The organism is Marinobacter santoriniensis NKSG1, assembly GCF_000347775.1.
GTDB classification, from domain to species: Bacteria; Pseudomonadota; Gammaproteobacteria; order Pseudomonadales; family Oleiphilaceae; genus Marinobacter; species Marinobacter santoriniensis.
In genome coordinates this window covers 859676-913786 of record NZ_APAT01000015.1, presented here as the reverse complement: position 1 = coordinate 913786, position 54111 = coordinate 859676, and the positions used below count along the sequence as shown (strand labels likewise).

Genomic DNA, 54111 nt, shown 5'->3' with positions numbered 1-54111 from the left:
TTTTTTACTCGTTCTTCGTGCCCGCGCTGTTTGTCTGGCTTTGGAGCACCGGATTTATTGGCGGAAAGTTTGGGCTGCCCTACGCAGAGCCTTTCACTCTGCTGTTGATTCGTATGCTGCTGACGCTGATTCCGCTGGGGATTCTGGCGGTGGCCATGAAATCCAGATGGCCGGGATGGCGGGGCGCCGGCCATCTGGCCGTGACCGGTGTGCTGGTGCACGGGTTCTATCTCGGGGGCGTGTTTTATGCCATTGATCAGGGCATGCCGGCGGGCGTGGTGTCACTCATCGTGGGGCTGCAGCCTCTGGTAACGGCGCTCGCGGCGGTGGTCTTTCTTCGCGAACCGGTCTCCGGCCGGCAGTGGGCCGGGCTTGGGCTCGGCCTGCTAGGTGTGGCACTGGTGCTGGTTGAAAAGCTGGGGACGCCGTCCGCTGATGCCGGCGTCCCGCCGCTTACGCTTATATGGGCCTTGCTGGCGCTGGTCGGCATTTCGTTGGGCACGGTCTATCAGAAACGCTTCGGAACCGGCGTGGATCTGGTGGCGGGAACCATGATCCAGTATGCCGCCGCCGCAACGGTGTTCGGTATCGGGGCCTTCGCGCTGGAAACCCGCGAAGTGCAGTGGACGCTCCAGTTTCAGCTGGCTCTTGGCTGGCTGGTCTTCGGCCTGTCGGTCAGCGCGATCCTGATCCTGATGTGGCTGATTCGCCGGGGAGCGGCCTCCCAGGTGGCGAGCCTGTTCTATCTGGTGCCTCCGGTGACCGCGCTTGAGGCCTTCCTTCTTTTCGATGAGCGGCTTGGCCCGGTTGCCATCATTGGCGGTTTGGTGGCCATCACCGGGGTCGGCCTGGTGACGGCCAAGCCAAAAGCCGCCCGTTCGGCTTAAGCGGTTTCCATTCGCTTGAGCAAGTCGTTAATCGCATTGGCAAAGTCGACCGGGGAGTCTTCCTGCAGGAAGTGACCGCCCGTCAGTGTGGTGTGCGGCTGATTGGCGGCCCCCGGAACCCTCTGCTGCATATAATGATCGCCGCCGCGAGTAATGGGATCGCCGTTACTGAAGGTGGTCAGGAACGGCTTCTGCCATTGCTCCAGCACTTTCCACGCCTTTCGATTGGGTTCGCTGGCCGGATCATTCGGTGACATCGGAACCAGCGCCGGAAATGCCCGGGCACCCGCCTTGAACGTCTTGTTGGGGAACGGCGCGTCGTAAGCCCGACGCTCATCGGGACCGAGTGTCCGGAACGATCCGGTATTGATGATGCGGGCAATCGGAAACCAGGGGCTGTGCAGGGCAAACGCACGCCAGATCCGGAAGGCTTTCGGTACCGCCTGGTCGCCTGTCGGTAACATGCCGTTGCCAACCACGATGGCGCGGAAACGATCGGGGTTTTCCGCCGCCAGGCGAAGCCCGAGAAGCGATCCCCAGTCCTGGCAGACGAGGGTGATGTTGTCGAGTTCGAGGCCGTCAATAAACGCCTGCATCCAGTCCATGTGCGCCTGGTAGGAATAATCCGCTACGCGGGTCGGCTTGTCGGATTTGCCGAAGCCGATCAGGTCCGGAGCAATCACCCGGTGGCCGGCGGCTGCACACACCGGGATCATGTGTCGGTATAGATACGACCAGGACGGCTCGCCGTGCATCATGAGGATGGGGTTTGCGGTTTCAGGGCCCTCGTCCACGTAATGCATGCGCATCTCACCCATGCTCAGGTAATTCGGCGCAAAGGGGTAGTCGAGCAGACGCTCGAAGCGCTTTTCCGGTGTCCTTACGAAATCCATCGTTCATCCTCGTGATTTGTTCTTGTGGCGTGACGCGCTTTACCTTTCCATCCCTTTCGGCTGAATGCAACACATTGTCGTGATTGTCGATGCGGGCCAAAAGACGCGGGGTTTCGGCCGGTGAGGGACGGAGATACTTTTTGTCACTGACTTTGTGATCTGAACGCGGGATCATACCGTTTTGATTGGCACAAACGACCATATTGACTGGCAAAAGGTGACAAAATCGTGCGCCGGTCAGACCTGATTCACTCTGCAGGGGGACTACTTCGAATGCGCATTTCGAACTTCATTTTCGGGAGCCGGTCGCGCCGGATCTTGTTGGCAGTCATGGGGCTTCTGGCCTTCGCAATGGGAAGTTCAACGGCGAGTGCTGGCGGCAAGCTGCACATCTACACAGAGAACTACCCGCCTTACAACACCTCCACCAACGGCAAATCCTATGCTCACAACGAGGACGACATCTCCGGTATCTGCACCGGTATGGTGAAAGCCATGCTCTCCCGGGTGGATTATGACTACGTCATGAAGATGCGTGCCTGGAGCTACGCCTATGACTGGGTGCAGGGGCGCAAGAACCACGGTCTGTTCTGTACCGCACGGACCGATGAACGGGAAGACCTGTTCCAGTGGGTAGGCCCACTGGCCTCAATCAAGTGGACCCTTTTTGCGGCGCCGGATTCCGATATACAGCTGTCGTCACTGGAAGATGCGAAAAACCTGCGCATTGGCGGGTACAAGGGTGATGTCATGTCAGAGTACCTGGCGGATCACGGGTACAACGTGGTCATGAGCGTATCCGGCGACGTCAATCCCCGGCGCCTGGTTCTTGGTGAAGTGGATCTCTGGGTAACCGACGGTCTGGTGGGCCCCCTCGTTGCCAAAGACGAATATGATATCGAGGGGCTGCGGCCGGTTCTCGTGTTCCGGGAAACACCCATGTACCTGGCCATGAGCAAGGAGACGGATCCGGCGGTCGTCGCGGACCTGCAGAAGGCCCTGGATGAGGCCCGAAGCGCTGGAGAACTTGATCAGATTGTCGCCCAGTACCAGTAATCTGCCGGGGGGCTCGCCGACGATCAGAACCAGATGCCAACTGTGGGTTGTTCCTGTCTCTGAAGAATATTGATGCCCCGGGCTTTCATGGCATGCACCAGGGCATCGGTGTCTGCGTTGTTGAGAAAATCACCCAGGGGGATCTGTTGTTGCCTGTTGGTCAGCCGGACTTTGTGGCAATCAAAAGGCGTGTTTGGGGGAAAGGATTCCAGGCGGGTATTGTGGATTGGCAGGGTCCAGTCATGTTCCTTGCGGCTAATGCCGGCTTCGATGTGGATCGTGTCTCCCTCGATAGTCACCACCTCCTTGCGTTGGCAGTTTCGGGAGGTAACGTAGATGCCAGCGGCGACCCCTATCAATTCCAGTCCGGCAAAGGGCAGTATGAGCCAGACGCCAACCAGCGCCCAGCCGCCGGCGATGACGCCGGAGATCAGAGCCAGCAATACCCAGATGCGCACATTTCCGCGCCAGCTCAGCGAGCGGTTCGGGGTAAGCAGGAGCCGGAGGCCCCCAGGATAACGCAAACGTTCGACCATGATCCTCGACCTTGTGACCCCGGGAAGAGCGGTGATTGGATCTGTGTTTCTTGATCATAGTCAAAGAACGTGGGTCTGGGTAAATTTTGATCACCTGTATGGCGATGTATGAGCTTCGAGTGGGTATGAATGCTAGCCTTGTACATCAGGTGTGTCTGTCTGGATTGAAGCGAAAAAAGGATTCCGAATCATGAAGGTGATGGTTTTGGGCGCGACTGGTTTGACCGGCCACCTGGTGGTTGAGGGGCTGCTCGCCCGAGAGGAGATCGAGTCGGTGACGGTGCTGGTTCGCCGTCCACTGGCGCTGGAGCACCCCAGGCTCATTCAGCATCCGGTCGATTTCGACTCGTTGGGCGACCATTCCGAGCTTTTTGCAGTGGACGCCCTCATCTGCTGTCTGGGTACCACCATCCGGAAGGCCGGCTCCCAGGCCCGGTTCCGGGAGGTGGATTACGGTTATCCGTTAGCGGCTGCCCGAATCGGCCGGGAGCAGGGCGCGCGTGCGCTGATCCTGATGTCGGCCATTGGTGCGTCGTCCTCGTCCACCATCTTCTACAACCGTGTCAAAGGGGAATTGGAGGATGCCGTCCGGGATCTGGGGTATCCCTATCTCTCGATCTATCATCCCAGTCTGCTGCTCGGCGACCGACAGGAGCACCGAAAGGGAGAGAAACTCGGTCAAATGGCGATGCCGCTGATCAACCGGGTGTTGCTTGGCCCACTGGACAAGTATCGGGCCATCAAGGCGGAAACCGTGGCGTCAGCCATGGTGAATGAGGTCTGCGCGCTCGCCGCCGGAAAGGCGGATCAGAGGGGAAACTGGACACGGGAATACCCCGACATCGTCGCCCTTGCCGCCTAGGGACTAGTTGCCGTTCAGAATACCGAGGAGAAGGCGACCGGCAAGACCAAGAAGAACCGCTCCGAAGATTCGCTCGAACCAGACCGCACGACGCTTGAGGGCGACCAGCCATTTCGGATTGGAGAACAGCCAGGCAACGATCAGGTACCAGCTGGTGTCGATCACCAGGGCCGTGGCCGCATAGCCGAATTTGGCGAGCAGGCTGGTATCGGTTCCCACCACCTGACTGAACAGCGCCAGGAAGAACACCGCGATTTTCGGATTGAAGAAGGCAATCAGGAACCCGTCCCTGGCGGCGCTCTTGGTGGTGGGGGCGTCGGGCAATTCATCGTCTGCCGGCGACCGGGCGGTCAGTCCTTTCACACCCAGCCAGGCCAGATACAGGGCCCCGCCCCACTGGAGAATCCCGAAGGCAGTGGGCGATGCGGTAATGATGGCGGCCAGACCAAGAATACTCAGGAAGGCATAGATACCCACTCCGAGCCCGTGGGACAGAGCCGTGGTGACGCCATTACGGCGTCCCCCGCTCAGGGTTTGCTTGAGGACCAGTGCCAGAGACGGGCCGGGTGACATGGCACCAAGGATGCAGATGGTCACAACGGTCAGCCAGGTAGCAAGTGTCATGTCGGATTGGTCCTTTGTCGCGGATCAGGCTGCCAAGTTTAGCAGCCCGTCTTCGCCAAAAAACCTTGAAAAGGCAACTACTTCATAGGCCTAGTCGTTCTCCAGAATCCAGCGTGCGGCCTTTTCTGCAATCATCAGGGTCGGGGAGTTGGTGTTACCGCTGGTGATGGTGGGCATGATACCCGCATCCACCACGCGGAGGCCTTTCATGCCCCGCACGCGCATGTGAGGGTCCACCACGGCCATGGCGTCGTCGGCCCGTCCCATCCGGGTGGTGCCGACCGGATGGAAAATGGTGGTGCCGATGTCGCCAGCCAGCTTGGTCAGTTCGTCGTCCGTCTGGTACTGGACCCCGGGTTTGTACTCTTCGGGCTGGTATTTCGAGAACGCAGGTTGTGACGCAATCCTGCGGGTGACCCGAAGGGAGTCGGCTGCCACCTTCCGGTCTTCCGGAGTACTCAGGTAATTGGGAGCAATGGCCGGTGCCTCCTTGGGGTCGGCACTCCGGATGCGAACGGTTCCCCGGCTGGTCGGATTCAGGTTGCATACGCTGGCGGTGATCGCCGGAAATGGATGCAGGGGCTGGCCGAAGGCATCCAGGCTGAGCGGCTGGACATGGTATTCGATGTTGGCGTATGGGTACTCCTCGGAGCTGCGGGTGAAGAGGCATAGTTGAGAGGGGGCCATACTCATGGGGCCGGATCGGGTGAGCAGGTACTCCAGGCCAATACGGGCCTTGCCAATCAGCGAATTTGCCATGGTATTGAGTGTGGTCGCACCCTGGATCTTGTAGACCGAGCGGATCTGCAGGTGATCCTGGAGGTTTTCGCCGACACCCGGCAAATCCAGCACAACCGGAATGTTATGTGCCTTCAGCAGGTCTGCCGGGCCGATCCCGGACAGTTGCAGGAGTTGGGGGGATCCGATGGCGCCCGCCGACAGGATGACTTCGCGGGCTGCCTGTGCGATCTGCTCGCCCTTACCGGCGCGCTCGACGCGGACGCCGGTGCAGCGGGGCTCGCCGCCCGTGGTGTCAGTCTCCAGCCCCAGCACGTGGGTGGAGTGCCACAGGGTGAGGTTGGAACGCTTTTCCGATTCGCGGAGAAACGCCTTGGAGGCGTTCCAGCGCCAGCCGGAACGCTGGTTGACCTCGAAATAATCCACCCCCTCGTTGTCGCCCCGGTTGAAATCCCGGGTTCGCGGGATGCCCGACTCGACACAGGCCTCTGCAAAATCCTCCAGCACCTTCCATTTGAGTCGTTGGTGCTCGACCCGCCATTCCCCGCCGTGGCCGTGGTACTTGTCATGATCCGGATCGGCATCGCCACCGGCGTCCAGCCGATAGTGGTCCTCGTGGCGCATGAAATCCGGCAGGCAGTTGTCCCAGGTCCAGGCATCGTCACCCGTGATCTCGGCCCATTGATCGTAGTCCCGCGCCTGCCCACGGATGTAAAGCATGCCGTTGATGCTGGAGCAGCCGCCGAGGGTTTTGCCCCGCGGATAAATCAGCGAGCGCCCGTTCAGGCCGGGGTCCGGTTCAGTGCGGAAGCGCCAGTCCGTTCTGGGGTTGTCGATGCAGTACAGGTAACCCACCGGAATATGGATCCAGTGATAGTTGTCCCGGCCACCGGCTTCGATCAGCAGGACCCGGTTGTTCGGGGCGGCACTCAGCCGTTTGGCGAGCAGGCAGCCGGCGGTGCCGGCGCCCACGATGATGTAATCGAACTGTTCCACGTGTCCCTGTGCCTTGTTGTTGTCGGACATGGCGTTCTCCCGCTGTGAGGGTTATTTGGCGGTCGGCATCACAAACTCTGCGCCGGCATCGATGGAGTCGGACCAACGCTGCATGATCGATTTCTGGCGCGTGTAGAACTTCACCCCTTCCTCACCGTAGGCATGGGTGTCCCCGAACAGGGAACGCTTCCAGCCGCCAAATCCGTGCCAGGCCATCGGGACCGGGATGGGGACGTTGATGCCTACCATGCCCACCTGGATGCGGCGGCCGAACTCACGGGCGACGTTGCCGCTTTCTGTGAAGCAGCTGACACCGTTGCCGAACTCGTGGTCGTTGATGAGCTGTATCGCGGTGCCGATATCGGGCACCCGCACGCAGGCCAGAACCGGGCCGAAGATTTCTTCCTTGTAGATGGTCATCTCCGGTGTCACGTTGTCGAACAGCGTGCCGCCCATCCAGAAACCGTTCTCGCAGCCCTCTCCCGTGGTGGAAGCGTCGAATTCACGGCCATCGACGACCAGGTCGGCCCCTTCGCTGACGCCTTTTTCAATGTAGCCGGTGATTCGGTCGTGTGCCGCTGCGGTGACGATCGGCCCCATTTCGGCATCCAGCTCTTCCCCGTTCTTGACCTTGAGGGCCCGCGCTCGCTCGGCCAGTTTCGGAATAATCCTGTCGGCCACGTCGCCCACGAGGACTGCGACACTGATCGCCATGCACCGTTCGCCGGCGCTGCCGTAGGCGGCACCGATCAGGGCATCCACTGCTTTGTCCAGATCGGCATCGGGCATCACCACCATGTGGTTCTTGGCGCCGCCGAGGGCCTGGATGCGCTTGCCGTGTTTGGCGCCTTTTTCGTACAGCAGGTTGGCAATTGGCGTGGAGCCCACAAAGCTCAGGGCCTGAACGGTAGGATGCTCGATCAGTGCTTCAACGGCGTCCTTGTCGCCCTGAACGACGTTGAACACGCCATCGGGCAAACCGGCCTGTTTCAGCAGGTCGGCAATCATCAGCGAAGCGCTGGGATCCAGCGGGCTGGGCTTCAGAATGAACGAGTTGCCGGCAGCGATGGCAACCGGGAACATCCACATGGGAACCATGGCCGGGAAGTTGAAGGGTGTAACGCCAGCGACGACGCCCAGAGGCTGGCGAGTGGTCCAGTTGTCGATGCCGGTGCTGACCTGCTCGGTATAGTCCCCCTTGAGAAGTTGGGGAATCCCACAGGCAAACTCCACGATGTCGATCCCCCGGGCCACTTCGCCCTGGGCGTCGGTAAACACCTTGCCATGCTCGGCCGTGATGGCACGGGCAAGGTCATCCTTGTGCTTGTTGAGCAGTTCGAGGAACTTGAACATGACCCGTGCGCGACGGATGGGTGGGGTATCCGCCCATGCGGGAAACGCCGCTTCGGCGGCAGCGACAGCGGCGTCGACATCGGCGTGATTCGCGAGCGCGACCTGGCCGCTGACTTTGCCGGTGGCCGGGTTGTAGACGTCCTGGCTCCGGTCGGAACGGCCGGATGATATTTCGCCATTGATATAATGCTGGATCGTCGCGTTGGTCATGGTTGCCTCTGTTTTGCTGCGTCGGAATCGTTCCAGGAGCAGGGTTTTCCGCTCTCTGGCAGTCTTCATTCGTCGGTGGTGAAACTTTGATCATTCAGGCTAGGCGGGATTTATGTGCGAAGCAATTGAGATTTTCAAAATCCGGATATAAGGTTTGCTTATATTGATCCCAGTCGAGGAGTCCAGACAGTGCATCCGCTTCAGAGCCTGCGAGCCTTTGTGACCGTTGCCCGGGAAGGCAGTGTGTCCCGTGCGGCTGAACGTCTCCATCTGACCCAACCGGCGGTCAGCCTAAAACTCAAGCAGCTCCAGGAGGAGCTGGATCTGCAGTTGTTCCAGCGCAAGCCCCAGGGGCTGGTGCTGACTCCGGACGGTCAGGCACTGTTGCCCTCAGCGGAGAAGGCACTGGCCGCCATGGCAGCGTTTGACCAGAATGCCCGGGCAATGCACAGCACCGTTCGGGGCCGGCTGCGGATCGGTACCATTGTGGACCCTGAGTTCATCCGCCTCGGGGCGTTCCTGCACCGTTTGGTTGAACGGGCGCCCCAGCTTGAAACGGAGTTGCGGCAGGGCATGAGCGGCAGTGTGCTCAAGCAGGTCCGGGATGGACGGCTGGACGTGGGCTATTTCCTGGCACCACCGGGCGTTGGTCCAGGCCCGCAGGTACCGGAAGTGGTACATCGGGAGCTGGCCTCGTTTCATTATTATGTGGTGGCGCCGTCTGGCTGGGGGAACCGGATCCATGCTTCGGACTGGCCGTCGCTGGCGGCACTGCCCTGGATAACGACACCCGGGAATTCGGTTCACCATCGATTGTTGAACGGTGTCCTCGAGCCGCTGGGCCTGTCGCCGAACGGGGTTGCCCAGGTAGACCAGGAGGCCTGCATGCTGGACCTGGTGCGCGCCGGTGTGGGCCTGAGCCTGGCGCGGGATGCACTGGCCATGGCCGAGCGCCAGGAGCGGGGCCTGGTGATCGTTGACGGTGTCCAGTTGCCCTGTTCCCTGAGCTTTATCTGGCGCAGGGACCGGGAGGACGAACCCGTGATTGCCGAGGCCATTGAGGCGCTCTCCAGCGTCTGGAGCCTGGCTTCCGTAGCCTGAAGAGGGCGTCAGCCAAGGGTGGCATCCAGAAACATCATCACTGAAAATCCGCCCATCAGCGAGAACGTCGACATGGTTTTCCATTCCCGGTGGTGAGTCTCGGGAATGATTTCATTGCTGATGATGAACAGCATGGCACCCGCCGCAAAACCGAGCGTCCAGGGCATGACCGGTTCGGCCAGCCAGACCAGGGTGGCACCGAACACGCCGCCGATTGGTTCAGCCAGTCCCGACAGCAGCGCGATGGTGAAGGCCCGGATCCGGGAGTAATCGATCGCCAGCAGGGAAAACGCAACGGCCAGCCCCTCGGGAATATTTTGCAGGCCAATACCGGTGGCGAGCATATAACCGTTGTGGATGTCGCCCCCGGCAAAGCCGACGCCCACGGCCATCCCTTCCGGGAAATTGTGCAGGGTGATGGCAATGACGAACAGCCAGATACGGCGGATATGGGAAGCATCCGGCCCTTCCCGGCCAAGCTCGAAGTGTTCGTGGGGCAGTCGCTGGTGAATGTAATAGAGTGCGCCGGCGCCGGACAGCAGGCCGACAATGACGATGATGGCGGCAATCCAGGTGTGGCCGGTGAGCATTTCCCCATAGTTCAGGCCAGGCTGTAGCAGCGAGAAAAACGAGGCGGCCAGCATTACGCCGGCGGCCGCGGCCAGCATGCCGTCCTGCAGTTTATGAGTGAGGGTTCGTATTACGAACACGGCAAGTGCGCCGATGCCTGTGGCCAGGCCGGCAAACAGGCTGGCGAGGGATCCCAGCCAGACGATACTGAAGTCAGCGGACATTCGGGCTCCTGTTGATGGCTGTTCTGAGCATAGCAGTTAACGATGGTTCCCGGTTGGTCGTATGGTGGTTCGGCATCATTCTCGGCGATAACGTCGTTGTGACAACAACACAAATGAGGAGGGACGGCCATGGGTGCCTGGAGTCAATTCGAGTACCGACAGATCGACACCGGAGAGGCGGTCATCCATGTGGCCCATGCCGGCTCCGGCCGGCCACTGCTCCTGTTGCATGGCTATCCGGAAAATCAGCGGATGTGGCACCGGGTTGCCCCCGCACTTGCCCGGGACTTTCACGTGATCTGCCCGGACCTGCGGGGGTACGGAGACAGTAGCAAACCGGATTCCGACCCGGCTCATATCACCTACAGCAAGCGGCGGATGGCAGCGGACATGGTGGCGGTCATGCGTGCGTTCGGCTATGCGCGTTTCGGCGTCGCCGGCCATGATCGCGGGGCCCGGGTGACCCATCGCCTTTGCCTGGACTTCCCGGATCTGGTCGAGCGGGCCAGCGTGATGGATATTGCGCCCACCCTCCACATGTTCGAGCACACGGATCAGGCCTTCGCGACCGGGTATTACCACTGGTTTTTCCTGATTCAGCCGGACGGGTTGCCGGAGCACATGATCGGTCAGGACCCGGGATATTACCTGCGTGAAAAGCTCCGACGCTGGTCCGCACCGGGAGCCGAGTTCGACCCGGAGACGGTGGCGGATTACGTCCGCTGTTTCTCGCAATTCGAGACGATTCACGCCAGCTGCGAGGATTACCGGGCCGCCGCCACGATTGATCTGGTGCACGACCGGGAAGATCGAAAGGCCGGGCGGCAGATCCGTTGTCCACTGCAGGTACTCTGGGGCAGCAAGGGGTTCGTGAACCGGACCTATGATGTGCTGTCGGTATGGCGGGGGTACGCCCGCTCCGTTCAAGGCCGGGCTCTCGATTGCGGTCATTTCCTTCCGGAAGAGGCCCCGGACGAGGTTGTCGCAGAGCTGCAGCGGTTTTTCGGAGAAGGCGCCCCGGCTGAGTGACGGTCTGAGGTTCCCAGTGATCTCCGGGGTGCGCGCTACGCTTTCCGGTCCGAGTGCCCCAGGGATTTCTCCGGATTGATCTGATCCCGGACCCGCTGCTTTAACTCGGTGATTTCAGGAAAGCCTCCGTCTTCCTTGCGGGACCAGACGCGTTGATCGTTCACCCACACTTCGAAGATACCGCCGCTGCCGGGGTGAAGGCTCAGCTCCGATAGCTCACCGTCGAATGTGGTCAGCAGCTCCTGGGCCATCCAGGCCGAGCGCAGAAGCCACCGGCATCCGGTGCAGTAATGAATCGCCACTTTGTTGGTCATGTTGCGGTGTTCCGTTGTTCTTTGTCATTGATCAGGTAGTCCGCCAGTCGCCCGAACAACCGGTCCTGAAATTCACCGGAGAGGGGATACAGGTGGCCGGCATCCGGCATCAGGGTCAGGTCGGCCGAAGGCAGATTCTCGGCCAGGTGGCGGGCATAATCCACGGGCACAAAGGGGTCATCCTCGCCCTGGTATATCAGGATCGGTACACGCACGTCTGCGAGGTGGAATCCCCAGTCCTCCAGCTCGGTCAGCAAGTCCGTGGCGATCGCGGTGCCTCCGCTTTCCAGACAGACGAGCTGGTCTTTCCGAAAGGTTTCGCCCTTCAGGAAATGGTGCAGGAGGCGGCGGTCTTCCTCGCTGACAAGGCTTTCGGCTTCCCGCATGTAGAGGCCCGGATGGTGCCGTGACAGACGGACGACGATTCTCACCGCCAGTCGGACCAGTGCAGGGCTCAGGCGGGCCAGCCTCGGACCGGGCCAGCGCGTGCCCTCGAGAAAGCTGTGGCGACCCGGGAATTCGCTGAAATTGGTGTAGCCGGACAGGCAGACCCCCAGGTCCATGCGATCGGCCAGGGCATGAGCGCAGGCGATGGTTCGGGAGCCTCCGCTGGACCAGCCGACGTGGATGAAACGGTCAATGCCCAGTTCGTCGAGCAATTGCCGGATATCCTGCGGGTAGTCCAGCAGGTTCCGGTGTTTCTGGTAATCCGAGCCGCCGATGCCCGGTCGGTCCGGTGTGATGATCCGGAAGCCGTGGCGCCGGCCGCGCTCATGGAAAAACTGGCCTTCGAGGCGGGAGCCGGGCATGCCGTGGCCGAAGACGATGGGGTAACCGTTGGGTTCTCCCAGATCCGAGAACGCCAGCACGCGGCTGTCGTCCAGGTGCAGCGTTCGGTCATGTCCGGAAAGCTGTGGTTTGCTGGTCACGGAATCAGTTCGTCTTATAGGTCGGATATACGGATGGCGCCAATGTTGGCTGACACCCTACCACACCCCGCGCCTGCGTTTGTGCATGAAGGTACCAGCGTCTCCCGCCCTTTTTGAAGGTATCGGGTGTTATCCGGAAGGGGGCAGTTTCGGTGGTTGCCGGAATCGGGGTACCGTCCGCATGGCGGTAGACGCAGCTGGTTTCAAGCTGAACTTCGGTGGCGACCGGCAGGGCGATGAAGCCGTCTTCGCTAACGGTCGGTGCCTTGCCATCCACCGAAACAACTTTCAGGCATGGGCCCAGCTGAACCTTTTCGAGATCCTGGATGTATTCACTGAGGCAGTGTCGGGCACTCAGGAGGACAGTGTCCTCCGGGATGTCCCTGTTCCCGCCCGGAATCAGGGACTGGCAGCCCGTTAACGCCAGAATGACCGGGAGGAAAGGCAGTAAGCGTGGCATGGGGTCTCCTTGCCTGTGCCTTACCTCCCGCCGACGCTATTCAAACGTTCTGGGCCTCAATACGTCCGGTTTGAGGAAAGGCTTGGTGCCTGTGTTGTCATGGTCGCCCAGCAACGTGCCGTTCACTACTGTTCCATAGTTCGTGAATTTGTGGAAGTTCATGTACTTCTCACGGGTTTCCTTGACGTCCCCTGTGTAGCGCGGATCCTGGGGCCGTTCGTGCGAATTGATGAAGTTGGCGACCTGCCAGGCATCGTCGTCGGAGAGTGACCCCGGTTTGCCGAGTGGCATGTTGTTCTTGATGAACGACGCCGCCGTGAATACCCGGGTCATGCCGGCTCCCCAATTGTAGGAGCCATCACCCCAGAGCGGAGGGAACACCACCTCTCCATTCTTTCGCTGTCCCTGGCCATTCTCGCCGTGACAGATGGCGCAGTTTTCCTGGTAGACGGCTTTGCCGCGCGCGAAGTCGAGCTCCGGCGCCTCCTTACCGAGATGGCTGAATCCGCGCCCGCCGATATTCTTCTCGTACACCGGGGCCCCTTTGGCCAGCCATTGATGGTAAGCAACCATGGCCAGCATGTCGTCGCTGCCATAGGCCGGTGGCTTTCCGTTCATGGAGAAGGAGAAACACCCGGCAATCCGTTCTTCCAGGGAATTGACGTGATGGTTCTTGCCACGGTAGTCCGGCAGCGTTGTCGCTGCAGGCCAGATCGGCGCAGACCAGTTCATCCGACCTTCGCCAAGATGGCACGACTTGCAGTTCAGGTCGTTGAAAACGTACTTGCCCCGGAACTGCTGGGTATTCATGAACATGTCCCGGCCTTTGAGGATCACTTTTTTCAGTTCGGGATTGATGGAGTCGTCGTTTTTCAGGTCCTCCACCGTGGGCGCGTGGTGGACGTACTGCCCCTCCTTGAATTTGGGCAGGTTGACCGGAACCTCCGGTTCAGCCAGTGCAATCGGGCTTGCGACGATCAGGCCGGCGAGCAGGGATAGCGTCTGTTTCAGTGTCATGGCTCGGCCTCCTTTACTGTTTCGTGGCGTTCTGGCTGCCCAGGTAGGCGGCGACAGCGTCAATCTGCTCCTGGCTCAGCCGCTCGGCGATGGCCGTCATCAGCTGGTTCGGATCGTTATTTCGCTGGTTGTTCTGCCAGGCCTGGAGCTGGGAGCGGATGTAGTTGGGATGCTGGCCCGCGAGGGCGGGGAATACATGGCCGACGCCCTGGTTACCGGGACCGTGGCAGGTCGAGCAGGGCGGCACATAGTTGTCCCAGTCGCCTTCATTGACGAGTTTGCTTCCCATGGCCATCACCGACGCGTCCACCGAAGTGTCTGTCGATGTTTCCGGGACTGGCATATCGGCGTAGTAAGCGGCCAGATCTCTCAGCTGCTGTTCGTCAAAGTTGTCGATGTTGGGCTGCATGACGGGGCTGGTTCGTTGGCCGGCATTCATGTCCGCCATCTGTTTGAACAGATAGTCTGCGTCCATTCCCGCCAGCCGGGGGAAACCGCCGGCGTTGTTGCCGGCGCCATCGGCGCCATGACAGGCGGTGCAGGGAGCTCCGCTGCCGTCGCCCTGCGCTGCCAGGGTCGCGCCCCGGTCCGGATTGCCGCTGTCCGCGGCTGTGGCACTGGTTGCCGCCATTACAAGCACAGCCGCCAGTGTCGCGTGGAGAAGGGAGTTCATGATGTTCGCCTCCATTTTATATTTTGTTTTGTTATTACCATATTCCTAAAAATAATTTAGTCAATGGGTTTTGTGTATCCTCCCTGCGGCTATGGTGGTAGGGGAAACGGCGACCGGCGTGGGAAGCTGTCGGTCTGCCAATGCGGAGTGCCGCAACTCGTTGATCAGCGGTCCATCCCGATGGTAAATGTCGTCCCGGAACTGCAGGTGCCCCTGTTCATCGACCCAGGCGGTCCAGTACTGGATATGGATGGGAATCGGTATCGGCAGCACAACCGTGGTCGTTTCGCCGGTCGCCAAAAGATCGTTAATTCTCTGCCGGTCCCAGTCCATGTCGTTGGCCAGCAGTTGTTCAGCCAGGTCGAACGGTCTCTCGACGCGAATGCAGCCGGAACTGAAGGTGCGTTCCTGTCGACCGAACAGGTATCGGCTGGGCGTATCATGAAGGTAGACATCGTAGCGGTTCGGGAACATGAACTTGACGCGGCCGAGCGCATTCTTTGGCCCCGGGCCCTGAACCAGCTGGTAGGGAAAACGGTTTTTCGAGAGGGTATCCCAGTCCACGGATCCGGGATCCACTTTGCGTCGATCCGCTCCCCAGCCTTCAAAGACCTCGATTCCCAGCCGCTCCAGATAATCCGGATCACGTTGTATTTCGGGCAACTGATCCTCGATCATCAGTTTGCGCGGTACGGTCCAGGTCGGATTGAACACCAGGTAGCGTATCCGGTCCGAGAAGACCGGCGTCTGACGGAAAGGACGGCCGACAATCACACGGCTGTGAAGCACCTCCTTGCCGTTCCTCACCATCTGTAGCCGGAAGCCCGCGATATTCACGAGCACATAGGTATCCCCCAGTGAATCCGGGAGCCAGCGCCAGCGCTCCAGTGACGCATCAATCTGTCGAATGCGTTCCACCGGCATAAGGTTGAGTGCGTCAAGTGTCTGGCGGCCGATGATACCGTCCGGCTCCAGGCCGTGACGGGCCTGGAAGTCAGGAAGGGCCGCCTCCAATTCCCCATCGTAGAGCTCTGAGGAGGCAGACGCATTGGCGGACAGATCTTCCAGAGCGATCAGGCGTCGGCGTATGACCGGCAGTCGCGTGTCTGTGTCTCCCGGGCGAATGGATGGGCCGTCCGGAATCGGCAGCCAGGGCTGACCGAGCAGCCGCGACAGGTGTTCACGGGCCTGGACCAGCTTCAGGTAGTCGGCATTTCGGGGGCGGAGATCCTGCAGTGTTTGCGCCAGGCTCCCATTGTCCAGCGCTCGGGTCAGAAGAGGAACAATGTCGGTTCTGCGCCCCGTCAACGTCCATTCGGCATGAATGGACTCCGGATTGACCTTTCCATCAGCGAGATGCGAGGCCGCCAGCAGAAAGGCATCGGTAAACAGAAGGTCGCGATCGGCAATCAGATCGTCCGAAAGCGTTGCTTCCGGTCGCCGGGCCAGCTCCTGAAGCAGTTCGCCGTGGTAGTCCGCCGGATTCAGTCCATCCCGGGGCAGGCGTTCGATCGCGTCGGCCAGCGCTTCCCGGCGGGACTCTTGGGCCCAGGCCAACCGGTAGCCCCGGTTCTCATAGAATCGCTGCAAGGTTTGCCGGGCAAGGATCGCATCGCCGAGGACCTGCACGGCGTAGCCTGCCTGAAGGGCTTCGATGCGCTGCACCAGGGATTGTTCCGGTGCTCCGGATGCATGGGCAGCGATGGCAACCAAACCTGCGAGTATGGTGAGGGGCCATTGCCAGCGGCGTTTCCCGATATCCATGGCATCAACTCCCGTGCCCCCGGTCAGGGGCGCCTTGTCCTTCAGACGGGATCTACCACAGCGCCATCTGTTCACCGTCTGGTCGTCGGAAGAGGTCGGTCCGCAGCGGCTCGGGTTGGTGGAGATTCAGCCCCAGCTTCCTCGCCCGCTGTCTGAAGCGCTGACGGATCAGGTCCGCATAGGGGCCAGTACCCGTCATCCGGCGACCAAACGTTGAATCGTAGCTGCGTCCGCCTCGCAGGTCCCGGATCCGGTTCATCACGTGACTGGCCCGTTCCGGGAAGTGCCTGTGGAGCCAGTCCTGAAACAGTTCGTCCAGCTCATAGGGTAAACGTAGCATAATCCAGCTGGCTTGCCGGGCACCGGCCTCTGCGGCGGCCTCCAGTATTCCCTCGATTTCGTGGTCGTTCACGAAAGGAATCACCGGGCCGAGAATGATGCCTACGGGCACCCCGGCGGCTGACAGCTTCCGGAGCAACGCCAGCCGGGTGGCAGGCGCGGCGGTTCGGGGTTCCATGCGTCGTTTCAGGTCGTTATCCAGGGTGGTGAGACTGATTCGGACCGAACACAGGTTGTCACTGGCCAGTTCGGTCAGAAGGTCCAGGTCCCGAAGAATCAGCCCGCCCTTGGTAATAATGGAAACCGGATGGTGGTAGTCCCGCATGACCTCGAGCAGTGAACGGGTGATCCGGTGTTCCCGTTCGATGGGCTGGTAGGCGTCGGTGTTCATTCCCAGGGCGATGGGGGAGGGTGTGTAGCCCGGCTTGTCGAAGGTCTCCCGAAGCTTTTGGGCGGCATTGGGCTTGGCGATCAGGCGGGTCTCGAAATCCAGCCCCGGCGAGAGGTCCCAATAGGCGTGGGTGGGTCTGGCGAAGCAGTAAATGCAGGCGTGTTCGCAGCCACGGTACGGATTGATCGACTGGTCGAAAGGCACATCCGGTGACTGGTTGCGGCTGATGATGGATGTGACAGTCTCCCGGACCACCTCGGTGGCCACCGAATCCGGGCACAGCTCGTCGTCCGGATCCTGGTACCAGCCGTCGTCGAAAGCACGATCCGTCGCAATGGGTTGGAATCGGTTGGCCGGATTCCGGGCCGTACCGCGGGTTTTCATGGGATCACCAATACTGTTTATTTGTACAGTATTGGTGATCCTACCCTGCGCTACCCGTGAGGGCAAGCCGATGCGTTAACCCTGTAACGTGAAACGCTGCGAGGACGCGGTCAGCTCCCGGGTCTGGCTGGAAAGCCGTTCCACGTGAGCATTCAGTTGCTGGCGAATATCGGCGGTTTCCCGGGTATGGCCATGGATCTGCTCGACTTTCTGGGCGATCTCTTCCGTGGTGGTGGATATGCCATCGATGGAAGAAACCACCTGGTTCATGTCGCCGGCCAGCTGATTGATCGCGCCGCTGATCCGGTCAATGGCTCCGGCGGCCTCTTCCGCGCTTTTTTCGCCCTGATCGGCAGACGCGAGGCCTTCCTCCATCAGTCGGGTTATCGCACTGGTTTCCTTGTTCAGGGAGCTCACGATCTCGGCGATTCCATTGGTCGCTGACACGGTTTTCTCGGCCAGCGAGCGTACTTCATCGGCGACCACGGAGAAGCCTCTGCCGGCTTCACCGGCCCGCGCGGCTTCGATGGCTGCGTTCAGGGCCAGCAGATTGGTCTGTTCTGCGAGACCATTGATCACATCGACAATGGAATTCACCTTTTCTCCGGTTTTGCCCAGCTGACCAATCTGGGTGTGGGTCTGCTGGATTCGTTCAGCCAGCGCGCTCATGCTGTCGGCACTGCGTTTGATGACCTCGGCGCCGTCTTGAGCAGCGGTGTTGGCGTTCTGCGCAGAATCGTTGACCGACTGGGTGTATTGGGCGATGTCGACGGCCGTGTGGGAGATTTCCTGAACGGCGGTGGCGGTCTGCTCGGTTTCGTCTTCCACCTGTTCGCCGTTCCGGCCCATTTGCGCAATGAGGGAATTCAGTTCGGCTTGCAGTTCGGCCAGGGTCTGGTTGCCGGAAATCACCTGGCCAATAACGTCGGACATATCATCCAGCATCTGGTTTGCGGCACTGCCCAGCCGGTTGAATTCGTCTCTGGCGTTGCGGCCCGTTTGAAGCCGCTGACTGAGATCACCGGATGCGACGCGGCTCAGTAAGCCGACGACTTCATCAAGGCGCCGGACCAGTGTCCTTGACGCGGCCGTCAGGGTCAGTACGAGGACCGCCAGCACAATCGCAGCAATAATGACCACGAACCAGGTTGCGGTGCCCCGGGCCTGCTCTGCGGTGGTACCGGTGCTGATGATCAGGCCAGTGCGTAACGCTTCATCCTGGTCCGTAATCTGGTTATGGATCGTTTGCCTCAGAGACTGCAGTTCGGTTTCCATGCCGGACAGTTTCCCAATGACCGCCTGGGCCTCGTTGAAGGCTTTTTCGAAGCCCAGCACTGCCTCGCCAATCACAGTGTCCTGCCAGTCCATCTCTTGAACCACACCGGTCATGTGATCGAGCGTGTCCCGGATGGTTTTGGCATTTGCCGGGTCGTAGGTTTCCAGATAATCACGGTAGATGGAGGAAATCGTGTTGATGTCATTGTCGAACAGGGAAATGACGATTTTCCGGAGATCGTCGTTTACGTAGGTGGTCAGTTTGGCTTTCAGACCGTCCGAGTAAGTCAACCCGAGCTCCTGGCTGCTTTCAAGCCACTGTTGCCGGAGTTGAGTATACTGCGCCATAGCTTTGCGAATGTTCTCAGCCATCCCGCTGATAGCCGGATCAGGCAGTGATGCCGCACGCTGGGCCAGTTCTTCGGACTGTTGCTTGAGTGAAGCCAGACGCTTCAGGTAATCGTCCACCTTGTCCGTGCTCAGGTCGTCACTGACTCGCTCGACGGTAAGCCAATCGGTCAGGAGTGTCAGGGATGCGGCTTCGTAGTTCCGTGCCTCTCCACGTGCTTCGTACGCGTCCGTGACCTTGCTGAGACCACTCAGCGACGTCAGCAGGACAACGGCCAGCCCCACGAAGGTGGCGGCGATCAACAGGTAGAATTTTTGCTTCCAGGACAGGGCCATGCGTATCCTCCGGGTTCCCTTTCAAGCCGTCCGGCGTTGTGCCTTTTAATGTATCGGCGCGGGGAGCGATATCTGCAGTGTTAATCAGGAAAAATGATCAATGTCTGATCTGAGTGTCATCCAGTATGTGCTGATTGGCCTGGCCTTCATCTGGAGTGGCTTTGTCCGCTCCGGTCTGGGCTTTGGCGGTGCCGTACTTTCTTTGCCGTTCCTCCTGCTGATCTATGATCAGCCACTGGTGTTCCTGCCCATCATCGCAGTGCATCTGCTGATCTTTTCGTCCCTTACCATCTGGATGAACAACCGCAAGCGCCCGGAACAGGCGGGGGCGGAGCACACGGGCACAGTGGACTGGGCGTATCTCTGGCGCATTCTGGGCATTATGATCGTGCCCAAACTCATCGGGGTCTTCGGTCTGATTACGCTGCCGGGGAACGTCCTGAGCGCCATTATCTTCGTGATTGTGGCGGTCTATTCCATCTCGTACATCCTCAACAAGCCGTTCCGGAGCGGTAGCCGGACGGTCGATACCCTATTCCTGATGGTGGGCGGCTATATCAGCGGCACCTCGCTGATCGGAGCGCCGCTGGTAATTGCCGTGGCAGCCCAGCACCTTCCGAAGGAGAAGTTGAGGGACACCTTGTTTGCCCTCTGGTTCATCCTCGTTCTGATCAAGCTCGGTGCGTTCATCTGGGCGGGTGTGGATCTGCAGCTTATCCACCACCTGTGGCTGCTTCCCTGCGCCACCGTCGGGCATGTCATCGGCCTGTATGCCCATGAGAGGATGCTCAAGGCCGAAACCCCGGTCTTTTTCCGGGTCCTCGGCGTGGTCCTGTTGGTCGTCAGTTGCGTCGGGGTATTCAGCGTCCTCGATCTTTGAGGGCTGGCGGGGCCGGAGTTAGCTGGCCCTGCCGAATACGCGTCCGAAAAAGCCGACTTCCTTGATGTCGGGCATCCCCAGATCCTCCAGCTGCTCCATCGCCTGCTGCCAGAAGACCTCCGGAGTGTCGAGGTGGGCGACTCGGGCCCTCTCTTCCTTGTCGTAATGGTTGTGCTCACCCTCGATGCCTTCCGCCATGATGGCGCGGGCCCAGAGGCAGATCGCGGCGCGCACGGTTCGGAGCAGATCGCTGTAGGTTTGCCGGCTGACGGAAATGGCCAGGTCGGCGTTCAGATTCAGTCCCTTCTTCAGCCTTTCCAGATCGTCCGCTTCGAGCGACACCCGGTGCCCACTGCCTTTCTTGCAGGCCTGGCAGATCTGCTCAAGCTCTTTGGTCCCCTCCACGAGATCAAGGCGGCCAAATTGCGCCTTCTGCTCCTCCTCGATCGGTGCCGGTATCCAGCCGTACTGGGGGGATTTGGCCACAATATGGCCTGGCTGCTGCCGTCGGTAGGGAGGGGCGGATTCCCGGTCCTGGTAGCCGTCGAATTCGGTTCTTAGCCAGCTGGCGAACTTACGGTGTCGCAGCATCATGGCCAGGGTAATGGCCGAGGGCATGATGTCCTCCAACAGTTCAGAGTCATCAAACAGGCGGCTTTCCAGGTGGTTGACGGATGCGGACATGATTACCTCCTGCGCAACGAAAGCCTCCGTTCATGGCTACCGTTGCGGGTTCTTGTTGTTTTTGGGCATCTTCGGTTGTGAAGATCGATTGCACTGCCTAAAAAGTAGACATGGGACGTCGGTTTCACTGTTGTAAAACATTTTCGGTTCGTAACGGAAGGTAAGTTCCGGAGGACGATATGGCATCCGATACGGATTTTCAGGCATTGCGGCAATCGATGGTGGATTATCAGATCGTTGGGCGGGGAATTGATGCACCGCTGGTGGTCGAGGCGATGCGTCGGGTTCGTCGCGAGGCGTTTGTGCCGGAGCATCTGAAAAAGGAGGCGTATGCCGATGGGCCGCTTCCGATCGGATCCGGTCAAACCATTTCCCAGCCCTACATCGTGGCCCTGATGGTGGATGCCCTTGATCTTACGGGCGGCGAAAGGGTACTGGATATCGGGACGGGCTCCGGTTATGCCGCGGCCGTCCTGGCCTGCATTGCCAGCGAGGTCTTCAGCATCGAGCGTATTCCGGAGCTGGCGCAGCAGGCCCGGATCAATCTGGAGGTTGAAGGATTCGATAACATACGTGTGCGCTGCGGGGACGGGACGCTGGGTTGGCCGGAAGAGGCTCCGTTTGATGGGATCGCCGTGGCAGCCGGCGCGCCGGTGGTGCCCGAAGCACTCAAATGCCAGCTGGCGATCGGGGGGCATCTCGTGATCCCGGTCGGTTCGGGGCAGGTGTCCCAGTCGCTGTTGCGAATTACCCGCCTTTCCGAGGACACCTATTCCAGGCAGGATCTCGGCGGTGTGCGGTTTGTCCCCCTGCTCGGTGAGCAGGGGTGGTCCTGACTCAGCCCCGGCGCTCGTGGGTACTTTCGAAAATCTTGTCCGCCGATGCGGCAACGAACCCGGTATAAAGCTGTCCGTCCGCTTTGGGGTAGCGACGGGCAAACTCGTAGAAACAGCTGGGGATCACGGCCTCCCTGTCGGAAAACGCCACCGGCACCCGGTCGGCCATGGTTGATGACTGTTCCAGCAGATCTTCCGGGGAGCCTTTCACTTCGCCTCCGGAATCGTTCACGGTGAATCCCTGGTCTTTCAGAAGCTGATTCATCTCGACAACAGACTGGATGCTGTCCAGATGATTGATGCTGACCGTAAAGTGGTTCGCCCGATAGCCCCACGCAGCCAGCCAGGAAGCGTACTCGCTGACTTCCGCAAGCATAAGGTAGGTTTCATGACTGATCTGCCATGGGCGCCCCGAATACGGGAAATCGGATCGCCGGACGCGGTCGGGATCGACCTCGGACACCAGGTTCCGGATGGTTGCCTGTATCGGTTCAGGAAATTTCTCCACCAACAGCTCCGAGATGAACACTTTCGGCGCGTCCTGGTCCGGGTGCTCATAGTGGCGGGCGTATAGCTTTTTTGCCTCGAAATGGTACTCGCCGCCGGGCTGATACCCCAGAGCCAGAAAGGGTTCTGCCAGGGCGTCGAGGCCAACGGGATCGAGGTTGAAGGTTCTCAGCGCGATGTGATCGTTCACGATCGGCCGGGATTCCCGTTCCGCGAGCAGCTGGTGAACCCGTTCGGCGGACGGAGTGACCGACCGGTACTGCTCCCAGAGTTGGCTGAAAAGCTCGTGACGCTCAGTGTGCATGATGTCTTTCTCCAAAGCGGTGTGCGTTCATGGCTGAGGCATCGGGCTGTTCATGGGGCCGTGATGCGCTATTCGGTTGCAGCGGCAGGCTCCAGGCAACGCCGTCGGCCTGGAGGCCAAGGTTTTCGGCCAGACGGGGGCCGATCCTCACCGATTCGCCAGTGGCAAGCATGTTGTCATGCTCCGTGATCGTTGCCCGAAAATCCGACAACCGGCCGTTCGCCACGATCATCGGACTCATCAGTTCGTCCGGAGCATCGCTGGCGTTGGCATCGAGAATGACCGAGGCACGCCGTGACTGACGAATACTGCGAATGCGGCGCAATTCCGCCTCGACCGTTGGTCCCGCATCGAACAGGTCCACGAAGCCGCGGGGGCGGAATCCTTCGTTCTCCAGCATGCGAAGGGCAGGCTGTGTCTGCGGGTGTACCTGGCCGATGACAGCCCGAGCTTCTCGGCTCATCAGGTGGGTGTACAGTGGGGCGCCAGGCATGAGTTCGTCAATGAAATCGGTATAGCCGGCCCCCACCAGGCTGGTCGCCGATGCAAACTCCATGTCGACAAAGTGTTCCCGCAACCAGCTCCAGAAGGGGGACTGTCCCGCGGCATCCGACACCCCTCGCATCTCCGCAATCACCGTGCTGGAAAACCGATCCGGGTGCTGGGCCATGAACAGGAAGCGGACCCGCGACAACAGTTTGCCGGCATTGGCCCGCCGGAAGTCCGGACGGAGATACAACGAACAGATTTCGGTGCAGCCTGTGTAGTGATTGCACCGGGTCAGCGTATCGACCTGCTTTCGCAGCCCCAGCTCCCGGGAGTGGTGGACCACGGTATTGTGATGGAAATGATAAAGCGGGCGGGTCTGGCCGGCGCAGGCTTCGATGCCGGTGGTTCCCATGATCGAACCGGTCGCCGGATCCTCGAGCACAAACAGATAGTGCTCATCGGAGGGAGTCTCAACCTCGCGGGCAAAGCTTTCGACCGAGTGCTCAATCTTGCGCAGGAGCGCATCCCGATCGGGCATCAGGGATGTAAAGCCGGGGCCGGATTCGTCGGCAATCCGGTAAAGGGCGTCCAGATCTTTGGGGGCAACCGGTCTTATGAGCATGGCCAGAGCTTCCTGCAGGGTTTTGCGCCAGTATGAGGTGCCTTCCTGCCGGTTTGCAGTTCCAAAACGATCGAAATGATCTATTATTTGAGCAAATTGAGATATTCAGGTGTCGGAATGATTAATGCGCAAGACGAGAAACTGCTGTCGCTGCTTCGGCAGAACGCCCGGGCCAGTGTCACCGACCTGGCCAAGGCGCTTCATGTTTCCCGTTCCACCGTTCAGAACCGTCTGGCACGTCTCGAACGGACCGGCGTGATTCGGGGCTATTCGGTTGAGCTTGGTGGGGATTATCTGGCCAGTCAGGTGGAGGCCCACGTGTCCATCAAGGTTGTGCAGAAACTGACGGCCCGGACGAATACCGCACTTGAAGGCATCCGCCAGGTCTCTCAGCTTTTTTCGGTCAGTGGGGAATACGACCTGATTGCCATCGTCCAGGCGAGCTCTCTGGAAGCCCTGAGCAAGGTGCTGGACGATATCGGAAATCTGGAGGGCGTCGAACGGACCAACTCCGCCGTGGTCCTGGAAACCCGGTTCCGCCGCTAGTCGCCAGGGGCGTCAGGAACCAAGCAATCCAGCGTAGGCGCAATACAGAAATGCGCCTGAGCCCACGAGAATCAGGCCCCAAGCGGGAAAAATCAGAAATGAACGAGTCGACGTTTTCATAGCCACCTCCTGCAGTGATGCTATTGCATACGCGTCTTTCCTCACTCTAGACCAGTTTTGACGTATGTCACGTCGGATGATGATGTTCCGGGCGCCTGCGGAGAATTGGTTATCACAAACGGTGGTAAATGCTATTGAGCTCGGGACGAACTGGGCTACTATGAATCGGGATTCATAACAATAAACAGCCTCCGCACGCACTGGCTGGACAACAATTATAAGGAGTTGCGCATGGCGGAAGATTCAAGCAGGCAAACGTCGTTGCACTGTTTCTTTTACTGGGCTGAGCACCGGCCGGACAGTGTCTACCTGACCCAGCCGTATCCGGACGGGCGGGTCGAGGATATCACCTGGGCCGAGGCGGCAGACCAGGTTTCCCGGATGGCTGGCTACCTGGTCAGTCTGGGGCTGCCGGCGCACAGCAGTATCGCCATTCTGGGTAAAAATTCCGCGCACTGGATCCTTGCGGATCTCGCCATATGGGCCGCCGGCCATGTCAGTGTCCCGTTGTATCCGACCCTCAATGGCGAAACCGCCGCCTACATTCTTGATCACAGCCAGGCACAACTGCTGTTTCTCGGCAAGATGGACGGCACAGCCGATGGCTGGAACGATATAAAGCAGCATATGCCGGAGGATCTGCCCGTCGTCTCGCTACCTTTGTCGCCGCGCAAGGACACGCCGACATGGCAGGGGATCATTGAGCGGCAGGCGCCCGAAACGCCGCGTTGGCCGGATCCCGATGAGCTGGCAACCATTGTTTACACCTCCGGCAGTACCGGCCGGCCCAAAGGCGTAATGCACAGTTTCCGGAACATGGTGTCGGTGGCGGAAGGGTTGCAGCAACTGTTTCCCGTCGGGACCGAAGAACGCATGCTCTCGTACCTGCCCCTCGCCCATGTGGCGGAGCGGGCCGCGGTTGAGACCCAGTCGCTCTACTATGGCTTCCACCTTTACTTTGCCAATTCCCTGGACACCTTCCAGGAAGACCTCCAGCGTGCCCGGCCGACCCTGTTTTTCTCCGTACCCCGCCTGTGGATGAAGTTCTATCTGAGCATCAATGCGAAACTGCCGCCACGGAAACAGAAACTGCTGTTCAACCTTCCGATCCTCGGTTCCCTCGTCAAGAAAAAGGTGCTTCGTCAATTGGGGCTGGATCATTGCCGGGCGGCGCTTACAGGAGCAGCGCCGCTTTCTGCGGACATCATTGCCTGGTATCGCAACCTGGGGCTGGAGCTCCTTGAGGTCTACGGCATGTCCGAGAACTTTGGCTACTCCCACGCCAACCGTCCCGGCGCCGCGCGGGCAGGGTATGTCGGTGTACCCAATCCCGGAGTAGAGCACCGGATCGGTGAGGGCGGGGAAGTCCAGGTCCGGAGCCCAGGTCAGATGCTGGGGTATTTCCGTAATGAAGAAAAAACCCGGGAAGACATCACCGAGGATGGTTTCCTGAAAACCGGGGATATGGGCGAGATCGATTCAGACGGCTCGCTGCGGATAACCGGGCGGGTCAAGGATCTGTTCAAGACCGCGAAAGGGAAGTATGTGGTACCGGTTCCCATCGAGAACCGGTTCAATCATCCCGGTGCGGAAGTCGTCTGCGTTGCCGGTGCCAATCAGCCACAGCCGTGCATGATGGTGTTGCTGTCCGACGAGCTCCGGTCAGCGCTCGCCAATGGGGCGGACAGGGCGGAGCTGGAACGGGAACTGGCAGCGGAGCTGGATGCCGTCAATACGGCCTGCGAATCCCATGAGAAAGTCGCATTTCTGGCTGTCGTGAAGGAGCCCTGGACGATGGAAAACGGCATGCTGACACCGACCATGAAGATCAAGCGAAATGTGATTGAGGCGTTCTACAATGCCCGCATGGATGACTGGTTTGCGAGGAACACCAAAGTCGTCTGGGATTTCTGACTGGTTTGAGCTGCATTCATACGAAAAACGCCGGCAATCTGCCGGCGTCTTTTTAGGTCTGCTCCCTGATTGCGCTATGCGAATCAGTGGCCGCCCTGGATCTGTGTCATGTCCTGAGTCATCTCCGCTGTCCTGCGGTTGAAAACTCGAACCTTGCGACTGATAAACTGCACCGCCTGCTTTGCAGCAGCACGGGTATACTGGCGCCTGACCTCAGCACTGTTGTGGAGGATACTGGACGGCAGGGGTTGAACGGTCGCGATATGGTTCTGAGTCATAGCGCCTTCCTCCTATACTATCTGGTGGATTAAGTAGGGATCTATCTTTAATTTACAAACTATTATAAGGATTCTTTTTTGCAGCTTGAATACGTTAAAATCCGTATCCGCGTTGCAAATATGCAGTGATTATGGACTGGGATTATCTTCGATACGTAAGGGCTCTTGCAATAGGTGGAACGCTTGCAAAGGCCGGTGAATTACTGGGTGTGCACCAAACCACTGTTTTGCGGCGACTTGACCAGATGGAAGAGTCGCTCGGTGTGCAGTTTTTCGAACGCAATCGGGACGGATTGCAGCTGACGCCCGTTGGAGAAATGGCCTTTCGGGAGGCTGAACGACTGGCCACGGACATGGAAAATCTCCAGCGAAAACTGGTCGGAGGTGACTCGGCGCCGGTTGGCAAAGTCCGGATCGCGGCCGAGGACATGATGATGAACGAACTGCTCAGCCCGATTCTGGCGGAGTTGGTTCGTGAGTACCCGGACATCGAGCTCGAGGTCCTCACGGATAACGACGTGGCCAATCTCAGCCACCGGGAAGCCGACCTGACCCTGCGTCCGGAGAACAAACCCCAGGCAACCCTGGAGGGCGAGCGGATCGCAGCCGTTGAATCGGCGGTTTACGGTGCGGCCCGGTATTGCCGGCGTAACCGGGATATGGACATTGAGAACCGACCGGAGGAGTGCCTTTGGATCATCCCGGACGAGACCTTCAGTCAGCTGGCGACCGGGCGCTGGTATCGCAAACACCTCAAAAACGTGTCTTCCTTTATTCGATGTAACAGCCTTCAGTCGATGGTCTCGCTGGCGCGGGCTGGTGCGGGACTGGCGGTATTGCCCTGTTATATTGGTGAGAGCGCCCGGGAACTTCGCCGGCTGTCCGATCCCCTGGAGGGCGAAAGTGTGGATCTTTGGCTACACGTCAATCAGGATACCCAACAGATGGCGCGGGTGCGGATTGTCATGGAGTTTCTGGTGGATCGGCTGCGGGCCCTGGAGTCGGCGATCGAGGTCAGTCCGACGCTCTGATCAGCTTTCGGTCGAACAGAAGGGCCAGAACTGGTACCAGCGCCAGCACTGGAATTCCTGTTCGCACTGCTGCAACTGGTTGTCGTATCGAAAGGCGCGGGCCCTCACCCGGCTGGCCAGCGACTTCAGTGCGGGTTTCGATCGATAGGAGCCGCTGGCGTAGCCACTCCGGCCTTCATGGTAAGCAAGGTAGAGCTCTCTGGGGGAGGTCAGGGGGATGCCGAGCCGGTCATGACTCAGGCGGTTATACCAGCCGACAAAGTCCAGCGCGTACTCCATATCGGATCGAACGGTGAGCCAGCTTCCGCCATTGGCCTCGAGGTAGTCCCGCCATGCGGGATCCAGGGCCTGGGCGTAGCCGAAAGCCGTCGTGGGCCGGGTCCAGGGAATGAATCCCCAAAGGATCGCTCTGGGCGGCCTGGCGTGGCTGCGGAAGGACGACTCGTAATAAACGAACGCCATCTGGGTGGCGATCGGTGTGCCCCATTTGTCCCGGGATTGGCGGGCATAGTCGTACCAGACGGTGTGTTCCCGGAAAATTCCGCACAGGTTTTCGGGATCGCTGGGTGGGCCCGGTTCCAGCAGACTGAAACGGAGTGATGCCCAGATCGCCACCAGCAGGCCCAGCAGTGGCCATCCGTACCATCGGGCCCGGCGGCGCCAGACCTCAAGCTGTTTCATCAGTCGGCGAGTACGCCGGGACCGGGACTTCCCCATCTATCCTACCAAACCGTCATCTGTACCTGTGCGTTATCGCTTGCCGAAGCGCCGATGTGCATGCCATAAACGGCATGTTCTCAATTCAGGATGATAGTGAAATGCGATTTGCCACCCTAGTTAAACCTCTTTTATTCGCTGCGTTGCTCGTCGGTGACGGCGTGGCTGAGGCAGCGACCACGTCCCGGCAGGTTCTGGAGGCGTCGCCGATCGACGATATTGTCGCGCAATACCCTGCGATGATGAGCCGGGGAATCCGGCAGGGCCTCCAGCGGAATGACCAGGTGCCTCCAGTTGTGGCCAATGCGATTGGTCAGGTCGTGAGCAGCAGCATCCGGGCCGAGGACATTGAACAGCGAATTCTGGACGACCTGGACCGGTCGCTCTCTGCCGAACAGCTTCAGTCCGTAAAGGATTGGTATGAAACACCGCAGGCCGGCAAGCTGTCCCGGGCCGAAATCGCCGCCTCTGCGCCCTCGGCGTGGCCGACGATCCAGCAGCAGGCACCGGCACTGAACAAACGCTTCAAAGGTACGGACCGTGCAAAACTGTTTGATCGCTTCGATCGCGCGTCCCGGGCAACGGAAAGTGCGGTGGACACCGCTGTTGCACTTCAGTTGAGCCTGGCATCCGCCATGTCGGCTCTCAGTGGCGAGCCTGCGTCGGACGCGCAGACCCGTCAGCGCATTGAAAGTCAGCGTGACAGGCTAAAGGGGATCGTGGGCCAGCAGGTTTATGACAGCTACCTGTACACTTACCAGGATTTCAGCAATCAGGAGCTGAAGCTGTACCTCGATTTCCTGGAGAGCGATGCCGGTTCGGCATTTACCCGGGTGGTCACCCGGAGCATCCAGCAGGCGATTACCGAACCGGTGGACAACATGGGCGCCCAGATTGCCCGGTTCCTCAACCCGGCACTGTCAGGCGGTCAGTAAATTGTCCGAGTTCCCGGTAAAGGACCTCCCGCTGCCGCTGGTAACGATGGGAAAAATGAAAGGCGATCAGTTGGCGGACCCGCGCTTCGTTGGCGATCCGCGCACAGGCTTCGGTCGTCAGGTGATGGGTCCGGTGCGCCTGGTCGCGATCTTTCACCATAAATGAGGCTTCGCAGAACAGCGTGTGCGCTCCCTTTGCCAGATCGGCCACTTTACGCAGGTTCTCGGGACTCTCGGCAAAGTCGGTCGCGTACGCAATTGATTCACCGGGGGCCTGTATCAGCAGCCGACGGGCAAGGTCCCCGGCCCGGAAGGTGGAATGCCGGTCGGGCGAAATCAGGGTATCCGGGCGCTTCCGAAGGACTGCCATCTTCAGGTCGTGCAGCCAGTGGCCGGGTTCGAAGTTCCCGGCTCTGAGTTGATCATTGCGGACCTGGAGTTTGCCAAAGGGTTCAAAGGCGTAGGCCAGTACCGGCGTGCCATGGTCCAGCAGGGCGGCCCGCACCTGAAAAACCGGCTCACTGTGCAGCACCCCTCCCGGCGTTGGTCGATCCTCCAGTGGTGTTGAAGCGCTATCGCCCACCCGGATACGCCAGCGCTTGAGATGGTCGCCGTGCCATTCATTGACTTCGAAAACCGGCCCCCGGTCTTCGATTCTGTCCCAGAGGATGCCGCGGATCATGCCTGCGACGTGGTCCATCAGTCCCGGTGGACCGAACAGGCGGCAGGGTGGAAAGTGGCCGATCCGGCTGCGCAGGAACCACAGGAAACCGCCGATGTGGTCCGCGTGACAATGGGTGATGAAGACATCGCTGACCTGGTGTGCCGAGCGGAGGGGCATGCGCCCGGTATCCCCCAGATCGAATAACAGGCTGCGAGACTGGTGCAACATTCGCAGTTGCATCAGGGGGTCTCCGCCAACACCATTGACCAGTGACGCCACCGTGTGACCCACTCTCGCGGCCACCTGCGGTTCCGTCGCGACACTGGTGAGGGCGCCCAGTTGGACGCTTACCTCGACGGGGTGGCTGCCCTTTGCCTGGTCATCCATCGAATCCCTCGTTCTTCGGGTCGGAAATTTGTACTGGACCCGATTTGGGTCCAATCTTCCTAGTATATGCCGTGAGGAGAGCTCCTATGGACTTCAATGCCTATCAGAAATCCCTGTCCTCACAACTCAGAGGAATAGAGTGCCCGTTTCCGGAGTCGGAATACAATCAGCGCCTGAGACGCGTGCGGGACGGAATGGCCGATGCGGACTACGGTGCGCTGCTTCTGACTGACCCGGCGGATATTTTTTACCTGACCGGATACAGCACGTTTGAAGTGTCCGTCCACGTGGCCCTGGCCGTTACCCAGGACGACATGTTGCTGCAGGTACCATCGATTGAAATGGGGCCGGCGATGGTGACCACGCGGGTGGCAAAGGTGAGCGGCTACCGTTGGGAGGGCATCGGGGAAGTGCTTGAGCCCCTGGTCCAGACCCTCAACGATGGCGTCGAAACCGTCGCGATCGATGCCTGGCATGGATCCCTTCGGCAAGGCGTGCTGGAAGGGTTGAAAGCCCGGCTTCCCGGGGTGCGTTTCGTCAACAATGGCGGACTGCTCAAGCGTATCCGCATCGTCAAATCTCCTGCGGAGATAGACTACCTGCGGGAAAGCGCAAGGATTACGGGTATCGGGCTGCAGGCCGCCTGTGCGGCGGTCCGGCCCGGTGTGACCGACAATGAGATCGCGGCCGCGGGTGCCAAGGCGCTGATCGAGGCGGGCAGCGAATTCATGAGCATGCAGCCGATCGTCACCACGGGCCGCCGGAGCAGCGTGATCCATTGCAACCACAAGCGAACGGTGGTTCAGGAAGGCGATCCGGTTTTCCTGGAGTTCGGTGCCGCCTGGCAAAGGTACACGGCCCCCATGATGCAGACCATTGTGGCGGGTGGGACTCCGAGCTCCGAGATGCGCCGGGTATTTGATGGCTGTCGCCGGATTGTTGATGCTCTTCTGGAAACCGTCCGTCCGGGCGTTACTTTTGACGAGGCGGCCCAAAGGGCGGAGCTGGCTCTGCAGCCACTGGCCGGGAAAGTATTTTTTTCAGGGGTCTACGGTTATACCGTGGGGGCCCAGTTCCCGCCATCCTGGGTTGAAGGTTCCGGTTTCATTGCCAAGGGGGGAAACACCGAGTTTGCGCCGGGAATGGTCTTCCATCTGCCGATCTGTCTGCGGGTGCCGGGGCAGTGGGGCATTGGCTGCAGCGAGACGGTCATCGTGACCGAGAGCGGGGCGGAGCCGATCACCCGGAACCCCTGGACGCTCGGCTCCTGACCCCGGTATCGATCAGCTGCGGGAAGTCACTTCCAGCAGGTGATAGCCAAACTGGGTCTTGATCGGCCCGATCACGGTATTCAGTTCGCTGTTGAACACCGCCTTGTCGAATTCCGGCACCATCTGGCCCGGTCCGAACGAGCCCAGGTCGCCGCCGTTGCGACCGGATGGGCAGGATGAGTGCTGTTTCGCGACTTCGGCGAAGTCCTGACCGCCTTCGATCGCCTTTTTCAGTTCTTCACACTTTGCTTCGCTGTCTACCAGAATGTGGCGTGCGGTTGCCTGTGCCATGATTCGTATCCTTTATGGTCTTTGAATGAATACTGCAGAGAGGGAGATGCTGCCCGGACCGTCCGCCGGAGGCAAGCGGTTTTTATCCGTGTTTCTGCGGCCTCACGCTGCTCCGTTCAAACCTGTACAATGCCGGCTTTCTCTCGCCGGCGCCCGACCGGCCCCACGTTGATAGGTTTGTTTCTTGATCTCCACCGCGAATATCACCATGCAGTTCGGGGCCAAGCCCCTGTTTGAAAATGTTTCCGCGAAATTTGGCAATGGCAACCGTTATGGCCTGATCGGCGCCAACGGCTGTGGCAAGTCCACCCTGATGAAAATCCTCGGGGGCGATCTGGAGCCCTCTGCGGGCCAGGTCATGCTCGAGCCCAACACCCGTCTGGGTAAACTGCGTCAGGACCAGTTTGCCTATGAGGACTGCACGGTGATGGATACCGTGATCATGGGCCATGAGGAACTCTGGCAGGTGAAAAAGGAGCGGGACCGGATCTATTCCCTGGCCGAAATGAGCGAGGAAGACGGCATGGCGGTGGCGGACCTGGAGGTCCGGTTTGCCGAAATGGACGGCTATACCGCGGAATCCCGGGCGGGCGAGTTGCTGCTCGGGCTGGAGATCCCGCTTGAGGACCACAATGGCCCGATGAGTGCGCTGGCACCCGGCTGGAAGCTTCGTGTGCTCCTGGCCCAGGCGCTGTTTTCCGATCCGGACGTCCTGCTGCTGGACGAGCCCACCAACCACCTGGACATCAACACCATCCGCTGGCTGGAAAGCATCCTGGTGGCCCGCAACAGCACCATGATCATCATTTCCCACGATCGCCACTTCCTGAACAGTGTCTGTACTCACATGGCGGATCTGGACTACGGCGAACTGCGCCTGTTCCCGGGCAATTACGATGAATACATGACTGCCGCCACCCAGGCCCGTGAGCGCATGCTGGCGGACAACGCCAAGAAAAAGGCTCAGATTGCCGAGCTGCAGCAGTTCGTCAGCCGCTTCTCGGCCAACGCATCCAAGGCCAAGCAGGCCACCTCCCGGGCCCGGCAGATCGACAAGATCCAGCTGGAAGAGGTCAAGCCGTCCAGCCGTGTCAGTCCGTTTATCCGGTTTGAGCAGGGCAAGAAGCTGCACCGTCAGGCCGTTACCCTGAAAGACCTGAGCAAAGGTTTTGATGGCGTTCCCCTGTTCAACAAACTGAACATGCAGATTGAAGCGGGAGAACGGGTGGCCATCATCGGCCCGAATGGCATCGGCAAGACCACGTTGCTCCAGTGTATGGCAGGCGCCTACGAGCCGGATGCCGGCGAGGTAAAATGGACCGACAGTGCCGAGGTTGGCTACTTCGCCCAGGACCACACGGCGGATTTTGCCGACGATGAAACGCTCACCGACTGGATGGCCCAGTGGACCAAGGGCGGAGAGCAGCTGGTTCGCGGCACGCTTGGGCGGATGCTGTTCTCGGGTGACGACATCGGCAAATCGGTCAAGGTGATTTCCGGGGGCGAGCAGGGGCGCATGCTGTTCGGCAAGCTGATCCTGCAGAAGCCCAACGTGATGCTGATGGATGAGCCGACCAACCACCTGGACATGGAATCCATCGAGGCACTGAACCTGGCGCTGGAGAATTACCCGGGGACGCTGATTTTCGTCAGCCACGACCGGGAGTTTGTGTCTTCGTTGGCGACCCGGATCATTGAGCTGAAGGCGGATGGGGTGACGGACTTCAGTGGGACTTATGATGATTACCTTCGGAGTCAAGGGTACCTGTGAGGCTCAGGCGTTGGGTGCGGGCGGCCGTGTGAGACTGGCTTTCCAAAACCCGCTCCTTCGGCCCGTCCCTGGGGCGCTTGAGCTCCGCCATCCTTGGCTCCGCACAGTTTTGGAAAGCCAGTCTCACACGGCCGCTCCAAGTTGTGAGTGAGCCTCAAATCAAACATTGGAAACGTAAAAGCATGGGCGAGACCGAAATCATTAACGCCACCCGACAATGGGTCGAAGACGTTGTCGTTGGTTACAACCTCTGCCCGTTTGCCAAACGAGAACTGGTCCGGAACCGGGTGCGGTTTGTCGTAACGGACGCTCAGACCGAAGACGAGCTGCTGCAGGCACTGCACTCAGAGCTACAACGTCTGGACGACGAGCAAGAGATCGAAACCACACTTCTGGTGCATCCGGGCGTTTTGCAGGACTTTGGGGCCTACAATGAGTTTCTGGATGCGGCCGACGGTCTGTTGGCGTATCTCGAAATGGAAGGGATCTACCAGATTGCCAGTTTTCATCCGAATTACCGGTTCGAAGGCACTGAGCCGGATGCAGCGGAGAATTACACCAACCGTTCTCCGTTCCCGATGCTGCACCTGTTGCGCGAAGCCAGTCTGGAAGCGGCGATCGACAGCTATCCGGATGTCAATGGCATCCCCCAGCGGAATATTGAATTGATGGAAAAACTGGGCGCCGGGAAGATGCGGAGTATTCTCGAGGCTTGCGTTGATGCTTCCAGCCCGGAGCAGACAGGGGAGTAAATAGCAGGAATGGCTGGGCAGGCGCTTTCAAAACTGTGCGGAGCCATGGATGGCGGAGCCCAAGCGCCCCATGGATGGGCCGCAAGGAGCGGGTTTTGAAAGCGCCTGCCCAGCCATTCTTTGCACAGACTTTCAGGCCAGGGACGGCGAACTCATAATTGTCGTTCAAGACACATACCAGAAGAGCCAGAACATATGGGACTGCTTTTCGAGCAAATTGACAGCCAGCCGTCGGAAATCGGGGAGATTACACTCCGTCGCCGTCGCATTCCGGCGATCGGTGATCGCGACATCTTTGAGGTAAAGCTCGGCGATGAATTTCTCATGTCCAGCATGTTCGTGGACGCCGAAGTTGCGCTCTCGGACCTCGGCCTGAATGCCTGCGAAGGGGATAACCTCAGCGTGGTGGTGGGTGGCCTGGGCCTTGGTTATACCGCTGTGGCCGCCCTCAAACACGAGCGCGTGAGCGAGTTGCTGATTGTCGAATACCTCGAACCGGTGATCCGCTGGCACCAGCAGGAACTGGTGCCGCTGGGGGCTGACATCAATGCGGATTCGAGAAGCCGTTACGTCCATGGCAGTTTCTTCGATCTCGCCGTTGCCGAGCCGGAGACCGGTGGGTTCGATCCGGATGAGCCGGGCCGGCTGTTCGACGCCATCCTGCTCGACATTGACCACTCGCCCCGTGCTCTCCTGCACGATTCCAACGCCAGCTTCTACACCACCGACAACATCCGTGGCATGGCGCGCCAGCTCAAACCCCGGGGAATTTTCGCCATGTGGTCCAATGAAGGTGAAGATCCCGAGTTCATGGCCGTGCTCCGGGAGGTGTTCGTTGATGTGGAGTGTCATGTCGTGACATTCTTTAATCCGTTCCAGAACAGGGAATCGTTCAATACCGTATATGTAGCCCGAAAACCGGATTGAGCCGTATAGAGTTCGTATGCCTGCAACCACGCACCGAACCCGCCCTTTCAGCGCCAGCCAGCGCCTGCCGGACACTGGTGAGCCGCTGGTGACCCTCGATCCCGCCGACGCGGGAGCACAGCTTGCGCAGTTCATTCATCGCCATCCCAGACTCCTTATCCTGACCGGGGCTGGTGTCAGCACCGACTCCGGTATTCCGGATTACCGGGACGGCGATGGGGCCTGGAAACGCAAGCAGCCGGTGCAGCACCAGGATTTCATGGCCAGTGATCACACCCGGCAGCGCTACTGGGGGCGGAGCCTGATCGGCTGGCCGGTGATGCGAAACGCCACGCCCAATCCGTCCCATTTCCACATCGCCGATCTGGAACTGCTCAATCACAGCAATCTGGTGGTCACCCAGAACGTGGATCGGCTGCACCAGAAAGCGGGGACCCACGGGGTTCTGGATCTGCACGGTCGGGCGGATGAAGTACTGTGTATGAGTTGCGGCTATCGGTGTCCCCGGGATGAGGTCCATGATCGCTGTGCGGATCTGAACCCCGGCTTTCTCAAGTACACGGCAACAACCGCTCCGGACGGGGACGCGGATCTTGATGTGGACTTTGCCGATTTCCGCGTGGCGGATTGCCCGAAGTGCAGCGGCATACTCAAGCCGGACGTGGTGTTCTTTGGCGACTATGTCCCGAAGCAACGTGTAACGTCTGCCCTGGATGCTCTGCAAGCCAGTGACGGACTGCTGGTGGTTGGCTCGTCACTGATGGTGTATTCCGGGTTCCGGTTCTGCCGTTACGCGAAGGAATGGAACAAGCCCATGGCCACGCTGAACCTCGGCCGTACCCGGGCCGAGGAGCTGGTGGACCTGAAGCTCAACGCGCGCATCGGGGAGACCTTGCGCACAGCGCTTGAGCGTCTTTGAACCGGATCAGGCAAAACCCAGGGTTTTTCGCCATTTGCGGAGCAGGAAGTAGGTGTCGTGCTGCCAGGGATGAAAATCCGGACGGAAGTAATCCAGGTATTCCGGCACGATCGCAGTAAACATGCCGCGGCGCCCCCAGAGCCGATTCAGGCCGCGGGCCCAGGATTTCAGGTTGGCCAGTTCCCCGTCTTCCCGCATCAGTTCCACGATAAAGGCGTGGATGGCGACCATCACCAGAACCGTGGCCAGTGCCATGGTTCCCATCCGGATTGCATAATCCGCTGGTCCTTTTCCGTACACCTGCTGATAGGCATCAAAGGCGACTGCCTTGTGCTCGTTTTCCTCAACGCAGTGCCAGGCCCAGAGGGTTCGCATGGTTGGATCGATGGCCTCTACGAGGTCTTCCCGGCGCAGGAGCTGGGCCGAGAGGATGCCGGTAAAGTGTTCCAGGGCGACCGTGCCGGCCAGGTGTACCCGTTCGTTTTTCAATAACGGGAGATCCTTGACCGACAGGAATCCCCGGGTCCATCCCTCCAGCTTCTTGACATCAAAGCCGTTGCGGATGGCGCCTTCGTTGAAATGCCCGTGTTCTTTGGCGTGCATGGCTTCCTGTCCGATGAACGCACTGATGTCCTTCTGCAGTTGCGGATCCTGAACCTTCTCCCGAACCGCCCGGACGCTGGCCACGAAATAGCGTTCGCCATCCGGAAACAGCGCCGACAGGGCATTGAACAAGTGGGTCATGAACGGATCGTTATCGACCCAGTGGCGGGGTACGTCGTCAAAGCCGAAGTCCTGGCGACGGACCGGGAAAGATGCGGTGACTGCAGACATAGTGAAAGCCTCACTGATTGATCGGGATCGCCCGACACAGTACGAGGCTTTGCGCGCTCTTGTCCGGTCAGAAGGGGACAGATGTTTGTCGGACCGGCGTAACGTCGACGAAAGTCGAGGTCGCGGGGAGCGGAAGGACCGCTCCCCGGTTCAGGATTACAGGAGGTTGTAGATAAAGACTGTAGCCACCGCAATCGGCGTGACAAAGCGCACGGTCACGTACCAGAGCTTGAAGGCCGGTGCGGACAGGGCGAGTTCCTTTTCCATGGCCTGGCGCGACATCACCCAGCCGGCGAACACCGCGACTGCCAGGCCACCGAGCGGCAGCAGAATGTTTGCGGTGAAGAAGTCCAGCAGGTCGAAGATAGTCTTGCCTTCGAGCATCGGGATGAAGCCAAGGGGGGTGACATCGGACCAAAGGTTCAGGGACAGAATCGAGGCAATGCCCAGTGCCCAGCACACGATCCCGGCAATCAGGGTGCTGATGGTCCGGTTCATCCCCTTGCGTTCTTCGAGCCATTCCACGATCGGTTCCAGTAGGGAGATGCCGGATGTCCAGGCGGCAAAGATCAGCAGGACGAAGAACAGGGTGCCGAAAAAGCTGCCAAACGGCATCTGACCGAAGGCAAGCGGTAGGGTCTGGAAAATCAGGCCGGGACCGGCACCTGGTTCAAGGCCGTTGGCGAATACCACCGGGAAGATGGCCAGCCCCGCAAGCAGAGCGACACCCGTATCAATGATTGAAACCGTGATCGAGGTTTTCGCGATGGAAATGCCCTTGGGCAGATAGGAGCCGTAGGCGATCATAACCGCCATACCGAGGCTCAGGGTGAAGAAAGCATGCCCCAGCGCGACCAGAAGGCCAGTGGTTGTCAGCTTCGAAAAGTCCGGCTCAAACAGGAAGGCTGCCCCTTTGGCGAAGCCGCCGGAGGTCATCGCGTAGCCGACCATGATCAGCAGCAGAACGAACAGGGCCGGCATGAGCAGGGTTACCGCCCTTTCCAGGCCTGAGTGAACACCTTTCGCCACGACGACCATGACCAGGGCCATGAACACACTGTGCCAGAGTAGAAGGGTGAGCGGCTCCGAGAGCAGACCGGAGAAGATCGCACCGATGGCATCGGCCGACTGGCCGGTCAGCTGGCCGCTGGCGGCGGTGCCGACGTAGGAAACGGCCCAGCCGCCGATCACCGAATAAAACGAGAGAATCAGGAAACCGGCCAGGATGCCGATGGCTCCCACCAGCTTCCACGCGGGCTTGAGGCGATCCCGCTCGGCGATCATTTGCAGGCTTTTGACGGGGTTGTGACCGCCCCGCCGTCCGATCATGACCTCCGCCATCATGATGGGAATGCCAACCACGGCGATACACAGCAGATACATCAAGACGAATGCGCCGCCGCCGTTTTCACCGGTGATGTAGGGAAACTTCCAGATATTGCCGAGCCCCACCGCCGAGCCCGTGGCGGCGAGTATGAAGGCGAGTCGTGATGACCAGAGTCCGCGCTTGGCGCTGGAACCCTCAAGTGCCCCGCTGTAGGTGGCGGAACCGGATGAAGTGACAGACATGACAGTCTCCTGCAGTACTTGTTGTTGTCAGGGAAAAGAGGGAGCCACAGAACCTGTGGCTCCCAAGGGGGAAGCACCAGCGTCAGGTCAACCGGTGCCAGCCAACCGCATGGGCGCCAGCCCAGCACCCGCGGTGTGCTTCTGGAATCGCTCCTCTGCCAGTTCGTTGGCAATATCACCGGTGGGAAGCCCGGTGCGGTCAGAGCGATTGAAAATTTCGGTCAGGGTGTCGCCAATGGTGTCGACGTGTTTGCGAACCGTTTCCGGCGTTGCGTCGGTGCGTTCGTAGAACACATCGATGATGCCTCCGGCGTTGATGGCAAAGTCCGGCGCGTACAGGATGTCCTGCTGTTTGAGCATGGCATCGTGCTCCGGACGGTCCAGCAGGTTGTTGGCGGCACCGGCGATGATGCCTGCCTTCAGTTTGGGAATGCTGGCGTCGTTGAGGACTGCCCCCATGGCGCACGGTGCCACGACGTCCACCGGTAGGAACAGGATGTCCTCGGCGGAAGCGGGTCTGGCGCCCAGTTCGTCCACGGCGCGCTGGAGATTGTCCTGATGGATGTCGTGGACCCACAGTTCCGCTCCGGCTTCGCGCAGATGTCTGGCCAGACGGAAACCGACATTGCCGACGCCCTGGATAGCGACTTTCAGTCCGGTCAGATCGTCATGGCCGAGTTTGTGTCTTACGGCCGCTTTCAGGCCGATGAAGGTGCCATAGGCTGTCGCCGGGGATGGATCGCCGTTACTGGGATTGCCGTCAAAACCGGTCCGGTTGGCGATGCCGGCCACGTAACGCGTGTGCCGGCCCATCACTCTCAGATCCGCGACGCTGGTGCCTGAGTCTTCCGCCGCACTGTAGCGGCCGCCGAGGCTTTCCAGATGTTTGCCCATGGCTTCCATCAGCGCCTCGGTCTTGTGTTCGCGAGGATCACCGATGATGACGGACTTACCGCCACCCAGGTCGAGATTGGCGAGTGCGGATTTGTAGGTCATGCCCCTGGACAGGCGAAGGACATCCCGCAGGGCTTCCTCGTCGGTGGCGTAGGGAAACATCCTGCAGCCACCGAGGGCCGGGCCCCGTGAGGTGTTATGGATGGCAACGATAGCTTTCAGGCCGGTTTCCGGGTCGCAGAAAAAAGACAGGTGTTCGTGATTATCGAATTCGGGGTGACTGAATACGTTCATGGTTTTCACCGTTTCCAGATACATTGGGGCACAGGCGCCAGGGCGCTTGAACAGGTGCCGGAATCAGTTGCAGGTCAGGCTTGGCCGCGGTAATCAGGAGCCAGGGTCGGCGATCCTTCCGGTGCCCGGTGCCGTGGCAAAGTCGACAGGGCGTACGAGCCTGTGGAAACGGTCGGGATTCGGTGAACAGTCAACGAAACGGGGAGGGCGTTTGCGCCCGGAGTATGCAGAATAAGGCATGTCGAAATCCTCCTCCACCTGCCGGATCGCGGCGGTAGATGGCTGTCTTGTTCTTGTCGTCCGGCTTGTGGCCGGCTGCTCGATTTCTGGTGTCCCTGCCCGATGGATTGCGTCGGGGTGCCTTTGTGGGGCCGGACAAAAAACAACCTAGCGTCGATTGACGTTAACGTCAACGTTTGGATGGGTTACAATTTGCCAATTACCTGAGAAACTCAAGCAAGCCTCTGATCAGAGGCGATAATTTTTTTCGGAGTAAGGGTTTCTGCTTATACGCATGCGAGGGGTTCCGGCTTAGCTTCCTATGATGTCTGATCGCTCCTATCCCTATTGTCTCGAAGCCCGGAAGATTCGCAGCGAATTCTTCCGGCTGTTGCCCATCTCGTTATTCGTGGTGGCATTCGGCGCTGCGTTTGGCCTGGCCGCTACCCAAAAAGGGTTGGCGCCGCTCGAAACCATCCTGATGAGTGCGGCGGTGTTCGCCGGTGCGTCGCAGTTTGCCGCCCTCGAACTCTGGGGCAATGAAATTTCTCTGCTGCCCCTGGTGGCGGTGGTTTTTGCCATCAATTCCCGTCATCTTCTGATGGGGGCGTCGTTGTACCCCATGCTCAGGGATGTCGCCCCCGGCAAACGATACGGATTACTTCTGCTGCTGACCGATGCGAACTGGGCGGTTTCGGCCCAGGAATACCAGAGTGGCCGGCGCAACCTGGAGGTGATCGTCGGCGGTGGGCTCGCTCTCTGGCTGGCGTGGATTGTCGGAACCTGGCTGGGCGCCTATTTCGGAGGTTTGCTGTCCGATCCCAAAAGCCTTGGGCTGGACATGGTACTGGGCTGCTTCCTGCTCGCGATGGCATTGGGGGGCAACAAGTCTCCCCGTGTTCTGGTTGCCTGGACCGTTGCCGGGGCCGCCTCTCTCGCGGCATGGAAATGGCTGCCACCGAACACCCATGTGGTTACCGGAGCACTTGCCGGCGGAATGGTCGGCTTTTTCTGGACCGACCGCCAATCCACCACGAGCAGCGGAGAAACAACGTCGTGAACCTCTCGACTGCCGATTCCGGCGTTCTTCTGGTCATTGCCATCATGACCCTGGTAACCCTCACAACCCGCTTTGGCGGGGTGTTCGCCATGTCATTCGTGCGGATCAGTCCCAGGATTGAGAGCTTTATCAACACCATGGCCAGTTCGGTGCTGATTGCCATTATCGTGCCTATGGCATTCAGCGGGGACGCCGGCGCCGTCGCAGCCCTCTCGGTCACGGCGGTAACCATGCTTGTGGTGCGCAAGCCGCTGCCCGCCATCGCGGCGGGTATCGCCGCTGCTGGCCTGGTCCGTTATTTTCTCCTGTAATCAGTCAGCGGATTCGGCCATGGCGTTGGGATTTCTCAACGCCAGCTCGCCAATGCCCGGTAATTTGATGCCCAGGGCCAACGGGTTGACGCCCAGTGACAACCCCAGAATGTTGACTTCCAGCCCCTCCCGAACGCCTGCCAGCAAACCGAAATAGCCGCCGAGGCTGACCTGGTAGCCGCTTCCACCGGGTACGGCCGCAATCAGACGGTCACCCAGGTAATCCTTGCCGATGGCATGATTGGGCAGGGCGACCTCCAGCCCCGGAACGTCCCGAATTACCCAGGCGGTAAAGGTATTGCTGTTGGGGCCCGGCCAGGCCTCGTATTCGGTGGGATAGGGGTACCGCTGAATTGCGTCGTAGATCCCCGGAATCAGGCGGGCGGCTTCGTCACCGCGGATGTCGGCGTACAGGGTCGGCTCGGCCCCGTACCAGCGACGGTCCGGTATCGATGGGCGCGAACTGACGACGTAGTGGCGCCAGCCGGTGACCTCGTGGACCCGGTATTGTGTCGCCCCCTTTTCCTTGGTGGCAATCCAGGTGTGGACCGCAAAGTATCCTCGCCAACTCCAGGCTCGTGCCCCGTATACCTGGACAACTGCATCGTCGAATGCATCGGGTTTGGGGGCAATGTCCGCGCTCTCTCGGCTCGCGGTCTGCCAGTTCTCGGCGCCGTGCAGGCCACCGCTGACCGCCATGAGCAGTGGGCCGGTCATCAGGATCGTAAGGCTGGCGAGAAACCAGGCGGCACTTCGCTTCACAGTTCTTTTCATGGTTGTTGCCCGGCCTTTATTTGATGGCGGCGTCCCGGTCTTCTAGTCTCAAGGTACATGCTCCAATTACTGGGAGATACCCTATGTCAGATCACCATGTCTACAAAAAAGTAGAGATCGTCGGTTCCTCGAAAACGAGTATTGAGGAGGCCATCGAGAACGCGGTGGCCGAGTGTGGCAAAAGCGTAAAACATATGGAGTGGTTCGAGGTGATGGAGACCCGCGGCCACATCGTTGACGGTAAAGTCGGCCATTATCAGGTGGTGTTGAAGATCGGGTTCCGAATTACCAACAGTTAGTCGCAGAACTGTATGGCCCTGGTAACGCGTTGGGAGGTCCCCTGATGATGCATGAAAAGGATCTTCCCCTGCTGGTGGATCTGTACGAGCTCGCGATGGCGCAGGCGTACTGGCACGAAGGGATGCAGGAGCGTGCCGTGTTCAGCCTGTTCTTCCGCGATCTGCCTGAGCATCGCAACTTCGTTCTGGCCTGCGGTCAGCGCAACATAGCCGAAGTGCTTGAGGGCCTGCAATTCTCCGAGGATCACATCGAGCGCCTGAGACAGCTCAACCGGTTTCAGCCGGGCTTTCTGGAGTGGCTGCGTTCCTTCCGCTTCAGTGGCAGCCTGCACGCGGTTCCCGAGGGAACCCCGCTGTTTCCCCAGGAGCCGCTGCTGGAGATCGAAGCGCCGATTGCTGAAGCTCAGATCCTGGAAAGCCTGGTCATGAATTACGTTCACCTGGAATCGGTGCTGGCCACCAAAGCGGTGCGGTTGGCGCTGGCGGCGGACGGGCGTCCCGTCGTGGATTTCGGGCTGCGGCGCATGCATGGCATTGATGCCGGTCACCGGAGCGTTCGGGCGTTCCGCCTGGCCGGTCTTTCGGCCACCAGCAACGTACTGGCCGGGCTGGATTTTGACATGGACGTTAACGGCACCATGGCACACAGCTTTGTTCAGGCCTATCCGGACGAGCTTGAAGCCTTCAAGGTATATGCCCACCTGTACCCGGGTACCACCTTGCTGGTCGATACCTATGACAGCCGACGTGCGGTCCGGCGCATTGTGTCATGGTTGCGTGAGAAACCTTTGACAAACATCGGAGCCATTCGGCTGGACTCCGGCGATCTCGCCGCAGAGGCGAGAGACTGCCGGAGGATTCTGGACGATGGAGGTTTTCCACAGATCAGGATCATGGCCAGCGGTGGCCTGGACGAATACCGGATTGCCCGCCTACTGGCAGAGGAGGCGCCGATCGATGGCTTCGGCGTGGGCACCGCTATTGGTGTGGCGGCGGACGCCCCGGCCCTGGAACTGGCTTACAAGCTGACCGAATATGCCGGCGAGCCGAAGATGAAGAGTTCCTCTGGAAAAGTCTCATTGCCGGGACGCAAACAGGTCTTCCGGGTGCTGGATGACGATGGGCGAATTGTCCGGGACACCGTGGCTGGTCGAATGGAGAATGCGGAGGGTCGGCCCCTGCTGGAACCAATTATGGAAAATGGCCGGATACTACCCGAAGCGATCGGCCCACTGGCCTCACAGGTTGACGGCGCGCAACAGGCCATCGCGTCACTGCCGGATCCGCTGTTGGGCCTGGAGCCTGCCGAACCGGTCCCGGTCCAAATCAGTGACTATCTCACCCAATTGCAGAGGGACTCCCTCGCTGTCGTTGCAGGCCAGCGTCGCTAGCGAAGCATCCGGTCCCGGATTTCCTCTGCGAGCGAGTTCATCAACTCCCGGGCGTCCTGTTCGTGCAGAGAGTGACATTTCTCCTGCATGAGCCGCCGATCATGGTCGGATGGATGGGTAGACACTTCCTTCAGGAGGTCGAGGTACTGACAGGCGGCGAGATGGGCCTTGATTTCCGTATCCACGAGCCGACTGATCAACTGTTCCACTTTTCCGCTGCAGAAAGGGCGATGGCGATTCAGTCCCTGGCGGGCTTCCAGCGCCGCATTGCGGGCTTCGAGGCGCAGGTCTCCGACCGGTTCCCCGGCCTCAACCGTTCTGAGGAACTGGCCGGTCTTGTCATGCAGTTGCCAGAGCTGCGGCCAGATCGTCTGGTAGGCCACCTTTTCCGTCTGATAGGCATTGCCCTGGAGCGCGTCGGTCGTGCTGCTGGCAGAGGACGTCGGGCCGTTGAAATGGGCGACGCGGATGTCGTCGATCTCGCGCCAGAGCGTGTCGGCCTTTTCTCGAAGTACCTCCAGTTTCTCACTGTGCTGCTGGCGGATACGGGAAGCGTACATGAGCGCCGACAGGGCAATGATCAAGGCCACACCTGCCAGAATCAGAAGGCCATGTCCGGTAGTGATGATCGCGGGCAGGAACTGGGTGTCCATGATACGCCGTCCTTTTTGACCCTGTTCGCGGATCGGTCCCCTCAGTATAGAAGCTAATCCGGTTCCTGTTGGCGATAGGGCAGCAGGGTCTGGGCTTCACGTTGATAGGCCCGGACCTGGACGGCTTCCTCCAGCGTGAACTCCCGGATAGCCTCCCGGAATCCCTCATGGAGGATGCCGTGCCAGGAGTGGGTGAGCGTGGGTTCGAAGCCGCGCACCAGTTTGTGCTCACCCTGGGCTCCGGCGTCAAAGCGGGTAAGGCCCAGGTCGATGGCTATTTCGATGCCCTGGTAATAACAGGTCTCGAAATGAAGGTGATCGAATTCATCGAGGCATCCCCAGTAGCGCCCGTAAAGCGTGTCACCACCGGTCAGGAACAGGGCTCCGGCGATCATCCGGTCTTCCTTGACCGCCATGACAATCTCCAGGTGCTCGGGTAACCGGTCCCGCAACAACTGGAAAAACCGCTTGTTGAGATAGGGGCGCTGACCACGTTTGAGGTACGTGGCCTGGTAGAACACATAAAAGGCCGAGAGAACGGCGTCCGGCAGAGCGTGTCCGCTGAAGCGTCTGAACGTGATGCCCTGTTCAGCGACCTGTCTGCGTTCCCGGCGAATGGACTTGCGCTTGCGGGAGGTAAGTGTTGCCAGAAAATCATCGAATTGGCGGTAGCCATGATTGTGCCAATGGAACTGGCAGCCAATCCGGTGAAGTTCTTCCGGTTCGTGCAGCAAGGCCTGATCGGCCTCGTCCGGAAACAGGAGGTGCCACGAATGTGCTCCGATTTCTTCGCAAAGCGTGTCCAGTCCTGAAGACAGCGCCGGTGGCGCCAGGGCATTCCGGACATGATCGGCCAGCATCAGCCGCGGTCCCCGGGAAGGTGTGAAAGGGACGGCGATCAGGAGCTTGGGGTAGTAAGGCACACCGTAGCGCTGGTAGGCATCGGCCCAGGCCCAGTCAAACACGTATTCGCCCATGGAGTGATACTTCAGGTAAGCCGGCGCCACTCCGACAATGTCGGTGCCCTCCCGAAATATCAGGTGGCTGGGTTGCCATCCGGTGTCGGCGGTTGTGCAACCGGATTCCTCCAGGCTCTGAAAGAATTCGTAGCGAAGGAAGGGGTTGTCCCGGCCTGCAAACTGCTCCCAGACGTCTTTCGGCAGATCCGAAATCCGTTGGCAGGTCTCGAGTTCAAAGGCGACGGCTTCTGACATGGTGCGGAAACTTCCTCGGAGTGTTCCCGATACCATACGTCAGAAGCCGCGGTCTGATCACTAGCGATTATTTATCCTGGTTTGTGCAGCGCTCGGCCAGTCGTTCCCGCCATTTCTCGGCTCGCGCCTCGTGCTGCTGTCGACGCTCCATCTGCATCTCGTCCCAGACCTTGCGCTGTTCGTTATCAAGCTTCAGGCGGTCAGCCATCTCGGCATGTCGCTTGTCCGCTTCCGCCCGGTATTTTTCACGCCGCTCCTGCCGCGCCTCTGGACTGAATTTTCCCGTGCCTTCACGGAACTCTTGGCACAGTTGCGACATATCGCGTTTGCCATAGGCGTCCTTGCCATGGTGGTCCGCCAGGGCCAGCGGACTGGCGATTAACAGAGCAGAGGCCAGGGCGCCTGCTGCCATCGTGGAGAGTTTACGTCTGTTCATGGATTTTCCTCATGGTGGAACCGTTCAATCGGCGTTTTGTTCACGGGAGCATGGTAACCCCGGCCTCCGTCAATCCACGTCAGGGCTCTGTAAAGGTTTTGCAAAGCACAAATCCGGAAAATCAGCACGGGTAAGTCACCGTGTTAGACTGCTGCCATTGCAATGGGAGGTTGGACGATGCAGAACCGGGTGTTACTGGTGGAGGACGACGAGGAGCTCAGGGAGCTACTGGCCCGTTACTTGTCGAACCAGGGGTTTGACGTTCGCGAAGCGGCCAACGGTCGGGATGGTCTGGCACTGGCCCTGGGGCAGGACTGTGACATTGTGGTTCTGGATATCATGCTGCCGGATATGAACGGGCTGGAGGTACTTCGGTCGTTGCGGTCAGAGACCCACCTGCCGGTGGTTCTGTTGACGGCCCGGGGCGACGAGACGGACCGTATCGTCGGGTTTGAAGTGGGCGCGGACGATTACATTCCCAAGCCCTGCAACCCCAGAGAGCTGGTGGCGCGCCTCCAGGCCCTGTTACGGCGTATTGCCTGGGATCAGAAGTCCGAGGTCAACGGCACCCGGGAATACGGTGATCTCCGGCTGGAGACGGCAAACCGCCGGATCTACCAGAATGGTGAACCCCTCGAACTGACCGCCACCGAATACGAGGTCCTCCAGGTGCTGTTGGCACACGCCGGCAGTGTCGTGCGCAAGACCGACCTGATGCAGTGGGCGTTAGGCCGGCGTCTGGAGGCTTATGACCGGACCCTGGATATGCACATCAGCAATCTGCGAAAGAAACTCGGTAACGACGATCCTCCCCGGATCGAGACGGTGCGTGGGCTGGGCTACAGTTACCGGGTGCCATTGTGAAGCGTCGCCTTACTTTCTCCCTGTTCTGGCGGATTTTCCTGTCCATCTGGCTGGCCATGGCGGTGACCGTGGTGTCCAGTAATCTCGCGACCCGCTACCTGCTCGACCGTGAGCGCCAGGCGATTGAGCGGCAGGTTGGCCTGCAGGATCTTGCCCAACGCGCCATCGCGATTCGTGAGCAGGATGGCCGGGGAGACGCCTGGCGTTTCCTCCGGGCCCAGGGCGAACGGTTGGACCTGCACCTGGTGCTGATCCAGCGGGATGAACATGACGATTCGCTCCCGAAACCCATTCGTGAGCGTATGAATTCCGCCTGGTACCCTCAAAAGCCCGCGGTGATCCGGATCTCGGATGAATACCGGTTGATCGCCTGGCCCCGGGCCAGTGGTGACGGGTGGCTGGATCCCCGATTCTTCCGGACCCTGGAGCTCGGATTTGCCTTCATCCTGATTACCCTCGCCTGTTGGTGGATTGCGCGTCTGGTGTCGCGTCCACTCAAGCACATGGAGTCCACGGCCCGGGAAATTGCCGCTGGCAGGAACCAGCTTCGTGTCAGCCAGAAAATCGCTGGCCGCCGGGACGAGGTGGGTCAGCTGGCGACCGCTTTCAATGCCATGACCGATCAGCTCTGCGATCTCCTGGAGCGTCAGAAGGGCCTGTTACGGGATATCTCCCACGACCTGAGAACGCCGCTCACGAGGCAGCGTATCGCGATTGAGCTCGCCAGCGACAGCGGTGCAGACGAGGCCCTGATCGCCAGTATCCTGCGTCAGAACGAACGTCTTGAGGCCATGACCTCCCAGATCCTGTCGCTGTATCGGGTGGCGGAGAAGGGCGGTGACATCGCGCGTGAACCGGTAAAGCCGGTCCGGCTGATAAATCAGGTGCTACGAGACGCCGCCGACTATGCTGAACACCAGGGAGTGGACTGTCAGCTGTCGGCCACGGACGAAGCGTCCGGGGTGACAGTGCTGGGTGACGCCGGGCTACTCCAGCGGGCCTTCGACAACATCCTGCAGAATGCCCTGGATCACACTCCGCCCGGAAAATCGGTGCAGATTCGTGTGGCCGTGGAACAGCAGTGGGTGTGTATCGAAATCCGGGATCAGGGCCCGGGTGCGGAAGAGGGCTCGCTTCCACACCTGTTCGAGCCTTTTTTCAGGGCGGACAAGTCGCGGGGCGGCTCCGGGTGGGGGCTTGGCCTGGCCATCGCAAGGGACATCGTCAATGCTCACGATGGCCGTATCGGGGCCAGAAACGATGAGTCTGGTGGCCTAAGGGTGGCGATCCGGTTGCCGGTGTTTACGGCGGGGTGAGTCAACGGTCTCCTGACGATCCTCGTCGCATGGTTTAAGATCGGCGGCGCCGGAGAAGTCGATACCCTCCTGCAGTTCATCCTCGTCAAAGCGGATACCGCAGGCCGCTTTTCGAACTTTTGCCGGTGGCGCTGTTCCAGGACGGCTGTTTTCGTCTGCTGACATAAGGCACCTCACATCATGAGCAAAGATTATCCCGTCCCCGCAGGATACCTTGAGCGGGAGACGGAGGTGAAGAAAAGTCGTTTTATTGCCCGGGTGGCACCGGTTGCCTCGCGGGACGAAGTTCACCAGTGGCTGGCACAGGCGCATCGTGATCATCCGGATGCCCGCCAAATCTGCTGGGCCTACCAGATTGGCCGGCCCGGCTCGGCTGCGGAGGCGGCAATGAACGACGATGGAGAGCCTTCGGGGACAGCCGGAAAGCCGATTCTCAATGTCATTCAGCACAAGGATATGGGAGACGTGCTGGTGATGGTCATTCGCTATTTTGGCGGTATCAAGCTGGGTGCCGGAGGTCTGGTCCGGGCCTATGCCGGAGCGGCGGAGAGTGTCCTGTCGGCTGTCGACAGGGTTGTTCATCAACCGATGACAAGCGTTAAGGTCACCATGTCTTTCGCCGACGAACAGCCGCTGCGTCACTGGTGCGAGGTGAATGGAGCTCGGGTCGACTCGGTCGACTATGGGACGTCGGTGACGGCGGACGTCCTGGTACCTGACGAAAAAGTGAACGCCCTCAAGGCCTTTTGTGAGGCCGGGCAGCTGCATTACGATCTGGAAAGATAACGGACCGAAGTGCCGTCAAGGTTCGTGTAGCGGGCGTATACTTGTGAAATCGCTCGAACTGTTCAATCACCCATGGAGCAATCGCTATGCGCAGTCTTATCTGGGTTCTGTTCGCCGCGGTGCTGAGCGGATGCGCCAGCAACGTCGTCACGGATTACAACGACTCGGTCGTTTTCGGAAACTACGCGAGCTGGGCATTTGCACCCAATGCCGGGGAGTCTTCGTTCGTCTCCCTGGATGGCAACCGTGTACGTCAGGCCGTTGACCGGGAGCTGGCTCGCAAGGCGATGCGCCAGGTTCCGGAAGCCGAGGCGGATTTGCTGGTGAACTGGCAGATCGTGGAGGAAGAGCGCCTGGACCAGAGTGGTGTCGGGCTGGGATTCGGGTTCGGCACAGGCCACTTTGGCTGGGCGCTGGCGGCACCGCCCCCCGTTCGTCAGGTCAGCGAGGGCAAGCTGGTGATCGAATTGGTGGATACCAAGACCGATCAGGTGGTCTGGCGGGCGGCCAGTCGCCGCTATTTGCGCGAGAGCCAGTCGCCGGAAACCCGCAGCAAGCTGATCGACGAAGTGGTTTCGGAAATGTTTTCGAAGTACCCTCCGGGCATCGAATAAGCAGTGAATCCGGAGGCAGTATGAAGAAGCGGACTGGCGGACTGGTCTATTCAACGGAGCAGGGCCGGATGTGTCCGGGATGCCGGAACCCGATGGATCAGTGTACCTGCGGTGCGTCCGAGCGTCCGTCGGGTGACGGCATCGTTCGTGTCAGCCGGGAGACCAAGGGCCGCAAAGGCAAGGGTGTTACCCTGATTACCGGCATTCCCCTTGGCGACAAAGAGCTCAAGGCCTTCGCCAAGGTCCTGAAGGGCAAGTGCGGGACAGGCGGTACGGTCAAGGATGGCGTGGTGGAGATTCAGGGCGATCAGCGCGATCTCCTTGTGCCCCTTCTGGAACAGAAAGGCTGGACGGTCAAACGCGCTGGTGGCTGATGGTCTAACGCGCAAACCCCGACTGCCCGCGTTACAATAGGATCCGGGCAGTCATTTCCCCGAACTCTCATGAATATGCGAACTCCCTGGGCGTCTCGTTCAACGAGACGTTGGGGATTCTTTGATCGGAGGCAAGCATGCACATTCTGGTGTTGGGCGCGGGTGTTGTCGGTACGACCACCGCCTGGTTTTTGCAGAAGCAGGGACATCAGGTCACGGTGGTGGATCGTCAGAGCCAGGCCGGCCTCGAAACCAGTTACGCCAATGGCGGCCAGATTTCCGTGTCCCATGCCGAACCCTGGGCCAACCCCTCGGCGCCGTTGAAAGTGCTCAAGTGGCTGACGAAAGCAGACGCGCCGCTGTTGTTCCGGCCACGCCTTGACCCGGCCCAATGGCGCTGGGCCCTCTCGTTTCTCAGCGAGTGTACCGCGTCGAAAGCGGCCCATAACATCCGCCAGATGGTCAATCTCGGAACCTACAGCCGGACACAGCTCCAGGCTTTGAGGAAGGAACTGGGACTGGAATACGATCATCTGGAAAAGGGCATTCTCCACTTCTACACCAACCCGGAAGAATTCGACGGCGCCATCGAGCCGACCCGCATCATGCAGGATCTGGGCTGCGACCGACAGATCATCGACGCCAAAAGGGCGGTTGAACTGGAGCCTGCCCTGAATCCGATCAAACACCGCATCGCAGGCGCCACCTACACCAGCGAGGACGAGTCCGGTGATGCCCGGAAATTCACCCAGGCGCTGGCCAAACGCTGTCAGGAAGCCGGGGTCGAATTCCGCTACAACACCGATATCGTCGGGTTCGACCAGGCCGGAGAACGGTTGTTGGGCGTCCAGATTCTCAATGCGGGCCACCACGAGACCTTGCGCGCGGACTCCTATGTCCTTTGCCTGGGCAGCTTCAGTGCCATTCTGGCCCGGCAACTCGGGCTTTCGCTGAACATCTATCCGGCCAAGGGATATTCGATTACCGTCCCGGTCAAGAATGAAGAGGCAGCGTTTAACGTGAGCCTGACCGACGACGAGTACAAGCTGGTCTACTCACGCCTGGGAGACCGTCTGCGCGTGGCCGGAACGGCCGAGCTGAATGGTTACAGCCGACAGCTGAACCTCACCCGCTGCCGTGCCATCGTGAGACGCACTGCGGAAGTGATGCCGGAAGCCGGCGACTGGGATAAAGCCGAATTCTGGACCGGTCTGCGGCCTACCACACCCTCAAACGTGCCATACATCGGCAAGAGTCACTTTGCCAATCTGTACCTGAACACCGGGCACGGCACCCTCGGCTGGACGCATTCATGCGGATCGGCAGCGGCTCTGGCCGATATTGTCGATGGCAGGACGCCGGAGGTGGATTTCACGTTCGCGGGAGTCTGAGGGGAAGTCCCGGGACCTCAGGGGCCCCGGGGGACGTTCGGCTGGTTGATCAGTCTTTCAACTGATCCCGGATCAGTTTCTTGTTGATCTTACCAACACTGGTTTTCGGGATGTCGTCGACGAAATCCATCTGTTCCGGGATGGCCCACTTGTTGATGTCGCCCTTGTCGACAAACTGTTGCAGGTGTTTCTGGATGTCCTCGAGCGAGGCGTCCTCACCCGGTTTCAGTGTTACCAGCGCATAGGGTCGTTCGCCCCATTTTTCATCGGGCACGCCGACCACTGCTGCGCCGGCGACCGCCGGATGCTGGCTGATCAGGTTCTCAAGATCCAGTGACGACAGCCATTCGCCGCCGGTCTTGATCACATCCTTGATCCGGTCCTTGATGGTCAGGGTATTGTCGGGCTCCATGCTTGCCACGTCGCCAGTGTGCAGCCAGCCGCCTTCCCACAGTTCTTCGCCTTTCTCGGGCTCCTTGAAGTAGCTCTGGGTAAGCCAGGGCGCGCGGGCAACCACTTCACCCTTGGCCTCGCCGTCGTGGGGGACCGGCTTGCCCGAGGGATCGACGATTTCCAGGTCCACCAGGGGCACGGCAATACCGGTTTTCACCCTCTGATCCGTCTGTTGCTCCAGCGGGAGTTCCAGATCCTCGGGTTTCAGGTAGGTGGTGCTCAGCAGCGGGCAGGTTTCCGACATGCCGTAACCGGTATACATGCGAATGCCCAGTTTGGCACCCGCATCACAGAGACCTTTGGTCAGTGCGCTGCCGCCGATCAATACGTGCCAGTTGCTGAGGTCCGCGGTCTTGATGGACTCCGTGGCCATCATCATCTGCATGATGGTCGGCACGCAGTGGGAGAAAGTGACCTTGTGCTCCTTGAGCAGGTCAACCAGAAGTTCCGGCTCGTAGCGGCCGGGATACACCTGCTTGATGCCCATCATGGTGGCGGCGTAGGGAACGCCCCAGGCATGGACGTGGAACATCGGTGTCACCGGCATATAGACAGAGTTGGAGCGCATCAGCGGCATTTCATCGGAGAAGCCCAGGGAGCCAACCTGTGCCAGTGTGTGCAGCACCAGCTGCCGGTGGCTGAAATAGACACCCTTCGGGTTGCCGGTTGTACCGGTGGTGTAGAAGGTCGTGGCAACACTGTTCTCGTCAAAGTCCGGGAAGTCGAAGTGTGCCTCTGCCCGGGTTAGCAGGCTTTCGTATTCGCCGGCGGTATTGAGAGCGGTCTCTTTGGGAGCGTCATTGTCGGTGAGCTGGATATAGCTCTTGACCGTCTTGATCTCGCCCTTCACGGCTTCGAGGATGGGCAGGAAGTCATCGTGCACCAGCACCACATCGTCTTCGGCGTGGTTCATGGTGTAGACGATCTGCTCCGGCGACAGCCGCACGTTGATCGTGTGCAGAACGGCACCGATCATCGGAATGGCGAAAAAGCATTCCAGGTAACGTGGCGTGTCCCAGTCCATCACGGCGACGGTATCACCCGGTTTGACACCGGCGTCGGTGAGCGCGTTGGCGAGACGATGGATGCGCTCGACAAGGGTGGTGTAGGTGTATTTGCTGCGGTTCGCGTAATGAATTTCCTGGTCGGGATTGTAACGGGGGCCCGAGAGCAGGAGGTTTTTGATAAGCAGCGGGTACTGGTAAGCGTTATTGGCCGGGGACAGAATTCGGGTCTGTGCCATGTTGTGGTCCTCTTTCTCTGCTTCTGGTTGTTATTGCGTCGAGAGTGTTAAATCTGACACAGATTGGCAGAAACGGGAACCGGTGAGAGGCAAAAAATCGCAGAACATACCCTTTCAAATTAACAGGATGGGTACGCTCTGCGAATTCTGGTGTTATTCGTAGGTACAGAGGTACGCGGTGTCGATATCGGTTTTTGCCTTGAAGCTCGCCTGACCGGCCACATCGAAGCTTTCACCGGCGCCGTAGGTCATCCATTCGTTCATGCCCGGCAACAGCACCGTCAGTGCGCCACTGATGATGGTCATGGTTTCCTTTTTGGTGGTGCCGAACTCGAATTCACCCGGGCTGATAACGCCAACCGTTGCCGGCAGGGTTGCAGTCTGGAAACCGATCGACTTGGCTCTGCCATCGAAATACTCGTTCACTTTCAGCATGAGTTTGCCTCCTGAAGACGTTTGGGCGACCTACTATACGGCAAAATCCTGTCAGGCCAATGACAAATTTCCCGTTGCCAGCCTACTGTTCCCAGGGTTTTCCGCGCGTGCCCTCAGCAGGCGGAACATCAATGTGCATGGCGGCTTTGGCCAGAATGTTGGCGCTGACCGGCGCGGTAATGAACAGAAAGACCGTCACCAGAATTTCCGACACACCGATACCTTCGCCGGACGCGCTGAAATAGATCACCGAGCTGAGCATGATGGCCCCGACGCCCAGGGTGGTGGCTTTCGTAGGGCCATGAAGCCGGCTGAAAAAGTCGGGCAGGCGTGCAAGGCCAATGGCCCCGACCAGCGTGAAGGCGCCACCGATCAGAAGCAGGGCGCTGATGGCATATTCCGCAACTGGATGCATCATTGTTCCTCCTATTCAATCACGCTGCCGCGCTTGAGGTATTTCGCCATGGCGACCGTCCCGACAAAGCCCATGACGGCGATCAGCAAGGCTGCCTCCAGGTACATGCGAGTCCCCA

58 protein-coding genes (2 of these 58 only partly in view) are annotated in these 54111 nt (G+C 59.8%); 26 read left to right on the top strand and 32 right to left on the bottom strand.

Going from position 1 to position 54111, the window contains the following annotated elements:
• Positions 1-887, top strand: partial view of a DMT family transporter gene (locus MSNKSG1_RS09950; RefSeq protein ID WP_008939132.1) — the 3' portion only. It extends 10 nt beyond the left edge of the window; 887 of the gene's 897 nt are visible here — the last part of the coding sequence; its start codon lies off the left edge, out of view; its stop codon occupies positions 885-887.
• On the opposite strand, the gene MSNKSG1_RS09945 is transcribed toward MSNKSG1_RS09950, so the two are convergent.
• Complete coding sequence (locus tag MSNKSG1_RS09945) at positions 884-1780, bottom strand: haloalkane dehalogenase (RefSeq protein WP_008939131.1); 897 nt, start codon at positions 1778-1780, stop codon at positions 884-886. The genes MSNKSG1_RS09950 and MSNKSG1_RS09945 overlap by 4 nt on opposite strands.
• Before the next feature lie 273 nt (positions 1781-2053).
• Between MSNKSG1_RS09945 and MSNKSG1_RS09940 the strand changes: the two genes are divergently transcribed.
• Positions 2054-2836 (top strand): substrate-binding periplasmic protein, encoded by a 783-nt coding sequence (locus MSNKSG1_RS09940; protein ID WP_008939130.1) that lies wholly within the window; start codon positions 2054-2056, stop codon positions 2834-2836.
• A gap of 23 nt (positions 2837-2859) precedes the next feature.
• Here MSNKSG1_RS09940 and MSNKSG1_RS09935 read toward each other — a convergent pair whose 3' ends face one another.
• On the bottom strand, positions 2860-3372 hold the full coding sequence (locus MSNKSG1_RS09935; protein ID WP_008939129.1) for a DUF2244 domain-containing protein: 513 nt from the start codon (positions 3370-3372) through the stop codon (positions 2860-2862).
• 190 nt (positions 3373-3562) lie between these two features.
• Between MSNKSG1_RS09935 and MSNKSG1_RS09930 the strand changes: the two genes are divergently transcribed.
• Complete coding sequence (locus MSNKSG1_RS09930; RefSeq protein ID WP_008939128.1) at positions 3563-4234, top strand: NAD(P)H-binding protein; 672 nt, start codon at positions 3563-3565, stop codon at positions 4232-4234.
• A 3-nt stretch (positions 4235-4237) separates the two neighbouring features.
• On the opposite strand, the gene MSNKSG1_RS09925 is transcribed toward MSNKSG1_RS09930, so the two are convergent.
• The 3 genes from MSNKSG1_RS09925 to MSNKSG1_RS09915 form a co-directional block, all read right to left on the bottom strand.
• Positions 4238-4858 (bottom strand): LysE family translocator, encoded by a 621-nt coding sequence (locus MSNKSG1_RS09925; protein WP_008939127.1) that lies wholly within the window; start codon positions 4856-4858, stop codon positions 4238-4240.
• Positions 4859-4948: 90 nt separating this feature from the next.
• Entirely contained in the window at positions 4949-6622 is a 1674-nt protein-coding gene (locus MSNKSG1_RS09920) for a GMC family oxidoreductase (protein WP_008939126.1), read from the bottom strand.
• A gap of 21 nt (positions 6623-6643) precedes the next feature.
• Positions 6644-8155 (bottom strand): CoA-acylating methylmalonate-semialdehyde dehydrogenase, encoded by a 1512-nt coding sequence (locus MSNKSG1_RS09915; RefSeq protein WP_008939125.1) that lies wholly within the window; start codon positions 8153-8155, stop codon positions 6644-6646.
• A gap of 189 nt (positions 8156-8344) precedes the next feature.
• On the opposite strand from MSNKSG1_RS09915, the gene MSNKSG1_RS09910 reads away from it, so the two are divergent.
• Positions 8345-9256, top strand: a complete 912-nt coding sequence (locus MSNKSG1_RS09910) for a LysR family transcriptional regulator (RefSeq protein WP_008939124.1) — start codon at positions 8345-8347, stop codon at positions 9254-9256.
• An 8-nt stretch (positions 9257-9264) separates the two neighbouring features.
• Here MSNKSG1_RS09910 and MSNKSG1_RS09905 read toward each other — a convergent pair whose 3' ends face one another.
• The gene (locus MSNKSG1_RS09905) at positions 9265-10050 is read right to left on the bottom strand and encodes a ZIP family metal transporter (protein WP_008939123.1); all 786 of its coding nucleotides are present in this window, start codon (positions 10048-10050) and stop codon (positions 9265-9267) included.
• Between the two features lie 129 nt (positions 10051-10179).
• On the opposite strand from MSNKSG1_RS09905, the gene MSNKSG1_RS09900 reads away from it, so the two are divergent.
• On the top strand, positions 10180-11079 hold the full coding sequence (locus MSNKSG1_RS09900) for an alpha/beta fold hydrolase (RefSeq protein ID WP_008939122.1): 900 nt from the start codon (positions 10180-10182) through the stop codon (positions 11077-11079).
• Between the two features lie 35 nt (positions 11080-11114).
• On the opposite strand, the gene MSNKSG1_RS09895 is transcribed toward MSNKSG1_RS09900, so the two are convergent.
• From MSNKSG1_RS09895 to MSNKSG1_RS09860, 8 genes are all read right to left on the bottom strand, one after another.
• On the bottom strand, positions 11115-11393 hold the full coding sequence (locus tag MSNKSG1_RS09895) for a SelT/SelW/SelH family protein (protein WP_008939121.1): 279 nt from the start codon (positions 11391-11393) through the stop codon (positions 11115-11117).
• Complete coding sequence (locus MSNKSG1_RS09890; RefSeq protein ID WP_008939120.1) at positions 11390-12322, bottom strand: alpha/beta fold hydrolase; 933 nt, start codon at positions 12320-12322, stop codon at positions 11390-11392. Before MSNKSG1_RS09890 ends, MSNKSG1_RS09895 begins: the two co-directional genes overlap by 4 nt.
• Before the next feature lie 4 nt (positions 12323-12326).
• Complete coding sequence (locus MSNKSG1_RS09885; RefSeq protein ID WP_008939119.1) at positions 12327-12782, bottom strand: hypothetical protein; 456 nt, start codon at positions 12780-12782, stop codon at positions 12327-12329.
• A gap of 36 nt (positions 12783-12818) precedes the next feature.
• Complete coding sequence (locus MSNKSG1_RS09880) at positions 12819-13799, bottom strand: c-type cytochrome (RefSeq protein WP_008939118.1); 981 nt, start codon at positions 13797-13799, stop codon at positions 12819-12821.
• A 13-nt stretch (positions 13800-13812) separates the two neighbouring features.
• Positions 13813-14472: a c-type cytochrome gene (locus MSNKSG1_RS09875; RefSeq protein ID WP_040886845.1), complete on the bottom strand. Its 660-nt coding sequence runs from the start codon at positions 14470-14472 to the stop codon at positions 13813-13815.
• Between the two features lie 60 nt (positions 14473-14532).
• The gene (locus MSNKSG1_RS09870) at positions 14533-16236 is read right to left on the bottom strand and encodes a L,D-transpeptidase family protein (RefSeq protein WP_008939116.1); all 1704 of its coding nucleotides are present in this window, start codon (positions 16234-16236) and stop codon (positions 14533-14535) included.
• Positions 16237-16288: 52 nt separating this feature from the next.
• Complete coding sequence (locus tag MSNKSG1_RS09865) at positions 16289-17350, bottom strand: PA0069 family radical SAM protein (RefSeq protein ID WP_008939115.1); 1062 nt, start codon at positions 17348-17350, stop codon at positions 16289-16291.
• 75 nt (positions 17351-17425) lie between these two features.
• Positions 17426-19309: a methyl-accepting chemotaxis protein gene (locus tag MSNKSG1_RS09860; protein ID WP_008939114.1), complete on the bottom strand. Its 1884-nt coding sequence runs from the start codon at positions 19307-19309 to the stop codon at positions 17426-17428.
• A gap of 100 nt (positions 19310-19409) precedes the next feature.
• Here MSNKSG1_RS09860 and MSNKSG1_RS09855 point away from each other — a divergent pair, with 100 nt between their 5' ends.
• On the top strand, positions 19410-20189 hold the full coding sequence (locus MSNKSG1_RS09855; RefSeq protein WP_008939113.1) for a sulfite exporter TauE/SafE family protein: 780 nt from the start codon (positions 19410-19412) through the stop codon (positions 20187-20189).
• An 18-nt stretch (positions 20190-20207) separates the two neighbouring features.
• Here the strand turns inward: MSNKSG1_RS09855 and MSNKSG1_RS09850 are convergent, their stop codons facing one another.
• Entirely contained in the window at positions 20208-20873 is a 666-nt protein-coding gene (locus MSNKSG1_RS09850; protein ID WP_008939112.1) for an AbiTii domain-containing protein, read from the bottom strand.
• A 179-nt stretch (positions 20874-21052) separates the two neighbouring features.
• Here MSNKSG1_RS09850 and MSNKSG1_RS09845 point away from each other — a divergent pair, with 179 nt between their 5' ends.
• A complete protein-coding gene (locus tag MSNKSG1_RS09845; RefSeq protein ID WP_008939111.1) occupies positions 21053-21709 on the top strand; it encodes a protein-L-isoaspartate(D-aspartate) O-methyltransferase in 657 nt (218 codons plus the stop codon).
• Between the two features lies 1 nt (position 21710).
• On the opposite strand, the gene MSNKSG1_RS09840 is transcribed toward MSNKSG1_RS09845, so the two are convergent.
• Together MSNKSG1_RS09840 and MSNKSG1_RS09835 are read right to left on the bottom strand one after the other, a co-directional pair.
• Positions 21711-22520 (bottom strand): DUF1338 domain-containing protein, encoded by an 810-nt coding sequence (locus MSNKSG1_RS09840; RefSeq protein ID WP_008939110.1) that lies wholly within the window; start codon positions 22518-22520, stop codon positions 21711-21713.
• Positions 22510-23631 (bottom strand): arginine N-succinyltransferase, encoded by a 1122-nt coding sequence (locus MSNKSG1_RS09835; RefSeq protein WP_008939109.1) that lies wholly within the window; start codon positions 23629-23631, stop codon positions 22510-22512. The genes MSNKSG1_RS09840 and MSNKSG1_RS09835 overlap by 11 nt, the downstream gene beginning before the upstream one ends.
• Before the next feature lie 117 nt (positions 23632-23748).
• Between MSNKSG1_RS09835 and MSNKSG1_RS09830 the strand changes: the two genes are divergently transcribed.
• Together MSNKSG1_RS09830 and MSNKSG1_RS09825 are read left to right on the top strand one after the other, a co-directional pair.
• Entirely contained in the window at positions 23749-24177 is a 429-nt protein-coding gene (locus tag MSNKSG1_RS09830) for an Lrp/AsnC family transcriptional regulator (RefSeq protein ID WP_008939108.1), read from the top strand.
• A 351-nt stretch (positions 24178-24528) separates the two neighbouring features.
• Complete coding sequence (locus MSNKSG1_RS09825) at positions 24529-26211, top strand: AMP-binding protein (RefSeq protein ID WP_008939107.1); 1683 nt, start codon at positions 24529-24531, stop codon at positions 26209-26211.
• Between the two features lie 83 nt (positions 26212-26294).
• Here MSNKSG1_RS09825 and MSNKSG1_RS09820 read toward each other — a convergent pair whose 3' ends face one another.
• Positions 26295-26489: a hypothetical protein gene (locus tag MSNKSG1_RS09820; RefSeq protein WP_008939106.1), complete on the bottom strand. Its 195-nt coding sequence runs from the start codon at positions 26487-26489 to the stop codon at positions 26295-26297.
• 131 nt (positions 26490-26620) lie between these two features.
• Here MSNKSG1_RS09820 and MSNKSG1_RS09815 point away from each other — a divergent pair, with 131 nt between their 5' ends.
• Positions 26621-27520, top strand: coding sequence for a LysR family transcriptional regulator (locus MSNKSG1_RS09815; RefSeq protein WP_040886744.1), 900 nt, complete (start codon positions 26621-26623; stop codon positions 27518-27520).
• On the opposite strand, the gene MSNKSG1_RS09810 is transcribed toward MSNKSG1_RS09815, so the two are convergent.
• Entirely contained in the window at positions 27521-28201 is a 681-nt protein-coding gene (locus MSNKSG1_RS09810) for a transglycosylase SLT domain-containing protein (RefSeq protein WP_008939104.1), read from the bottom strand.
• Between the two features lie 137 nt (positions 28202-28338).
• On the opposite strand from MSNKSG1_RS09810, the gene MSNKSG1_RS09805 reads away from it, so the two are divergent.
• Positions 28339-29172: a DUF2059 domain-containing protein gene (locus MSNKSG1_RS09805; RefSeq protein ID WP_008939103.1), complete on the top strand. Its 834-nt coding sequence runs from the start codon at positions 28339-28341 to the stop codon at positions 29170-29172.
• On the opposite strand, the gene MSNKSG1_RS09800 is transcribed toward MSNKSG1_RS09805, so the two are convergent.
• A complete protein-coding gene (locus tag MSNKSG1_RS09800; RefSeq protein WP_008939102.1) occupies positions 29144-30223 on the bottom strand; it encodes an MBL fold metallo-hydrolase in 1080 nt (359 codons plus the stop codon). The genes MSNKSG1_RS09805 and MSNKSG1_RS09800 overlap by 29 nt on opposite strands.
• Positions 30224-30309: 86 nt before the next feature.
• Between MSNKSG1_RS09800 and MSNKSG1_RS09795 the strand changes: the two genes are divergently transcribed.
• Entirely contained in the window at positions 30310-31494 is a 1185-nt protein-coding gene (locus tag MSNKSG1_RS09795; protein ID WP_008939101.1) for a M24 family metallopeptidase, read from the top strand.
• A 12-nt stretch (positions 31495-31506) separates the two neighbouring features.
• On the opposite strand, the gene MSNKSG1_RS09790 is transcribed toward MSNKSG1_RS09795, so the two are convergent.
• Entirely contained in the window at positions 31507-31785 is a 279-nt protein-coding gene (locus tag MSNKSG1_RS09790) for a peptidylprolyl isomerase (RefSeq protein WP_008939100.1), read from the bottom strand.
• A 184-nt stretch (positions 31786-31969) separates the two neighbouring features.
• Here MSNKSG1_RS09790 and MSNKSG1_RS09785 point away from each other — a divergent pair, with 184 nt between their 5' ends.
• The 4 genes from MSNKSG1_RS09785 (at position 31970) to MSNKSG1_RS09770 (ending at position 36154) form a co-directional block, all read left to right on the top strand.
• The gene (locus tag MSNKSG1_RS09785; RefSeq protein WP_008939099.1) at positions 31970-33556 is read left to right on the top strand and encodes an ABC-F family ATPase; all 1587 of its coding nucleotides are present in this window, start codon (positions 31970-31972) and stop codon (positions 33554-33556) included.
• 182 nt (positions 33557-33738) lie between these two features.
• A complete protein-coding gene (locus MSNKSG1_RS09780; protein ID WP_008939098.1) occupies positions 33739-34308 on the top strand; it encodes a DUF1415 domain-containing protein in 570 nt (189 codons plus the stop codon).
• A 195-nt stretch (positions 34309-34503) separates the two neighbouring features.
• Entirely contained in the window at positions 34504-35235 is a 732-nt protein-coding gene (locus MSNKSG1_RS09775) for a polyamine aminopropyltransferase (protein WP_008939097.1), read from the top strand.
• Positions 35236-35251: 16 nt separating this feature from the next.
• Positions 35252-36154, top strand: coding sequence for an NAD-dependent protein deacetylase (locus MSNKSG1_RS09770; protein ID WP_008939096.1), 903 nt, complete (start codon positions 35252-35254; stop codon positions 36152-36154).
• A gap of 6 nt (positions 36155-36160) precedes the next feature.
• Here MSNKSG1_RS09770 and MSNKSG1_RS09765 read toward each other — a convergent pair whose 3' ends face one another.
• The 3 genes from MSNKSG1_RS09765 to MSNKSG1_RS09755 all read right to left on the bottom strand — a co-directional run bounded on the left by MSNKSG1_RS09765 (position 36161) and on the right by MSNKSG1_RS09755 (position 39745).
• Complete coding sequence (locus MSNKSG1_RS09765) at positions 36161-36988, bottom strand: metal-dependent hydrolase (protein WP_008939095.1); 828 nt, start codon at positions 36986-36988, stop codon at positions 36161-36163.
• 156 nt (positions 36989-37144) lie between these two features.
• On the bottom strand, positions 37145-38557 hold the full coding sequence (locus MSNKSG1_RS09760) for a sodium-dependent transporter (RefSeq protein WP_008939094.1): 1413 nt from the start codon (positions 38555-38557) through the stop codon (positions 37145-37147).
• An 87-nt stretch (positions 38558-38644) separates the two neighbouring features.
• Positions 38645-39745: a Glu/Leu/Phe/Val family dehydrogenase gene (locus MSNKSG1_RS09755; RefSeq protein ID WP_040886843.1), complete on the bottom strand. Its 1101-nt coding sequence runs from the start codon at positions 39743-39745 to the stop codon at positions 38645-38647.
• Between the two features lie 544 nt (positions 39746-40289).
• Here MSNKSG1_RS09755 and MSNKSG1_RS09750 point away from each other — a divergent pair.
• A complete protein-coding gene (locus MSNKSG1_RS09750; RefSeq protein ID WP_040886842.1) occupies positions 40290-41024 on the top strand; it encodes an AzlC family ABC transporter permease in 735 nt (244 codons plus the stop codon).
• The gene (locus tag MSNKSG1_RS09745; RefSeq protein ID WP_008939091.1) at positions 41021-41335 is read left to right on the top strand and encodes an AzlD family protein; all 315 of its coding nucleotides are present in this window, start codon (positions 41021-41023) and stop codon (positions 41333-41335) included. The genes MSNKSG1_RS09750 and MSNKSG1_RS09745 overlap by 4 nt, the downstream gene beginning before the upstream one ends.
• Here the strand turns inward: MSNKSG1_RS09745 and MSNKSG1_RS09740 are convergent, their stop codons facing one another.
• Positions 41336-42109 (bottom strand): DUF3750 domain-containing protein, encoded by a 774-nt coding sequence (locus MSNKSG1_RS09740; protein ID WP_040886742.1) that lies wholly within the window; start codon positions 42107-42109, stop codon positions 41336-41338.
• A gap of 83 nt (positions 42110-42192) precedes the next feature.
• On the opposite strand from MSNKSG1_RS09740, the gene MSNKSG1_RS09735 reads away from it, so the two are divergent.
• Both MSNKSG1_RS09735 and MSNKSG1_RS09730 read left to right on the top strand, forming a co-directional pair.
• Entirely contained in the window at positions 42193-42408 is a 216-nt protein-coding gene (locus MSNKSG1_RS09735) for a dodecin (RefSeq protein WP_008939089.1), read from the top strand.
• A 44-nt stretch (positions 42409-42452) separates the two neighbouring features.
• Positions 42453-43799 carry a nicotinate phosphoribosyltransferase gene (locus tag MSNKSG1_RS09730; protein ID WP_008939088.1) on the top strand — a complete coding sequence of 449 codons (1347 nt, stop codon included), beginning with the start codon at positions 42453-42455 and terminating at the stop codon, positions 43797-43799.
• On the opposite strand, the gene MSNKSG1_RS09725 is transcribed toward MSNKSG1_RS09730, so the two are convergent.
• The 3 genes from MSNKSG1_RS09725 to MSNKSG1_RS09715 all read right to left on the bottom strand — a co-directional run bounded on the left by MSNKSG1_RS09725 (position 43796) and on the right by MSNKSG1_RS09715 (position 46102).
• Positions 43796-44452, bottom strand: a complete 657-nt coding sequence (locus tag MSNKSG1_RS09725; RefSeq protein WP_008939087.1) for a hypothetical protein — start codon at positions 44450-44452, stop codon at positions 43796-43798. The genes MSNKSG1_RS09730 and MSNKSG1_RS09725 overlap by 4 nt on opposite strands.
• A gap of 53 nt (positions 44453-44505) precedes the next feature.
• Positions 44506-45666: a GNAT family N-acetyltransferase gene (locus MSNKSG1_RS09720; RefSeq protein ID WP_008939086.1), complete on the bottom strand. Its 1161-nt coding sequence runs from the start codon at positions 45664-45666 to the stop codon at positions 44506-44508.
• Between the two features lie 67 nt (positions 45667-45733).
• Positions 45734-46102 carry a hypothetical protein gene (locus MSNKSG1_RS09715; protein WP_008939085.1) on the bottom strand — a complete coding sequence of 123 codons (369 nt, stop codon included), beginning with the start codon at positions 46100-46102 and terminating at the stop codon, positions 45734-45736.
• Positions 46103-46279: 177 nt separating this feature from the next.
• Between MSNKSG1_RS09715 and MSNKSG1_RS09710 the strand changes: the two genes are divergently transcribed.
• The 6 genes from MSNKSG1_RS09710 (at position 46280) to MSNKSG1_RS09685 (ending at position 51447) form a co-directional block, all read left to right on the top strand.
• On the top strand, positions 46280-46966 hold the full coding sequence (locus MSNKSG1_RS09710) for a response regulator transcription factor (RefSeq protein WP_008939084.1): 687 nt from the start codon (positions 46280-46282) through the stop codon (positions 46964-46966).
• Positions 46963-48282 (top strand): sensor histidine kinase, encoded by a 1320-nt coding sequence (locus MSNKSG1_RS09705; protein WP_008939083.1) that lies wholly within the window; start codon positions 46963-46965, stop codon positions 48280-48282. The genes MSNKSG1_RS09710 and MSNKSG1_RS09705 overlap by 4 nt, the downstream gene beginning before the upstream one ends.
• A 180-nt stretch (positions 48283-48462) precedes the next feature.
• Positions 48463-49068, top strand: coding sequence for an IMPACT family protein (locus MSNKSG1_RS09700; RefSeq protein ID WP_008939082.1), 606 nt, complete (start codon positions 48463-48465; stop codon positions 49066-49068).
• 86 nt (positions 49069-49154) lie between these two features.
• Positions 49155-49682 carry a DUF4136 domain-containing protein gene (locus MSNKSG1_RS09695; protein WP_008939081.1) on the top strand — a complete coding sequence of 176 codons (528 nt, stop codon included), beginning with the start codon at positions 49155-49157 and terminating at the stop codon, positions 49680-49682.
• 20 nt (positions 49683-49702) lie between these two features.
• Positions 49703-50056: a translation initiation factor Sui1 gene (locus MSNKSG1_RS09690; RefSeq protein WP_008939080.1), complete on the top strand. Its 354-nt coding sequence runs from the start codon at positions 49703-49705 to the stop codon at positions 50054-50056.
• A 137-nt stretch (positions 50057-50193) separates the two neighbouring features.
• Entirely contained in the window at positions 50194-51447 is a 1254-nt protein-coding gene (locus MSNKSG1_RS09685) for a D-amino acid dehydrogenase (RefSeq protein WP_008939079.1), read from the top strand.
• 49 nt (positions 51448-51496) lie between these two features.
• Here MSNKSG1_RS09685 and MSNKSG1_RS09680 read toward each other — a convergent pair whose 3' ends face one another.
• From MSNKSG1_RS09680 to MSNKSG1_RS09665, 4 genes are all read right to left on the bottom strand, one after another.
• On the bottom strand, positions 51497-53143 hold the full coding sequence (locus tag MSNKSG1_RS09680; RefSeq protein ID WP_008939078.1) for a fatty acid--CoA ligase: 1647 nt from the start codon (positions 53141-53143) through the stop codon (positions 51497-51499).
• A 153-nt stretch (positions 53144-53296) separates the two neighbouring features.
• The gene (ppnP, locus tag MSNKSG1_RS09675) at positions 53297-53578 is read right to left on the bottom strand and encodes a pyrimidine/purine nucleoside phosphorylase (protein WP_008939077.1); all 282 of its coding nucleotides are present in this window, start codon (positions 53576-53578) and stop codon (positions 53297-53299) included.
• A gap of 82 nt (positions 53579-53660) precedes the next feature.
• A complete protein-coding gene (locus tag MSNKSG1_RS09670) occupies positions 53661-53993 on the bottom strand; it encodes a Na+/H+ antiporter subunit G (RefSeq protein ID WP_008939076.1) in 333 nt (110 codons plus the stop codon).
• Positions 53994-54004: 11 nt separating this feature from the next.
• Positions 54005-54111, bottom strand: partial view of a K+/H+ antiporter subunit F gene (locus tag MSNKSG1_RS09665; protein ID WP_008939075.1) — the final stretch only. It continues 163 nt past the right edge of the window; the window shows 107 of its 270 coding nt (coding positions 164-270); the start codon falls outside the window, past its right edge; its stop codon occupies positions 54005-54007.

Excerpts from the sequence above, each read along its gene's own strand:
- MSNKSG1_RS09945 (WP_008939131.1), bottom strand. The coding sequence starts at position 1,780 with ATGGATTTCGTAAGGACACCGGAAAAGCGCTTCGAGCGTCTGCTCGAC.
- MSNKSG1_RS09940 (WP_008939130.1), top strand. The coding sequence starts at position 2,054 with ATGCGCATTTCGAACTTCATTTTCGGGAGCCGGTCGCGCCGGATCTTG.
- MSNKSG1_RS09935 (WP_008939129.1), bottom strand. The coding sequence starts at position 3,372 with ATGGTCGAACGTTTGCGTTATCCTGGGGGCCTCCGGCTCCTGCTTACC.
- MSNKSG1_RS09930 (WP_008939128.1), top strand. The coding sequence starts at position 3,563 with ATGAAGGTGATGGTTTTGGGCGCGACTGGTTTGACCGGCCACCTGGTG.
- MSNKSG1_RS09925 (WP_008939127.1), bottom strand. The coding sequence starts at position 4,858 with ATGACACTTGCTACCTGGCTGACCGTTGTGACCATCTGCATCCTTGGT.
- MSNKSG1_RS09920 (WP_008939126.1), bottom strand. The coding sequence starts at position 6,622 with ATGTCCGACAACAACAAGGCACAGGGACACGTGGAACAGTTCGATTAC.
- MSNKSG1_RS09915 (WP_008939125.1), bottom strand. The coding sequence starts at position 8,155 with ATGACCAACGCGACGATCCAGCATTATATCAATGGCGAAATATCATCC.
- MSNKSG1_RS09905 (WP_008939123.1), bottom strand. The coding sequence starts at position 10,050 with ATGTCCGCTGACTTCAGTATCGTCTGGCTGGGATCCCTCGCCAGCCTG.
- MSNKSG1_RS09900 (WP_008939122.1), top strand. The coding sequence starts at position 10,180 with ATGGGTGCCTGGAGTCAATTCGAGTACCGACAGATCGACACCGGAGAG.
- MSNKSG1_RS09895 (WP_008939121.1), bottom strand. The coding sequence starts at position 11,393 with ATGACCAACAAAGTGGCGATTCATTACTGCACCGGATGCCGGTGGCTT.
- MSNKSG1_RS09885 (WP_008939119.1), bottom strand. The coding sequence starts at position 12,782 with ATGCCACGCTTACTGCCTTTCCTCCCGGTCATTCTGGCGTTAACGGGC.
- MSNKSG1_RS09880 (WP_008939118.1), bottom strand. The coding sequence starts at position 13,799 with ATGACACTGAAACAGACGCTATCCCTGCTCGCCGGCCTGATCGTCGCA.
- MSNKSG1_RS09875 (WP_040886845.1), bottom strand. The coding sequence starts at position 14,472 with ATGAACTCCCTTCTCCACGCGACACTGGCGGCTGTGCTTGTAATGGCG.
- MSNKSG1_RS09870 (WP_008939116.1), bottom strand. The coding sequence starts at position 16,236 with ATGGATATCGGGAAACGCCGCTGGCAATGGCCCCTCACCATACTCGCA.
- MSNKSG1_RS09865 (WP_008939115.1), bottom strand. The coding sequence starts at position 17,350 with ATGAAAACCCGCGGTACGGCCCGGAATCCGGCCAACCGATTCCAACCC.
- MSNKSG1_RS09860 (WP_008939114.1), bottom strand. The coding sequence starts at position 19,309 with ATGGCCCTGTCCTGGAAGCAAAAATTCTACCTGTTGATCGCCGCCACC.
- MSNKSG1_RS09855 (WP_008939113.1), top strand. The coding sequence starts at position 19,410 with ATGTCTGATCTGAGTGTCATCCAGTATGTGCTGATTGGCCTGGCCTTC.
- MSNKSG1_RS09850 (WP_008939112.1), bottom strand. The coding sequence starts at position 20,873 with ATGTCCGCATCCGTCAACCACCTGGAAAGCCGCCTGTTTGATGACTCT.
- MSNKSG1_RS09845 (WP_008939111.1), top strand. The coding sequence starts at position 21,053 with ATGGCATCCGATACGGATTTTCAGGCATTGCGGCAATCGATGGTGGAT.
- MSNKSG1_RS09840 (WP_008939110.1), bottom strand. The coding sequence starts at position 22,520 with ATGCACACTGAGCGTCACGAGCTTTTCAGCCAACTCTGGGAGCAGTAC.
- MSNKSG1_RS09835 (WP_008939109.1), bottom strand. The coding sequence starts at position 23,631 with ATGCTCATAAGACCGGTTGCCCCCAAAGATCTGGACGCCCTTTACCGG.
- MSNKSG1_RS09830 (WP_008939108.1), top strand. The coding sequence starts at position 23,749 with ATGATTAATGCGCAAGACGAGAAACTGCTGTCGCTGCTTCGGCAGAAC.
- MSNKSG1_RS09825 (WP_008939107.1), top strand. The coding sequence starts at position 24,529 with ATGGCGGAAGATTCAAGCAGGCAAACGTCGTTGCACTGTTTCTTTTAC.
- MSNKSG1_RS09820 (WP_008939106.1), bottom strand. The coding sequence starts at position 26,489 with ATGACTCAGAACCATATCGCGACCGTTCAACCCCTGCCGTCCAGTATC.
- MSNKSG1_RS09815 (WP_040886744.1), top strand. The coding sequence starts at position 26,621 with ATGGACTGGGATTATCTTCGATACGTAAGGGCTCTTGCAATAGGTGGA.
- MSNKSG1_RS09810 (WP_008939104.1), bottom strand. The coding sequence starts at position 28,201 with ATGAAACAGCTTGAGGTCTGGCGCCGCCGGGCCCGATGGTACGGATGG.
- MSNKSG1_RS09805 (WP_008939103.1), top strand. The coding sequence starts at position 28,339 with ATGCGATTTGCCACCCTAGTTAAACCTCTTTTATTCGCTGCGTTGCTC.
- MSNKSG1_RS09800 (WP_008939102.1), bottom strand. The coding sequence starts at position 30,223 with ATGGATGACCAGGCAAAGGGCAGCCACCCCGTCGAGGTAAGCGTCCAA.
- MSNKSG1_RS09795 (WP_008939101.1), top strand. The coding sequence starts at position 30,310 with ATGGACTTCAATGCCTATCAGAAATCCCTGTCCTCACAACTCAGAGGA.
- MSNKSG1_RS09790 (WP_008939100.1), bottom strand. The coding sequence starts at position 31,785 with ATGGCACAGGCAACCGCACGCCACATTCTGGTAGACAGCGAAGCAAAG.
- MSNKSG1_RS09780 (WP_008939098.1), top strand. The coding sequence starts at position 33,739 with ATGGGCGAGACCGAAATCATTAACGCCACCCGACAATGGGTCGAAGAC.
- MSNKSG1_RS09775 (WP_008939097.1), top strand. The coding sequence starts at position 34,504 with ATGGGACTGCTTTTCGAGCAAATTGACAGCCAGCCGTCGGAAATCGGG.
- MSNKSG1_RS09770 (WP_008939096.1), top strand. The coding sequence starts at position 35,252 with ATGCCTGCAACCACGCACCGAACCCGCCCTTTCAGCGCCAGCCAGCGC.
- MSNKSG1_RS09765 (WP_008939095.1), bottom strand. The coding sequence starts at position 36,988 with ATGTCTGCAGTCACCGCATCTTTCCCGGTCCGTCGCCAGGACTTCGGC.
- MSNKSG1_RS09760 (WP_008939094.1), bottom strand. The coding sequence starts at position 38,557 with ATGTCTGTCACTTCATCCGGTTCCGCCACCTACAGCGGGGCACTTGAG.
- MSNKSG1_RS09755 (WP_040886843.1), bottom strand. The coding sequence starts at position 39,745 with ATGAACGTATTCAGTCACCCCGAATTCGATAATCACGAACACCTGTCT.
- MSNKSG1_RS09750 (WP_040886842.1), top strand. The coding sequence starts at position 40,290 with ATGTCTGATCGCTCCTATCCCTATTGTCTCGAAGCCCGGAAGATTCGC.
- MSNKSG1_RS09740 (WP_040886742.1), bottom strand. The coding sequence starts at position 42,109 with ATGAAAAGAACTGTGAAGCGAAGTGCCGCCTGGTTTCTCGCCAGCCTT.
- MSNKSG1_RS09735 (WP_008939089.1), top strand. The coding sequence starts at position 42,193 with ATGTCAGATCACCATGTCTACAAAAAAGTAGAGATCGTCGGTTCCTCG.
- MSNKSG1_RS09730 (WP_008939088.1), top strand. The coding sequence starts at position 42,453 with ATGATGCATGAAAAGGATCTTCCCCTGCTGGTGGATCTGTACGAGCTC.
- MSNKSG1_RS09725 (WP_008939087.1), bottom strand. The coding sequence starts at position 44,452 with ATGGACACCCAGTTCCTGCCCGCGATCATCACTACCGGACATGGCCTT.
- MSNKSG1_RS09720 (WP_008939086.1), bottom strand. The coding sequence starts at position 45,666 with ATGTCAGAAGCCGTCGCCTTTGAACTCGAGACCTGCCAACGGATTTCG.
- MSNKSG1_RS09715 (WP_008939085.1), bottom strand. The coding sequence starts at position 46,102 with ATGAACAGACGTAAACTCTCCACGATGGCAGCAGGCGCCCTGGCCTCT.
- MSNKSG1_RS09710 (WP_008939084.1), top strand. The coding sequence starts at position 46,280 with ATGCAGAACCGGGTGTTACTGGTGGAGGACGACGAGGAGCTCAGGGAG.
- MSNKSG1_RS09700 (WP_008939082.1), top strand. The coding sequence starts at position 48,463 with ATGAGCAAAGATTATCCCGTCCCCGCAGGATACCTTGAGCGGGAGACG.
- MSNKSG1_RS09695 (WP_008939081.1), top strand. The coding sequence starts at position 49,155 with ATGCGCAGTCTTATCTGGGTTCTGTTCGCCGCGGTGCTGAGCGGATGC.
- MSNKSG1_RS09690 (WP_008939080.1), top strand. The coding sequence starts at position 49,703 with ATGAAGAAGCGGACTGGCGGACTGGTCTATTCAACGGAGCAGGGCCGG.
- MSNKSG1_RS09685 (WP_008939079.1), top strand. The coding sequence starts at position 50,194 with ATGCACATTCTGGTGTTGGGCGCGGGTGTTGTCGGTACGACCACCGCC.
- MSNKSG1_RS09680 (WP_008939078.1), bottom strand. The coding sequence starts at position 53,143 with ATGGCACAGACCCGAATTCTGTCCCCGGCCAATAACGCTTACCAGTAC.
- ppnP (WP_008939077.1), bottom strand. The coding sequence starts at position 53,578 with ATGCTGAAAGTGAACGAGTATTTCGATGGCAGAGCCAAGTCGATCGGT.
- MSNKSG1_RS09670 (WP_008939076.1), bottom strand. The coding sequence starts at position 53,993 with ATGCATCCAGTTGCGGAATATGCCATCAGCGCCCTGCTTCTGATCGGT.